A 47,480-nucleotide genomic window follows, 5' to 3' on the forward strand; every position below is an offset into this window, starting at 1 on the left:
AATAAAAAAGCTGAGTTACTTTTCAAGCAACTCAGCCCCTATCTAAACCATCAATTTATCTTACAGATTTACTAGTTTAAAAGCTCTCTTACTATCTCATCCATCTCTTCACGGTTCATAATCTTAGGTACAGGATAAGCAGGATTTCCTTCCTTTAGTGCCTTATTTACAACTAATTCAATATCTTTCTCTTTCAATTCTTCAACTTTACTTGGAATATCCATCTTTTCATTCATATCTTTGATTCGCTTAATAACCTTCTTTGCTAATACTTCCTGTCCTTCTTCTTCCTTACCGAGGCCTGTATATATAGCAATTTGTGCTAATTTACCTTCTGCACTTTTACCATAATGTTCAAGCATGTACGGTAAAATAATGGCATTGGTTTTGCCATGACCCACATTATAAATGGCACTTAGGGCATGTGAAATAGTATGTACATAACCTACATGAGCTCTTGTAAAAGCATTAGCGGCATAATTCGAAGCAACTAACATATTCCTTCTATATTCTAAATTTTCACCATGTAAATAAGCCTGTTCTAGATTCTCAAATATCATTTTAATAGCCTTTAATGCTTCTTCATCAGTATATGCTGTACCAAATTCCCCAATATAAGCTTCCACTGCATGAGTTAATGCATCCATTCCTGTATAGGCCGTAACATCTTTAGGTAAACCTATGGTTAAAGTTTCATCTAACACAGCATACTGTGGGATTAAAAACAATGATACAACCGGATATTTCGAATGATTATTTGCATTTGTAATTACAGCTCCTGCTGTACTTTCAGAACCTGTCCCTGCTGTAGTTGGAACTGCCACAAATAAAGGCATAGGCTTTCTAATAGCTGTTATATGTTTCATCGCTTCATAAGTAAGCTTAGGATTACCAACTTAATGCCTATAATCTTGGCACAGTCTAATGGTGATCCACCGCCTATGGCCACAATGCCCTGACATTTATTCTGTGTATAAAGTTTATAGCCTGCTTCTACATTTTCAATGGTAGGATTAGGTTGTATATCTTCAAAAATTGTATAAGCTATTTCTTCTCGTTCTAGTCCTTTAATAAGTTCGTTTAGCATTCCTCTTTTTCTTACAGACTTACTACACACCAACAATATTTTTTCAATCTTTTCTTGCTTAAGTATTACCGAGATTTTTAATATGCTGTCACTTCCGGTAATCAACTTTTGTTTTGGATAGGGCATAAATCTTAAAGCTACTTTTATCACAGATTGAAAAGCTCTATAACTTCCTTTTTTGATTTTCCATTTTATATTATTCATAATTGTTCCCCCTTTAATGTCTTCTTGCGTTTAAGTACTCTCATATGTATCTAGTATATACCGTTTCAACTTCTATAGTATAAACATTTTGTAAATAACAAGATTTCATATATAAAAATATCCTCATTCAGTTTATTTTTGAATATAAAGAAAACTAAACTTTAAAATTTTTAAGCAACAAAAAAGCACCTAAACTTTATATTTTAGGTGCCTTATTAACTATTTATAATTATATCACTGTTACTTTTGCAGCTTTTCTTGGTACAGTTCTTTTGTACTGTACCCTTGGATATCCAATAAGCATAGCCGCTACAAATTCTTCGCCTTGTCCTATTTGTAGTAATTCTTTAAGCTCTGGATTAACAGCTACTGCTCTTTCTAAAAAGCCACTGAAATATGTGCCTAATCCTAAAGCATTCACCATAAGCTCCATTTTTGATGCTGCTAAAGCACCATTTAAAACTCTATTAGCTTTTACAACAACTAATACTGGTGCCTTAAAGAATAGTCTATCCTCTCCATCTGGATTCTCTAAAAAGTCTTTGTACATTTTTTGCCACATATGTGCATATACAATAACTTGCTTTGGCGTATTTTCATCTGCTATCATTTGAGTTGCCATTGCATTTAATGACTCTAAGACCATTTTTCTTACTTCTTGAAGTTTATTTTTTACAATAACATAAGAAACATCTTGCGTATTACTTCCTGTCTGAGTATACTTTCCTGCACCAATTATTTCTTGTATTTTTTCTTCTTCTACATCTTGATTTTTAAATAATCTAACGCTTCTTCTAAATTTCATGAAGTTCATTAAATTCTCTGGATCTATATCAAATTTTTCTTTATCATATTCTAAAACTTCATCCATTGAATATGCTTCTTCATCATCTGACGATATCGCTTTAACTGGACAGATTGCAATACAATGCCCACATTTTATACATGTCTCATTTTTGATATGTGATTTTCCATCAACCATCTCTATATCACTTACTATACAGTCTTGTGTACATAGTGTACATCCTATACATTTTTCTTTATCTACTCTCATTCTAGTCACTACCCTTCCGTCATATCTTACATCAATATCGTCAAAATAAGAAATAACCCTTATTTATCTGCAAAACGCATAATTTCTTCTGTTTCTTTTCTTTGAGCTGATGCTACATAGTCATCTGCTTCATAACCATAAACAATTAATGCTGCTACTGTTTCTTCTTCTGGTAAGTTTACGATTCTTGCAATTGATTTCTCATCGATTACACCCATGATACATGTGCCTACACCTTTTGCATGAGCTGCTAAACAGAATGTTTGACATGCGATACCCGCATCAAAAATTTCCCAGCTATTACCTAATGATGTCGCATAATTTGTTTCATCTATTTTACCACTTTTACCTTTAACGAAACTAAGTACTGCAACACCTTTTGCATTTTTTAAAGTATCAATGTTATAGACAAATCCATTTACACCTTCATTTGCAAGTTGCCCGATAATCTCTTCATTATCCACTAATGTATATCTTGCGATTTGGAAGTTTACCCATGATGGCGCCCATTTAGCGATATCAACGATTTCTTTCATAAGTTCTCTATCTACTTTTTCGTTTTTAAACTTTCTTATGCTTCTTCTCTCTTTAATCATTGTAATTGCGTCCACTGTTAAATACCTTCTTTCATTAAATAACTTTTTCTATTAATTAAACTATATATTTACTTTTATTCTTCCTACAAGTACGGACATTATTGTCTGTAGCTTTCCTAATTCAAAAGCACACATCAGTCTAAAACTCATGTGTGCTTAATATATTTTCAGTGCTCATAACCCTATTTTAAATCAAATTCTCCATATTGAGTATCCTCATTATACTTTTTGCTCCATTCACCTAATACATTTAATATAGGCAAAATGTCTTACTAATTTCAGTTAATGAATACTCTACCTTGGGTGGCACTTTATCATAAACCTTTCTACTGATTAATTGATGTTCCTCTAATTCTCTCAGCTGTCTTAATAATACTCTTTCATTAATATTAGGTAATTCTCTTTTTAATTCTCCATATCTCAAAGTTCCTGAATTGCCTATATATCAAAGAATAAGCGGTGTCCATTTACCTTTAATAAGGTCAACGGTTAACTCAACATTACAATGGAATACTTTTTGCTTTTCCCATATAAATCCTTTTTCCTTTCTATCACAATTCTATTAACTAGATTTTATCATTTAATCCTAATTTTGAAACCTTGTATTTTAGAAAGGAAAAGGTACCTTCATAATAACTCTTTATTATTTTAATAATGCTTTAATATCTGCTTCAATTTTAGAAGGTTCCACTGTAGGTGCATATCTTTTGACTACATTACCTTCTGCATCAACTAGAAACTTAGTAAAGTTCCATTTAATGTCATCACCTTCTGTTGTAAAACCAGCCTCTTTAAGTTTGTTATATAATCCTTCTGAAGCTTCATCTTCCTCTGCTTGAGGTGCTTCTTTCTTAAGGAACTTATAAAGCTCTGAAGCATTTTCTCCATTTACATCAATCTTAGCAAAAGTTTCAAAAGTTGTTCCATATGTTACCTGGCAGAAGCTAGAAAGTTCTTCATCGCTTCCTGGTGCTTGATCAAAAAATTGATTACATGGAAAATCTAATATTTCAAATCCTTTATCTTTATTCTCATCATAAATCTTTTGTAATCCTTCGTATTGTGGTGTAAATCCACAACCACTAGCAGTATTTACGATTAACAATACTTTTCCTCTATATTTCTCTAATGAAACTTCTTCACCTTGTACATTTTTAACTTTAATATCATATATCATAATTTTTATCCTCCTTAGCTTATAAGCTTTTTTCAATATTTTCTTTAATAATTTGTTTTGGAGAAAATCCAACTAGTCTATCCACTTCATTCCCGTCTTTTAAAACTACTAGAGCAGGTATATTTGTAATGCTATATTGACGTGCAAGACTCGAACTTTCATCCACATTAACCTTTATAATTTTTACTTGGTCCATTAATTCACTTTGTAATTCCTCTAATACTGGTGAGAGCATTTTACAAGGACCACACCAATCAGCAAAAAAGTCTACTACTACTACACCACTTCCAATCTCTTCACTAAAATTACTTTCATTCACTATTTTTAACATAATTAATTCTCCTTATTCTTTTTTTAAGTTGATCTACATAAGATACTGCTGATAATGCAGCTATATTTCCTTCACCAGCTGACTTGATATATTGATATGGTGCCCCAACAATATCTCCTGCAGCATAGCATCCATCTATATTAGTTTTCATTAGTCTATCAACCTCAACATGATTACCATCAAGTTTTAATCCTGGAACTAATTGTCCTGGTGATATACTATCTCTTAAAATGAATACTCCATCTGTTTCAATTTCACCATTTTTTAAAATCAGGCGATTTACAGTTTTGTCTCCTACTATTTCTACTGGTATATCTCTTACGATTTCAATAGATTCATCCACTTCAACTTCTTCTTTATACATTGGTATATAGTATACCTTCGATGCTAATGTTGCTGTAAAGTTAGCTTCTGCCTCTTCATGTTTATTATAGGCAATGATTGTAACAACTTTATCTCTATATAATCCTGCATCGCATGTTGCACAATACCCTACACCTTTACCTAAATACATTTCTTCTCCTACTAGTGGTTTTCCAAAGTTAACACCTGTAGCTAATATAATAGAAGTTGCTTCATACATTTTATCGTTTGCCATTAATGTAAAATACTCACCCATAGCATAGATATTATTAATTTTTTCCTCTGTTATTTCGATTTCCATTGCTTCTAAATGATTTGCAAAGGCTTCTTTAATCTCAGCTCCACTTTTTCCATACATGCCAAGATAATTATTAATCTTATGTGCCTTAGCTAGTTTAGTACTTATTTCTTTACTTCCAAATATAATGAATTTTTTATTTCTTACTTTTGCATTTATGGCAGCTGAAATACCAGCTGGACCACTTCCTATTATTGCAATATCATATCTTTCATTCATGACTATTAACCTACCTTTAACTTATTATTTTAATAATGCTTTAATATCTGCTTCTATTTTTGAAGGTTTCACTGTCGGTGCATATCTTTTGACTACATTTCCTTCTGAATCAATTAAAAACTTAGTAAAGTTCCATTTAATCTCATCACTAAACACACCCTTTTTCTCATTCTTTAAGAATTTATATAACGGATGTGCCCCCGCTCCATTTACATCAATCTTTTGGAACATCTCAAATGTCACACCATAGTTCAATGAACAAAATTCCTGAATATCTGAGTTACTTCCTGGATCTTGTTTTGCAAATTGGTTACATGGGAAGCCTAAAATTTCTAACCCTTGTGCTTTATATTTCTTGTTAAGCTCCTCTAATTCAATAAATTGTGGTGTTAAACCACATTTACTAGCTGTATTAACAACTAATACTACCTTCCCTTTAAATTCTTCCATTTTTACTTCTTGGTTATTCATTTTTACTGCTGAAAAATCATAAAATTTCATTCCTATTTCCTCCATTAATTACATAATATTAATTTATATAAATTTAATTGCACTCAACTAATTTGATTAAAATAATAGAATTTGTTAGTATTAACAAACTCTACTTAAATGTATTTAATAATTGATCTAATAATCTCTTTAGCTCCTTTACTTCTTCTATATTACTATCTAATTTACAATACATCTGATCTGGAACTTCACAGATTTCATCCTTTAATCTTTTACCTTTTTCACTTACCTCAATAATTACTACACGATCATCATTGATATCCCTATATTTCTCTACCAATCCCATAGCAACTAATTTTTTAAGCACTGGTGTAAGTGTTCCTGAATCTAAATGGAGTTTTTGCCCCATTGCTTTAACAGTTATCTTTTCATGTTCCCACACAACTAACATTGCAATATATTGTGTATATGTTAAACCATATTTGTCTAATAGTGGTTTATAAATTTTAATTACTTCTCTTGAAGCTGCATACAAAGAGAAACATAATTGATTATCTAACTTTAACTTTTCATACGGTACCATAATAAACTCACTTTCATTTTGCAAAATTCAATTGTGTTCAATCAATCTAACAAAATATTACCCCTTATTAATATTTTTGTCAACCCTATATTTATCTTTAAACTAATACCTAGTAAAATTTAGACTAATGAGAAAACTAAAACAAGCAGCTATCTAGTAGATTCATTCCACTCCACTAAATAGCTGCTATAACCTATTGAATTATTTTTATGATTATTTACTTATTTAAATTTTTAACATTTTAATATGTTGGCCAACCATTTGAAAATCTAAGCATATCAAGTAGCATAGTTGATTCACCATTATTTTGAACATCATATGGCATGTCTTATTAAATAGTACATAGAACCATTTTTATAAACACCTGGTCCAACCCATCTATTATTACCACTATCTAAAACTGTTCCGCCACCTTTTCTTAAATATACACCTTTTTTATCAAGGAATGGACCAGTTATGTTTTTTTGAACGACCATAGATATTTTTATATGTGCTGTTAACACCTTGACAACATCTTCCTATAGATGCAAATAAATAATAGTAACCATCTTTATAAGTCATGCAAGTTCCTTCAATACCGCCTGATTTACTAGCAATACTATATATCCTTCCGATGGTTTCATTGTATTAACATCAAGGTATACAATATGAATTCCATCTCCCCATAAGCCAAATACAAGCCATGGTTTATTTGATGGATCAATTGCATTATGCTCGCTCTGACCTTCCTTTGATGATAGAACTACACCACCGTCTTTCCAGTCACCTTTTAAAATACTTGAACAAGCAACTACGCCAATTGCTGAATTCTTTTTACCAAATTCTGATACACTATAGTACATATAATACTTTTCTTTATAGTACTCAATATTAGGTCCCCATACATCATTTTTTCTCATATTAGGTGCATACCTTCTCCACCATGAAAGTTCTGATGGGAAAACTTGAGTACTATTTTTCTAGTTGCATCCATCTTGTGAGTACTTCATCCTATACCTTGCCAGTTGATGGTGACCACCATAATCCATTTTCACAGATTAAAGTAGGAACATGAGTTCTTACATCACCTAATAATCCTATACATGATGTCTAAGTCATAATACCCATTACCATGGATGCCATAACCACAGACATTAAATTAGTTTATAAATAAAAACATAAAAAATACAACTATGTAGTAATGTTGTATAATCACCCGCTACTACATAGTTGTATTCTAATTGTATCTTTAATTATTCCTTTATTTTACAAATTTTACTTTTCTAAAGCATAAGTTTCATCAAATAATCAGTTTGTTCATCATCACCTAATTTGAAAATGTGCTCACTAAACTTTTTAAATCCATGCTTTTCATAAAATTTTTGTGCAGAATAATTATGTTCCCATACACCTAGCCAAACGTACTCTAGATTTTTGTCTTTGGCATTTTTAATGGCTTCTTGCATTAATGCACCACCAATGCCTTTTCCTTTGTACTCCTCAAACACATAGATTCTTTGCACTTCTAATGCATGCTCATGTCCTTTTTCTGTTTGTGCATTGCCCACATTGAGTTTCATATAAGCAACTACTTCCTCATTGTCTTTTACGATGAAGAATTGTGACTCTGGATTGCTTACTTCACTTTCGACTTGGGCATCTGAGAAGTTTTCCTTAAGATAATTTGCCATATCTTCTTCTGAATTATCCTCTTCAAATGTTTCACAAAATGTTTTTGCTGAAATGTATTTGATTACTTCTATATCTTCTAAACTACATTCTTGAATTGCTAAATTGTTCATACTATCTCCTATTATCTTGCTATACTCTTTTTCCCACTCACACATAGCACATACTAGCCTTCATAATTCATTAAATCACATTAAACGCAATGTTTATAGGACATTCACTACTTATCTCTACTGATTTAGGCATTTATATCCTCCATCAAGCACATGTAATATAAGCAATAGTATCACTTTTACCACTAAGTTTCAATTTTGTGCGTACTATCACAGTTACTAAGTAAAAAGGCAGCCATTATGACTGCCTTTTCATATTATAAAAGCTATTTATTATATGGACTATCAAATTCACGTTCTGCTTTTTCTACTGCTTCTTCTAATGTCATTCCTGTGAAATGTTGTGCACCAAGGAAACGTCCAGATTTCTGATCTTCTATAAATGCCCCAACTACAATACCAGGAATAGCACTTTCAGGTGCATTTGGCGCCTGCATGCCACCTAAATCTGTTCTACACCAACCTGGATCTGTTAAGTTAATGCATACATCAGTTCCTTCAACTGTAGCACCTAAATCAATTGTAATTTTATCTAATGCAGCTTTACTAGCTGAATACCCTGCCTGTTGTGGTTCAAGTGCAATACCACTTGTTGTGTTTAAAATTCTTCCAAATCCTCTTTCAATCATCTTAGGCATAAAGTGATAGCAAATCATCGCTGGTGCAATGGTATTGATTTTAAAGCTCTCTGTATAATCTGTTACAGGTGTTTTGAAATATTCATTACGATATGCTATTTGTAATCCTGCATTATTAAGCACAATGTCTATCTCTACACCAAGATTATCAATTTCTTTTAACATTTTTTCAACTGCTTCTAAATCTGATAATTCTGCACATACACCATAAGCTTGAACGCCTAATTTGTGAACTTCTTCTACTACTTTTAATGTATGTTCTAATTTCCTACTATGTAAAATCAAATTACAACCTTGCTCTGCCATAAATTTGGCTGTAAGATAACCTATTCCTCTACTTGCTCCTGTTATAAACGCCCATCTACCTTTAACATCAATCATTCTATTATACCTCTGCTCTCACCGCTATTTTTAAAATTTGAGTTACATCTTCTGCACTTAAAGGTTTAAATCCCCATGTCTTATCTTTGATGCCGAGATTTTTCACAAGTACTGGAATGTCTTCTTCTCTTGCACCTAACTCCTTAAAGTTAATTGGCATACCTATCTCATGAAGGAATTTTCTAAATGCCTTAATTCCTTTCATAGCTGTTTCTTTAGGGTTTTCAAAGTTCATTTCACAGCCAAATACCCTAACTGCCATCTGAGCAAATCTCATCACATTATGGTCACATACAAATTCCATCCAAGCAGGCATCACTACAGCCAATCCTGCCCCATGTGCGCAATCATATAATCCTGAAAGCTCATGTTCAATGGCATGACTATTCCAATCCTGACTTCTTCCTACGCCTACAATATCATTGTGCGCCACAGTTCCTGCCCACATAATGTTAGCCCTTGCTTCATAATTATTAGGTTCATTTATTACTCTTGGTGCTTCTTTTAACAATGTAAGTAGTAAACCTTCGCAAAGTCTATCTGTAACTTCTACTTCTAGTGTATTTGTGAAATAACGTTCAAATACATGGGCCATAATATCTGTAACGCCACATGCTGTTTGATATGCTGGTAACGTACAAGTAAGCTCTGGATTTAATATTGAAAATCTTGGTCTTAATAAATCAGAGCCTGTATCACGTTTTAACATACCTTCCTCTTTCGTTACAACCGAACCACCAGATGCTTCACTTCCAGCTGCCGCTATTGTAAGAACAGTTCCAATAGGTAATGCACGTTCTACAATTTTACCCGTTCCATAGAAATCCCAAAAGTCTCCATCATAAAGTGCACCTATAGCAATAGCTTTTGAACTATCAATGCAAGAACCACCTCCTACTGATAAAATAAAATCTACATTTTCTTTCCTGCAAATTTCAATACCTTCATAAATTTTTGTATCTCTTGGATTTGGTTGTACACCACCTAATTCTACAAAATCTATATTTTCTTTAGTCAATGATGCCTTCACACGGTCAAGCAATCCTGATTCTACTGCTGATTTACTGCCATAATGAATTAATACTTTATTGCCACCATACTTCTTTACATAACTTCCACATTCATTTTCTCTTTGTTTACCAAATATAAATTCTGTTGGACTGTAAAAATTAAAATTTTCCATATATTGCTATCTCCTTTATATTTTTGTATAAATATATTCCTATTTATTAATTTATCTAACATAATTATAGCTTTTTCATTTAAAATGCGGTGTAATAATCTTATACAATAATTGTATAAATCTATTTTGTGAGGTATAAGTTATGTCTGCTCTTCTTGAAAAAAGTGATTTAATCAATACACCTATAGAATGTTTTTATTTCCATAGTAATAAGGATTCACTGCCAGTTAAGCCCCATTGGCACTATTATATGGAAATACTTTATGTCATTAACGGTGTTGCTCAAATTGACTTAGATAATGCCTCTTATGTCCTTCATAGTGGTGGAATGATTCTCCTTCATCCTAAAACAGTTCATGCTATTTCTTCTAATCATGATTTTCCTCTTTATATGGTGGGTATTAAACTAGATATTAGTCATATGCATTTAACGACTGATTATGCCCCTAAACTTCGAAGCATCTTCCGCTTTGCAGAAAAAAAACAGTTACATATAGTTTTTAACGCAAATGAAACAAGTAAAATAAATGCTTCTGAGATTTTTCAGCGCTGCATTCAAGAATATCGAATGAAGCATTACTGCTATGACATGATTATACATTCTGAGCTTTATAAGTTACTCATTGGAATTGTAAGATGTTGGCAGGACAAAGGATTCGTAATTGGCCATGAAATCTATGCAGAGGATGAAAAATATGATATCTACAATATTACCGAATATATCGATGCCAATATACACTCTAATCTGCGTGTAACAGATATCGCTGCTAAATGTCAAATGAGCTATTCTCACTTTGCCAAAAAGTTTCTCCACGTCTACCATGAAAGCTGTAAATCCTATATTGAAAAAATACGTATTCATAAAACGAAAGACTATCTAATGTTTACCGATTTTGATATTACCTATATCAGTTTAGAATTGGGGTTTTCAGATTCTAGCCATATGATTAAGTCTTTCAAAGGAGCTACAGGTTTAACACCTGGAGAATATCGAAAAAGAGCAATATCTAATCATAATTAATATAACTGTGTCCATCAGAATTTTCTTCAACCAAATAAAATACTATCGCATACAATACGATAATATTTTCAGGCTGTAGACAATTACATTGTCTACAGCCTGAGCAGAGTTCAAACTTGAACTCTGCTTCTTTGTACCAACTAAATTTTATTTATACATATCTTTATATAAAACTGTTTAAGTAGGGTTAGCATAATACAATCAATTCCACCACTTAAATTCTTGATTACTGAACTAACTGTGTAAATAGGCCCCAAGATATTCCCCACCATCCTAATATTAAGCTAAGTAATATAAATCTTCGAAGTTCTTTTAAATGTCAAAGCATGTAATACACTATTGATAAACTATAAACCTTACGCCTCTCGTTAATTCATCGTTAATTTCAGTCGTACTAAGTCCTTCTATTCCTTTAATCATTTTATTATCCCCCAATAAACTCATTAAAAGAAACGTATTCTTTTTTCCATTTTATTATGCTTGAGTAATTGATTGAATATTTAATATACTTTTCGAAGCTCAAGCTTCTAGCTCTTCTAACTTTGGTATAGAATTGGCTGCGCCTGCTCTTCCTACTGCAATAGCAGATGCCTTAGCCGCTAACTCTAATGCCTCCTGAACTTCATGCCCACGCATAATTTCTGCAAGATAAAATCCTGTAAATGTATCTCCGGCCGCTGTTGTATCTACTACATCTACCTTAAAACTTGACTGCCTATATCGCTTTTCGCTTTGTCCATATCTAGCCCCTTTATCTCCTAATGTAAGTACCACAGAAGCTTTAGGATATTTTTTTAACATTTCATTTAAAATCTCTTCTGGTTCTGTCTTTCCAGTAACTTGATAACCTTCTACTTCATTTAATAAAAAAGTATCAATCTTATTAAAATCACACTTTTCTAACTGTTGATCATATGGCGAAGGATTAAGTATGATTTTTAATCCTTTTTCATAAGCTTGCTCAATGAGATAATCCACTAGATTCACTTCATTTTGTAATAATAAATAATCGCCTTTTTCAAATTGTGACAATATCGCATCTATATAGTCTTTAGTAATTCTTCGATTACTACCGCCAAATAATACAATTGAATTTTGACCTGATTCTTCTACCTGAATAATTGCATGTCCACTTTTGCCATCAATCTGCTTCACATGCTGTATGTCAACGCCATTTTCAGCTAACACACTGCAAAGCTCCTGACCATCTTCGCCTACCATTCCCGCATGATATACATTAGCCCCAGCCTTAGCTAATGCAATAGATTGATTTAAACCTTTACCTCCACAGAATATCTCCATCTTTGTAGAGGCTATAGTTTCTCCAAGTGTCACAATATGTGGCAATGAATAAACATAGTCATAGTTTAATGATCCAAAATTTAATATTCTCATATGCTCCTCCTTATCACTATTCATATATCTTATGTATTCTTTTATATTCAATTATATATACAGCCATTTTCAATGTAATGCTACAAATCAACTAAAAAATCCTAGAGCATAAGCCTCTTCACATTCTTATGCTCTAGGATTAGATATCTTTAATTGTACTATTTTCTGACTCGATATACTATCATTAATTTATTTTTAAACTAAATATGCTTTATAGTTAACTTAATATTTCTTGTAAATTAGTGCTCATGCTATCAATTTTTTTCATCATATCATATATCATTGTTACATATTATTGATTAGTTTTTCTTCTGGTTTTGCCTTAGCATTATGTGTTTCATAAAAATGAAAATCATTCTCTTATTTTATAACTCTCCATGGTTGTGTATTAGTAGCTGAAGGAGCTAATCTAAGCATTTCCAAAGCACTAGCATATTCACCTGCCTCTTGCTCAGTTAAAGGATTGAAAAAGTTATCTTTAGTATATGTGCACTCTTTTGCATGTGGACTCCCATTTATTTTGAATGTTTTATGTATGCAAATAACTGCAAACTATTTTCTAATAAAAAATAACCTCTTGTCAAATAATAAAAGTCCATAATATAAGTATTAGATGCACTTATATTATGGACTTTGTTTAAATTTATCTTGAGCAATGATTTAACTGATTTCATAGGTTACCTAAATATTAATGTGAGTATATATTTTTTCAAGTTGATTTAAAATTTTCCTAATATTTAGTAGAGCACATATCTTATATTATATTATATTATATTATTTTATATTTACAATATGATCTGCTATTTTTTTTATGTTCTGTTTTTGCCCAAACAGTTTTTCTGTAAGTAACTGCTCCATATAAAACTGCCCCATACATACATATTGCATAGTGTAATAAGTTAAGCAAATATATTAAATCATAATCATTGCAATATAGACCATATAAAATAATATAAATACACATAACTGTGCTTAGAATAACAAGAAATGTTGGGATATACATTTGAGTAACGAGTATATATATGGTAACAATTGTAAATACTATTATTCTAGCAGGTGTATTAATAAATAAAAAGGTTTCTATTAATTGCAATCTAGGCTTTCTAATAAACTCTTTAATGACTTTCCCTGTTAATTTGATACTAACTTGTGTATGTCCCCTACACCATCTTATTCGTTGAATCATAGATGGCTTAAATTCATCAAGATTTTGATTGAGCACATACTGTTCTTTAACAAACTTAATTTTGTACCCCTTTAAAATAGCTAATACACTAAACTCTAAGTCTTCTGTTAGTGTTGTACAATGCTGAAAATCTACATCATCAAAAACACTTCTATTAATACTAAACCCTGTGCCTGATAAAGAAGCTGATAAGCCTGCATTATTTCTCGAAATTTGCCTATCATAAGTTGTCCAATTAAATGCCGCTGTAAAACTCCTTGCAATAAAACTTTCATCATTATCTGAACATATTCTACATTGCAGTATGTCAAACTGCTGATGATAATAATCAAAAGCGCTCAGCATCTGAGGACTAACTTTATTATCAGCATCCAGTATAACAATATACTCATCCTTCCAAAGATTATGTTTCTTTAAATATTCAATCCCACTATTTAAAGCTTTAGGCTTACTCCCTCCCTTAACAGGTATTACTTCCATATTAAAGTCCCTAACATTTTTTTTAAATTCATGACATAGCATTTCTGTTTGATCTGTACAATGATCTGCAATAACATATACGTTAAACAACCGCTTATCATAATTACTATTATAGAGTGCTTTTAAATTATCTAATATCACTTCCTCTTCATTATGACAGGCAATTAATACAGTGAAAGTCGCACATGGACTAATTGCGTATTCACTTGGTATCTCTTTTTTTATAAAGCCAACTGTAGAAATAACAATATCATATAAAATACATAGTACTAATATCCAAACTAATATAATCACTTTAAGCTCCATTCTATATTTTTATTATGCCTTATTTTCTTGTACTAATATTTAATCTCTTTAATTATTTGTAGAATTTTTCATATATATAGAATTTTATAGTATTATTCCAACAATAATATACACAAAGGATTAGGACATATGTACAAAAAAATATTTTTATTTCTTATCACTACTATTATTATAGTCACTACAGTCGCCTTTTATCCTCATGCACATTCTTATGAATTTAGAATGACACAATCATTCGTAGAAAAAAGATGTCTCGTCATGACCATGGATGGTATTAAAACAACCTATCATTTACCAGCAAAAAGCTATGAATATGCTTCTGGAGAAGAAGTACTACGCTAGTCTATAGGACTTATGATGCTTCATTATGCATATACTAAAAATGAGTCAGGTTTTGAAAACCTAAGATTATTTTGTAAGGAAAAGTTAAAAAATAATCCTATTTATGTATATCGTGAAGGCTTTTCAACAAATGCTTTAATTGATGACTTTTGTATAGTAGAAGCTTTATTTTTAGCTGCTGAAACTTTTGATAATCCTCTTTATCGCAAGCAAGCCTTAGATTATGCTAACGTGTTATACCAAACAAATACTACAAAAGCTATTGTTACCTCAGGTTATATTTCTGATAGTTTTCCACTTTATTATAATAATTATAACTATGAGACGTACAATAAAGACTCTATTCATATAGTCCAAGGACTAAAAACATTACTTCAATTAGCTGAGATTGATGCGCTGCCATCAACTAGCTTACAATGGTTAAAACAGCGTATAGCAGAAGGCACATTATATGGCAGTTACACCATTACTGGTGAACCTCTAACAGATATTCAATCTGCAGCTGCTTATGCATTAGCTGCTAGAATTGCTGCTAATGTAGGAGATTATCCACTCTATAATCAATGTATACAACGTATGGAACAGTATAAAATTACTGATAAGCCTAGCGAAATGCTTGGTGCTTTGGGAAATGCTGAAACTGGGGAGGCTTTCTCATTTGACCAACTCTCAGCACTCTTAGCTTATGATGCAAAACAGCTTTTTTATAATTAAAAGTCTATCGCTTAATGCATAGCTCATTTTTACTAAAAAGGATCTTTCTGAACTAGAATTTCTAATTCAAAAAGATCCTTTTGTGCTAATTTTATTCTAAATTTATTATATCTCGAAACTATTAATGTAAGCAGTAAATAGTTCGTACCTCGAAAACTAGTAGTTTTTTGAGACAAAGGCGAACAATAGATAAAACAGGTCAGATTTTTCTTGTTCCCAATATAGAAATTGAAACATGGTGAACCAATCTTGGTGAATCAGATTGTGAGGTAATTATTTAGAACCAGCTTCACGGATTCAGTTAATACTTAAAGGATATTATATAATTTGTATTTTCCAAAATATCAATATTATCTTGTGGTAATTTTTCAAATTTCCCTGATAAACCATTTTCTAATGCGGTCTGATGGAAATGGCTTAATCCTATACCTACATCCACCCTCTTGATTAGTTTTTCTTCTGGTCTTGCATTGACATTATGTGTTTCATAAAAATGAAAAGCATTCTCTTGTTTTATAACTCTCCATGGTTGTGCATTAGTAGCTGAAGGGGCTAATCTAAGCATTTCCAAAGCACTAGCATATTCACCTGCCTCTTGCTCAGTTAAAGGATTGAAAAAGCTATCTTTAAAGAAAATATCTTTCCATGGTTTTCTCTGATCTGACTTCATAGCCTTACGCATAATAGATTCTCGTAAACTTTTTTTCTCTGCTGGATATCCTACTGGGGAAATAGCTGGGAATAAATCATTTTCTTTAATCCCCATAGCAGACGTAAAGTTATCACGACTAAAGGTTGCTGCTAACCATACTGTCCCAAGGCCCATATGAGTTGCATATAAAACTAGGTTTTCAAATGCATATCCTGCTGCTTCAAGACCTAACTGTGTATTTTCTACTGATACCCCTAAGAATGTAGTAGCTCCCTTAATAACTCCATAGGTTCCTAATTTTACATCTTTTCCTTCTAAATCTTTTTCTACAATATGAAAATTAACTTTTACACCAAATGGATTTGTTATACTAGCAGCATATGCCATAAGCTTTTCTTTATCCTGGGCTGAAAGCTTTCTTGCTTCATATGATCTTACACTATTACGTTTTTTTATAGTTTCTTGTACTGGAATATTTATTTTCATTTTTACCTCTACCTCATTATAATATCTTTACTAATTTTCTTCGAAATCATACTTAAGCATTAGATTTGCTAAAGTATATTTTATACTTACAACTATATACAGAAATTAAAAAAAGAGCAATCTATTCAATTAAGAAATTTATCCTAAGAAGAATATTCTTCTTTAATAACTGAATATCTCATACTGTCAGACTAATATCTATTACACTCAGTTTAGCACGCTTACAGACTTGTGTACATATTTATAATTTTACTGTCTACCCCTTAAAATAGATAAACTTTTTGCCCTATAAGTACTAATCTAAGTAATTCATTAGTCCACTTTTCAGTTAATTTAAAATGAAAGCATTCTACATACTTAGTATCTTTATCTCTGTTTGTTTTTAGTGGAAATTATTTTCACAGGATACTTTTCGATAATAGTGGTTATGTTACAACAGGTAATACTAGAAGAAAAATAGCATTTGCACAATACCTTTTATATGAGTTAGGCTATTTAACAGGTAACTATAATACTGCTGTTGATGGCGTATTTGGCACTAACACACTTAAAGCTGTAAAGAAGTTTCAAAAAGATCATAGATTAACCGTTGACGGTAAGGTTGGTCCTGCTACCTTTAAACCATCATTGACCTAGACAGCACTAAATCCCAACGAAGAATCAGTATTACATAATTGCTTTAATTCAGATAAGGCACGTTGAATCAAAGTTGTAACATTAAAGAGAAGTAATACATTTCTTCTTTCTATGGATTGTTCTGGAAAGATTTGATAGTACTGGGTCATAGATCTTCTAATCTGATTTAACTACTCCTGGATAATTCTTACATCTTGATCAAAAGTTGACTCAGTTTCAGGAGTAGGAAAAGTAGTTTTAATCATAAATCTATGTATTGCCTAGTCGCACTCGGGGCTTGTACTCACTAGATTCCACTCATGGCAGACAAACAAAAAAGCTTATCGACAACATCATCCATGGTCAATAAGCTCTTATACTCTAACAAAATCTATTAAAATTGTTGTGCTATTTGTTTTGCTTTATTAACAGCTTCACTTAAGATTGCTTCTACATCTGCGCCCTGTAAATCCACATTTTCTGCTGCAACACTTTGAATATCGCTTAGACCATAGAAATTTAATATTGCCCTTATAAATCTTTCTCCCATTTCAAATTGTGCTCTTACATCATCTGAGTAACTTCCTCCTCTAGATGCTACAAACAATGCTTTTTTACCTGCGCAAAGCCCAACTGCCCCTTCTGCTGTATACTTAAAAGTAATGCCTACTATACTTACATAATCAATATAAGCTTTTAAAATAGCCGGAAAACTTAAGTTCCACATAGGTGCAGCAATAACGTACTTATCTGCTTCTGCGAACTGATAAGCATATTTTAGGATAGGGTGTTTTCTACTTTCTTCAGTCTTAGGACCAAACACTACATCTAAATCTTTTCCTCTTAAAAAATCAATATTTTCTTTATAAAGATCCAGTGTAATTATTTCATCTTGCGGATTAATTCTTTTATATTCCTCAATAAAACTATCAGATATATGATATGTCCTTGACTCACCTTCTGGTTTATCATTTGCTCTTATATACAGTATTGTAGCCATATTAATTTTCCCTTCTATTCTCAAGATATTTTATACTAGTACTTTTTAGTTTCAATTCACTCACTTATAGTTTGTCCCACTTATCTTAAACTATTCTTTTGTCAGCTTTATTAATACAATATTTTACTGTCTATCGCAAATAATCCTTATTATCTACTTAATAACCATGCCATATTACTTACTAATAGATGCGTCATATTGGTATAAAATACTCTATCCAAATAATTGTTGTAAGCTATTTTCTTAGTTCAATAAAGCTTGATTAACATGAAATTAGTCAGCTAACTGTGAAAAAGTAGTTTCTATGCGTCTTCTATGTTTACTAATCCAATTTCTCAAGTCTTTTGGGTAGGGATTTTTGCTGTTATTTCAATATCGGTGATATAACCTTCTAGAGTAATTGCAGCATGAAGTTTTAGATCGTAGTAAGTTTCTTTTTTAGAAGCACAATAACCGTAAGATGAAATATCTTTGAATCGCTTGCTAAAATGAACTCTATCAAAGTCACATGCAGGAATAGGTATACTATCTACAATGTAAATAGCAGAATGGTTGTAGCCAATATAGTTACAAATTACTTTTTTGCTCCCCTCCTTTAGGCAAAAAAATAACCTATTAGATACAATGTCCTAATAGGCTTCAATAGTATAATCTTTATTAATGCTTTTCTGATTTATGCTTAGCTAATGTTTTTCCTGCTTGACTTTTAGCTTTAGAACTTGAACTCTTAGAAGCTAATGTCTTACCTGCTTTCCCAACTTTCCCACCATGATGTACTGCCATATTTAATTCACCTCCTCATTCACTAAATACTAATTTCTTCTTTTTAAAGCTACTACATTTCCTGTTGAATCATTATATCTTAAGTATCCACTCTCTAAATTCAATATATCCTCTACAATTTCTTCTGACAATGCCATTCCATCATCTGATAGTTGCTGTAATATCTCTTCTCCTGTTACTCCATCTTCTTCAATAATCATCCTCATAGCCTCTTTTAGATATCGAGGTTTAATAGGTGGCGTTTCCTACTGCGAAACTATCTGCAATATCGCACAAAAAAAGAGTTGCAATATTTAAACTCCTAGCAATTACAGCTCTCTTTTAAATCAACCCTATTGAGTTTAATAAATCATTTTAAAATCAGCTCATTTCATTGCCAATCAAGATTTTTAATCAAAAAACACAGTCACTTATGGTACGGTTCACCGTTTCATTCACAAGTGATAACCCCTGCATTATTAATATCTTTTTATGTTATTCCATTTCAGTTAATTTACTTGTATTAATATCATATAATTCTTTTCTTCCATCTTTTGTTACTAGGATAAGTTCCTTATTTTTTAATGTGAGTATGCAACTTCTAATCTTAGTTTCTCCTATATCACCTTCACATATATCATGAATATCTTGAATACCTACTCCTTCATCTCCAAACAATGTGTTCTGAATTAGTATACTGATAACACCCAATAATTTTTTATCACTACCAGCTATCTTTTCACCAATGTTCCTATAGTAAACTAATTTTTGACGTCTCTCATCTAATGACTCACATAGACCCTCGATGGACTTGACTAATATCTCTAAAAATGTAATTACAAATGCTGTTAAATCACCTCTGTTTTTTCATCATTTGCTAATTTAAATGCTTTATAGTATGATTGTACATTTTCTTTGATAGTACATGATAATCTACATGCAACTAAGAATTCAAGTTTTTGAGCTAATAAATAACTACTAATAAACCTACTTGTTCTCCCATTCCCATCATAAAATGGATGAATATACCCAAACATATAATGAAATACAGCTATTCTAATTAAAAAATCATATGAATCATTATTTAAAGCATTTAAAGCTTCTGACATAGTCTCTATAATTTTGCTTTCTGGATATACCCCTTCATGAATTACTCTATCATTACTTCCTAGAACACTTACACCATCTTTTCTAAAGATTTCTCCATCTGGTTCATTTACTGTATTTTCTTGTACTACATCTTTTAGTGCAAATTCATTATATAGATTTCTAATATCTTGGCATGAGGATAATTTGATTTGTTGCTCTTGTAATAACATTTCATATTTCTTAACTAATCCATAAAAACGTTTATGCTTACTATTCTCTTCTTTATCACTCAATATCTCATTTATTTCTCTTCTACTACTATGCACACCTTCTATTTCATTAGTCATTTTTATTTCATCAACTAAACATCTTTTTGTATATTGTATAAGTGCAATTCCTGGTACTAAGTTCATTTGCTTCATTAATATTTTATCTAAACTCATTATTTGTTCTATTTTTTGCAATATCTCATGATTAATCACTACAAATGCATTATAATCATTTATTTTAAATTTAAAGTGATACGTAGATTCACTTTCTATTCTTCTTTTATATATTTCTTCATACACGTCTTTCCCTTGATAAAAAAGACTTGAAAGTAATTTATATTCCATACTATCACCCACCATTAAATTCATCTTTTAACTTATTATATATTTCAATATTTATCAAGTAAACATATATTTATTTTTTATACTTTATATTTTATTCAAATAACACATATCAAATTACCAATAACCAATAATAACTTATTATATTTTAACCAATTTAATATGTTTATAAACAAAATTAGAGAATACTTCTTAAGAAATATCCTCAGGTATGTTTCTATCACAATCATTTATTATCTCCCTACCTGCTCCATGAGCAATAATAACTCTGCCATTTTTATTTAACATCTTATATATGTACTGAATAACCCTCTCTAAAATTATTTATCCTATAACAATTATATTCACACTTATTTTTTTATTTAAATATCATTAAAAAACCCTTTCTGAATCAGAAGCATATATTTATTTTCTAATTCAGAAAGAGCCTTTTGTATGCATACTCTCTATCTTATTTAATATTCATTTTCTCTTTATTTAAAACTGCGTTCAAACATACTAGATTTATGCAATAACTCCTTATACTCACTGATACCTAGTTGTTTTAATAAGCCTAATAAAATTTCACTGTGAACTGGTATTTTAATAGGTGAATCATACGCTACTTCATTAACAGCCTCTCGTCCTTCACTACTTGGAATTAAAGCTCTAGGTCCACCTACACAACCACCTTTGCATCCCATTCCTTCAATAAAACTAGCTCGTACTTTCCCTTCTTCTAATTCTTCAAGTAAAGCTTTACACTCCTTCATACCATCTACTTGCATTGCTGTAAATACTTTTCTTTTTTCTGGTAATAATTGATCAACAATATCCCAGACTGCTTCTGAAACACCACCTGTTCTTGCATATAAACGGCCTCCTGTAGATGCATAATCTACTGAAGGTAATCCTTTGCACTGAGTTACATCAATATTTAATGCTTCAAAAATAATCTTAGTTTCCTCAAAAGTAAGTACGTAATCTACATCACCTTTTAAATCAGGTTCCTTTGCCTCTGCCTTTTTAGCAATACATGGTCCTACAAAAACAACTTTAACTTGCTTATTAATAGCTTTAATTATTCTTGCCATTGCTACCATTGGAGAGACAGATGGAGAGACATTAGGTACTAATTTATCATACACTTTTTTGAGAGCAGCTACCCACATTGGGCAACAACATGAAGTAATCATAAAATCGCCTTTATGCTGAACATGAGCATCAAATTCTAAGGCTTCTTTAATACTTAATACATCTGCTGCTATAGCAACTTCTATCATATCTGCAAACCCTACTTTAATAAATGCTTCTCTTAATTGATCTAATGTAACATACTTTCCAAACTGTCCTGCAATAGCTGGAGCCACTATAGCAACTACCTTTTGTCCTTGCTTCAACAATTCTAACACAGGTATAAACTGTTTATTATCTATATAATTCCCTGCATCACATGCCTCAACGCAACGCCCACAACTTAAACATAGATTAGAATCAATCCACTTATCTTTACCATCCTCAGATTCAATAATAGCATCAAAAGGACATGTCGTTTGACATTTACCTTTGCCATCCACCTCCTCACAGTTTCCTGTGCAACTCTTAACCTTTTGTATTATTCTCTCTCTCACATGTTGATTAGTAATACCTTGAATGATTGATTGTACATAAGTGTGGTCATCCACATTAGTATCTACTTCCACTCCACAAAGTACAGCTAGAATTTCTTTAGCTTCTTCATGATTTTGAAATTCTTGCTTTAGTAATCTCTCAAATGTTTTTTCGAAATTTCCTTCATAATAAGACTTTACAAGTTCCTTGTATATAGCTTCATACCCTTTCTTCATTATAATTACTCCTCTACTTACCAGTATAGTGCTTAGTATGAGTCAAATTTGAAGAAAATATTTTACTAATCATCTTTTTTTATCTCTTCCTATTCAAATATATCTTACTTTTCTATCATTTATTTATGATACGGTTCATTATTATTAATTCTAAACCCTCTATACACTTGCTCTAATAACATGACTCTAAAGAGTTGATGTGGGAATGTCATTTTAGAGAAGCATAATTTATAATTTGCTCTTGCTCTCACGGCGTCTGATAAACCAAGTGATCCACCGATAACGAAGACGATGTGGCTATTTCCACGTACACCACAGTCTGCCATGAAGGCTGCAAGTTCTTCTGATGAAAGCATTTTTCCGCCTAAGTCTAAGGCTACTACATAAGCGCTGTCGCTGATTTTTGAAAGGATTTTTTCTCCTTCTTTTTCTTTGATTTGTAGCTCTTCTTTTTCTGATGCATTATCTGGTGTTTTTTCATCTGCAAGTTCAATGATATTTAATTTACAATAACGGCTTAAACGTTTGCTATATTCATCTATTGCCTGTACTAAATATTTCTCTTTTAGTTTACCAACGCATATTAATTCTATTTTCATTTGTAACTCCTATATATTAGTTGTTTTTATGTTTATTATAACAAACTTCCAAATAAAATTTGATTAATCTCAATAAACCACTTTAAGCCTGCTTAATAATACTAAACATAATCCAATTACGAGTTCCATATACAGTCCATCTCTTCATGTTTTATCTACAGCTAGAATTTCTTCCCTTATTTCATCTTTTTGTTTCTGCATAAAAATATCACCTGTTCTTTTTTCATATTTTTATCCACACTCTTAATTATAAAAGTTATGCACATTTTTGGGTTTTAACTATAAACTTATCTACACCCCTTTTAGTTACTTACTTTTGCCTGTGGATTTCTGCTCAAATGCAATTAATACTTAGATATAAGAAAACTTATTTATCTAGAATAATTGTATCTGTACATTTGTAAGATCTCATCTCATAACAATTGATTTGATTAGCATATAAATGGTACATATTATCACCTATATAACATATTCTTGATTCTGTATATTGATAATTAGATACGTATGCCTTTGTTTTAGCATCTATTTGCCCTAATTTTGCTTTCTCAGTTAATTTACCATATTCTACATCAAAAACATATGCCCCTTGGAAATTCATTGATTGCTGATTTTTTGCAATATATGTAGGTTTAGCATATTCCAATATAACTGGTATAGCTAATATACGGCGATTTGTATCTATCATACATGCTGCATAATTGTCTAAAGCTTCACTATAGCTCCCCTTTGTACCTATATTAATATGATTAATCTCTACTGGTGATTTAGGATTCTTGACATCAACTAATGTTAATTTAATGCCTTGAGTAGATGTATTTCTTTCTACACCTACAACTAAATCTTTTCCAATAGGCTGTACATATTGATTAAAGCCTGGAAGCTTGAACTTTCCTAAGGTTCTAGGATTTTTAGCATATGAAAGTTCTAGCACCCATACTGAGTCTGTTTCTTTAGCCGGAATCATATAACCTTTATCCCCATCAAATCTTGTACCTCGGAATTTTGTACCTTTTGCAAAGCCTTCTATCTTTCCGCATACTTGAAGCTTATCATCTAAAATATATAGATTGCTATTTACTGTATTTTTTACAACACTTGTTGTAGCTACTCTTAGATTTCCCTTATAAACATCTAAATCTAGTGTTTCACCTGGTATCATGCCAACACATTTATAATTTATTTTATCTAATTCAATGCCATACTTTATAATAATGCTTAGATTATGATTACTCTCATAAACGCCATCCTTATCATACATATCATTTACTAAATAAATTCCATCTTGATTCATATATGAACCTATTGCATTCCCTAAAAGTACATTAAAATTTACTGGCTTTTTATTACTAATATCAAAGTTGGCTAAAATTGTATAGTAATCACAGGTTGACCAGTCAGCATATCTTATACTCTTTGCAGGTACCAGATTCATCTGATTACCATTAGCAGAGTCTTTGTAGTTAGGGATTACAGCTCTTTGTTTGTATTTTTCGGATAAACCTTCATATGCACCATAATCTATTAATCTATTGCTTACTACAACTATTTGATTCTTTATCTTCGTAACCTTATTTGCGTTGCCTTCTATTTTTACTGTCCTTTCCAGCGTTGGATTTTGTTTATCCTTAATGTTATAGATTTTAATAACAGTAAAGTTTTTAAAAAGATTTTTTACTCCATCTTGAATCTTTTTTTCACCTTCGCTGCCTTTTAATACAATAGTTAAATGATCGTGATCCAAAAAGAGTTCATTCATAAGATATTGCTTTTCTTCAGATTCTAAATTTATCGTAGAAACCTTTTTCATCTTCTCCTTTGTATCAACAATGACTACACTTTTTCTCCCAATGCAAGAATAAATGTATCTTTCATCTGTTTTCACTACATTACCTTGACTTACGTCTTTAATTGATAGATTATGCTTCAAATCCTCTTGTGAACTATTCTGTGATTCTCGCTGCGACATACTTTCTAAGTAATATTCACCCGTTATAGCTATTTTGCTTTTTTCATCTAATACTTTAATAACTTCTTCATAGCTTTGGACTAACTTCACATCATTTATAACTTTAGGCCTAGCTGCCTCAGCAGACCATACACTGATACTACCTGTGGAAATACTAAGTATCACTGTCAGTATTCCTATCATAATTCTCTTAAACCTATCCATTTTTCCCCTCCCTTAATATAGCTAAAATCTATTTATTGTCCCTCATCTTATTATACCTATGTCTATTTTCAGTAAGAAGAAGTGTTATTCAATGGTAGCGTGCTTTTAATCTCCTTGTAATATTATTTCTACTAGTATCTTGTATAAACTTAAAATATTATCTACCCATTTGCTCGTCTATTAAATTTGCTATATAACACAAAAAGGTTGGTTGAACGATTATCTCTTAATCATTCAACCAACTTTATGTATTTTCTTTAGTATTTATTGTTTTTATGAAAGTAAGATTCTATCATTATCTAATGCTTTATTGCTTTCTTTCTTAAATAAATCTAGTAAATCTTGTACTTGTAACTGACTTCTTCCTTCACCTTTAATATCTAAGATAACTTTGCCGCTATCCATCATCATTGTACGATTTCCTAAATCTAATGCTGATTGAATATTATGTGTAATCATCATTGTTGTAATGTTTTTCTCTGCCACGATTTCTTTTGTAATACGAAGTACTTTGTCTGCTGTAGCAGGGTCTAAAGCCGCTGTATGTTCATCTAAAAGTAAAACTTTAGGTACAACTAATGTACTCATAAGTAATGTCACAGCCTGACGCTGTCCACCTGATAACAAGCCCATCTTAGTTTTCATACGGTCTTCTAAACCTAAATCAAGCTGTGCTAAACGTTCTCTAAATAAATCTTTATCCTTCTTTTTAATGCCTAAGCTTATAAACCTACTTTTACTTCTAGAATAAGATAAAGCTAAGTTTTCTTCTATAGTCATAGATGGCGCTGTGCCTTTAAGTGGATCTTGAAAAAGTCTGCCGATATACTTTGCTCTTTTATACTCTGGCATAAAGGTAATGTCTTGCCCATCTAATAAAATCTTGCCTTCATCTGATAAGAAATAACCACTAATCAAATTAAATAGTGTAGATTTACCAGCACCATTAGACCCAATAATCGTTACGAAATCACCTGGGTTTAAAGTGAAGTTAATATCATTCATTGCAACTTTCTCATTCACCGTGCCAGCATTAAATGTTTTCTTTAAGTGACTAATTCTAAGCATATTACATTTCCTCCTTCATTCTAGCACGTTGTCTTAATTTACCCTTAATTCCTGAAATAATCACAGGATATGAAATTGCAAAGGCTACAATAATAGCTGAAATTAATTTCATACTTGTAGCTGTAATCTCAAATGTTAAAGCTAAAGAAATAATTAAACGGTAAATAATTGAACCAATTATAGCTGCTACAATGTTCGCTTTAATGCCACGTTGTTTTACAACGCTATCTACAATTACTTCTCCTATAATAAGTGAAGCAATCCCTATAACAACCATTCCTGTTCCCATACCTGTATCTGCTGATGCTTGCTTTTGTGCAACAAGTGCCCCAGATAAAGCAACTAATGCATTAGCAATTGCAAGCCCAATAATTTTCATATGATCCACATTTATAGAAGAAGATCGCACCATATCTTCATTATCTCCTGTTGCGCGTATAGCAAGACCAACATTTGTATGTAAAAATACGCCTAATAAAATACATATTGCAACTACACCTATAACACCTATAACCATTTCTGCGTTTTGCCCACCTAAAGCTACATTTAACTTAGTAAAAATTGTTTCTTCTCCTAATAAAGATAAGTTTGGTTTTCCCATAATCATTAGATTAATAGAATATAAACCCGTCATTGTTAAAATACCTGCTAAAATAGGTTGTATTTTAAGTTTTGTTTGTAATATAGCCGTTACCATTCCGGCTAAAGTCCCTGCCCCTGCTGCTGCTAAAATGCCAAGTTCAGGACTTCCTTTCATTGTAATAATAACCGATACTACAGCTCCTAAAGTAAAGCTTCCATCTACTGTTAAATCAGGTATATCTAATATACGATATGAAATAAATAAGCCCAAAGTCAGTAACGTAAATAAGAGTCCTAATTCTACAGCTGACATTGCAATTGTTGCATTCATTTTGTCCTCTCCTTTAACCTTGATGTTTAATTTATTCTACGATTGTTGCGCCCTCTGCATTGTCTGGTGCCCCAATTGCTTTAGCTGTTGTTTTATTAATTACTTTATAGAAATGATCTAATGTAGCAACTGGTATTTCACTAATCTCTTTACCATTTAAAACGTCCGCTACCATTTCGCCTGTTTTTTGTCCTAAATCTTCGTAGTTGATTCCTACAGTTGCATATCCGCCATCTTGTACCATAGAATCAGCCCCTACATATACTGGAATGCCTGCACTTTTACCAACGCTTGAAAGTACTGGCATAGCTGAGGCAATGTTATTGTCAATAGGTACATAAATTGCATCCACTTTGCTTGCTAAAATTTCTGCTGCTTGTTGTAATTCAGTAGTTGCAGTAATTGTACTTTCTTTATAATCAAAACCATAGTCTTTTGCAATTTTTTTTGCTTCATTAATAACTGATTCAGAATTGACCTCAGCTGCTGAATATAAGAAACCAAATGTTTTAACATCTGGTGTAAGTGCTTTACAAAGTTCAAATGTTTCATCTACAGGAATAGCATCTGAAGTTCCTGTTACATTACCAGATGGACTTTCTAAACTATCTACAAGTTTAGCACCTAATGGATCTGTTACAGCTGAGAAGATAATAGGAATATCAGAAGTAGCTGCTGCCATAACTTGTGCTGATGGTGTGGCAATAGCAATAACCACATCTGTTTTTTCCCCAACAAATTTACTTGCTATAGAATTAAGATTTGATTGATCAGCTTGTGCATTTTGATAGTCAATTGTAATGTTCTCTCCATCTACAAATCCTTGTTCTTCTAATGCTTTAATTGTACTTTCCCTAATTGTATCTAAACTTGGATGCTCTACATATTGAATGATACCAACCTTCTTAGTCCCTGTTGATACTATTGTCTCTGTTGCTGGTGCTACTGTTTCTGTTGTTTTATTTTCCTCACTAGCTTCTCCACCTTGTGGCCCATTGCCGCATCCTACACTTAAACTCATCATCATACTTGCTATTAAAATCATTGCCATTTTCTTTTTCATGTTAAATCCTCCTTAATACTCTTTCCTCTTTTTATTTTCTCACTAAAATTCTTAAAGTATTTACTCTTTGATTTAACATTCTATGTGACTACCTTATAAATAAAAAAGCACCCATCCTTATTAGCCAAGGACAGATGCGTATACTCTGCGGTACCACCTTGATTAGCACAACGTGCTCATCTCTTCATAGAATGCCATCACATTCCGACCTATGATAACGCTGGTCTTGCGGTATAAGCTACTAGGTCCCACTTCAATCCATCACAGACTTTTTCACTTAACCCTCCGAGGTCCATTTGTCTAATCCGCTTTCTGTTAGGCTCCCACCAACCCTAACTCTCTGTAAGCGCGCTAATAGTTTTATTTCCTCATCAACGGTTTAAAATTTATGTTAGCGTTAGTATACTCTTTTTAATTCTATTTGTCAAAACAATTTTATAATATTTTTTAATTTTACGTTAATTAAAACCACTAAATCTAACGTTTAAACCGTATTTTTAACTCTTTTATTTTTTATCTTATGTTATACTTTATGCTTTTTAATTGCTAATTTTCATCCATTAATTAACTGCTTTTTCTTCACCAAATACTTCTATAATATGTGCTTCACTCATTTGACTACTTAATAAACTTGCTACTGGTACAGCGATACAAGAAACGAGCATTGCTAAACTTGCGATAACTGGCGCTGTAACACCTATTGGTAAAAGTCCCATATTAGCAAATACTGTGCCAACTACAACTGTTAAACCGCCTGCTATAAAACCTACCCAAGCACCAACCTTAGTTGTTTTCTTCCAGTATAGACCGAATACATATGGCCCTAAGAACATTCCTGAAATAACGCCCCAAGATAGTGACATTAAGTTTACAATCGTACTAGATTGGAAAATCGCCATAATATACGATAACCCTACGAATAATACACAGAATATGCGCATTGTACGCATTGTAGCTTTATCTGAAATTTTAGGTGCTACGAAACCTTTAATAAAGTCTATAGAAATCGTTGAACTCGATACGAGTACTAATGAAGCTAATGTAGACATTGAAGCTGATAAAATAAGCACAATGATAATTCCCATAAGCGCTGCTGGTAACGCACTTTCTAACATAAGTGGAATAATCATATCTGATGTTCCAGCATTAGGTGCTGCAATTGTTGCGCCTGGCATAACGGCTACTTTTTGAAGTATACCCGCTGCATCTGTTGTTTCTTCTAAGAAGAATAAACGTCCTAGTGAACCAGTGAAATAAGCTGAACCTCCAATAATCAATGCAAAGATTGTTGAGATAATTGTTCCCTTTTTGATAGCCGCTTCATCTTTGATTGCATAGTACTTATGAATCATTTGAGGAAGTCCCCATACACCAAAGCTTGTCATTAGAATAAGCCCTAATAAAGGTAAAAATTTGTTTCCGTCTGAAAACGGACTTGTTAAAGCTGGATCAAGTTCATGCAAAGTTTGAAATCCCATACTTAAACCACCAACGTTTGGATGATTCACTACGTAAAATACCATAAGAATACATCCTACAATCATAATAATACCTTGAATTAAATCATTAATAGCTGTAGCTACATAACCACCTAAGATTAAATAAACAGCTGTAAGTAATGCCATAAAGAAAATCGCCACATTAAAGCTAATATTAAATGAGCTTTGTAAAATATATCCTAGCCCTTTGTAAACAGAAGCTGTATAAGGTACTAAGAAAATAAACATAATGAGGGCTGCTACAAGCTTCATATTTTTGCTTTGATATCTCTTTTCAAAGAACTCTGGCATTGTCTTTGCATCTAATTTATGTGTCATTTCACGTGTACGCTTTGCAAGTACCTTCCAAGCAAGCCAGCAGCCAAAAATTGCATTACCTATTCCAATCCAAGTAATAGGTACCCCAAACTGCCATCCCTGTGCTCCCGCATAACCAATGAAAATAACAGCTGAGAAATAAGATGTACCATATGCGAATGCGCTTACCCATCCCCCCATATTTCTCCCGCCAAGGAAGAAGTCATTGGTACTCTTAACTCTTGTTTTACTATAAATCCCCACACCTATCATAATTCCTATAAACAACACCAAACACAATTCTTTCATTTCCCCATCTCCTTTTTATTATGCTAATTATTTCGTTCTCCCTTTAGCACTTTAAAGTGTGTCAGTATCCTATTACATTCATAATAATTTGTAGTTTTTTACTTGTCAATCTATTTATTAAAATTTTCTAAACAATTAGTGCTTTTTATTTGTTTCTTAATACTAAATATACAAATTGCTTATCCTTTTATATCAACTGGCCTATTTTAGGATTTCTGTGTAAAAAATAAAGCCTTAGCTTACACTTCTTATAAAAAAGTTGTAAGCTGGCTTTATTTCTAATTACGAATATTAATAATCTTTTTACAAAATCATTTAAATCTATATGCTCATAGTATCTTCTATGCTAATATTTTCTTTCTTATAGTTCTCTATAACACGTTCATATAAAGCTGCCGCAGACTCACCAAATGCCTTAGCACTAAACTTCTCTGCTCCTTCAGCTGCATTTACACTTAATCTAGCACATAATGCACCATCCTTTAAAAGCTTTCTTAAGTATGCTAAGCATTCTTCTTTAGAATTATAGGCGAAACCATTTTCGCCATCTATTAAAACCCCATTTAAACAATCATCTTGTCTGCATAAAAGTGGCAATCCACTGATTAAAGCTTCAATATAAGTTAATCCTTGTGTCTCACTGATAGAGGCACTTACAAAAATATCACCCAACTTATAATAGTTATGCACTTCCTCAATAGGAACCATGCCTGTGAAAATAACATTGTCTGTTATTTGTAATTTTTCTGCTTCTTCCTGTAATGCTTCTCTATGAGGCCCATCACCTACAATAAGCATTTTGATATCTTTATGCTCCTTAAGAATTTCTACTAGATTGGCAAGTATTTCATCTATATTCTTCTCACTACCTAATCTTCCAACTGTAATGAGTACCTTATCTTGATCACTTATCCCTAATTTTCTTCTACGTCTACTCCGTTCTTCATCGGACATTTTTTCTTGGAATCTATCCAACTTAAGACCTGTTGGAATAATTTCAATAGGTGTTTGTATACCATATTGTTCTAATGTATTTTTCGTTTTAATAGTCGGTGCGATGACCGCTTCTACATTTTTGATAATTTCCTTTGAAAATAATACAACCGCCTTATGTCCTACTACTTCATTTTTTATAAAGTAGTTTGTATAGTATTCATACATTGTATGATATGTGTGCACTATTGGAATATTTAACTTTCTTGCAATACGCTTAGCAATAAAGAACGTACAAAACTCTGTTTGTGTATGAATAATATCAGGCTGCCATTCCATAATCTCATCAATATAGCGATTACGATATACACTGTTGCTCTTGCATTCGGATAAAACCTTACCCCAAAAGAATGAATATAATATACATTACCTACTCTTCTTGAATGATGATCATTGGCTAATGCAAGGATTCTTACGTCATGCCCCAGATTAGTAAGTTCCTCATATAAGTTCATTGTTGATGTTACAACACCATTGATCATTGGTGAAAACGCATCTGTTGTTATTAATATCTTCATTATTCTCCTCCTATCCACTTTCCTACTCCAATATTACTATTTTTGTATTGTAAGAGATGAGATTCATATAGCTTGATGATGTGTTTGTCTATATATATCTTTATTGATGCCTATTAATAAAATATAACCAAAAGTGAGAAAAAACAATACATTTCTTTCGATTTATTTTTTAGTAGGGTTGATAGATAGAGGTTTTAGGTTATTTACTTCGTGTGGATAAAGGCCAGAACAAAATTTTCCTTAACCCTCCCTTTGGTCGAAGGTTAGATAAAATTTTCTTCCGGGCTTGTCTAATCAAGGGTTAACTGGGCTTTTTAAACGTTGATTGAGCTTGTGGATAAAATAAATTTTTTGAGGGTTTGCTCACCTTTGTTTTGAGTTGTAATCAGGGTTTCTGCTTTCTTGTTTTGATTTTGTAATAGGATATCAAAATTACCTTCTTCTGCTACGTATCTGTATGTGACTTTTACTTTTGTCTCTTCTTTTAAGTTGAAGCTTGTTTCACTGTTTATGTCTGAAATTTCTTTGACTGCTTTGTTCATGGTAATAAGTTGTGAGAACCGGCCGTAAAAAAGATGCTACCTAGGATAATTGCTATTACTATAATTATTTGAGTAAATTTCGGATTTATTTTCATTTTTCCCCCTAGATTGTTGAAAGTATAACTTGTCCTTTTCCTTGAATTTTATAATTCCCTGAACCAGCTGGGATAAAAATACTATCACCTTTTTTGGCTTCTAGTGTTTCTGTATCGGAATATACTTTGAGATTACCTTCTGTTACGAGAAGTGAGTGGAATGAATTTTCGTCGCAGTACATGGCAATTTCTTTTGTAATATCGAGACGTTCTACAATAAAGTATTTACATTTTGCAAGGATTCCTCTTGCGTAGCCGTCTTCTTGTTCTAAAGTATATTCAACTTTTGCGTGACTTGCTTGTTCTAAGTTTGTAACTTGAACTGCTTTGTCGATATGTAATTGCCTTGGTTTCCCATCTGCTCCTTTTCTGCCATAGTCATAAACACGATAAGTGACGTTTGAACTTTGTTGTACTTCTTCAATAAGAATTCCTTTACCAATGGCATGCATTGTGCCTGGCTGGATGAAGAATACATCGCCCTTTTTAACATCTACATAGTTTAATGATTCTGTTAGTGTATTGTTTTGAATACGTTCTTCAAATTCTTCTCTAGTCATATCTTTTCTGAAGCCATAAACAAGTTGTGCCCCTTCTTCGGCTTCTAGGATATACCACATTTCTGTTTTTCCATGATCGCCTTCATAGATTGCTGCAAATTCTTCATCTGGGTGAACCTGAACAGATAGGTTATCTCTAGCATCAATGAGTTTAATTAAAATAGGTAATTCATCACTATGCTGTGCATGATAACCGAGTATATTGCCCCCTTTTCCCTTGATATACTCAGCTAATGTTTTTCCTGCATCTGGCCCTTGTGCGATAGTACATTGACCATCTTTATGTGTTGAAAGTTCCCAGCTTTCAGCCACAATATCTAAATCACTTTTTTTGTCATATAAAGTCTTGAGCTTTGTACCGCCCCAAATATAATCTTTAAATACTGGACTTATCTTTAACATTTATATGCCTCCTACATTATTCGTGAGTTAAATGCTGGTTTTACATATCTAGTTAATATTCATTTGTCCTTATTATGTGCTTTCTAGTATTTTCTCTGTTCCCCTTCAGTCTTACTTCAAGCTTATATATGAGTTATTTAATTGTGTTTATTTGAGTATTATTTATGTATAAAAAACTGAGGGGCTCCTCTGATAGGAGTCCCTCAGCGGAACTTACTTATATATAAATATATTTATATTTTATACGTTGAGAATTTTTTTTGATTGCATCAACGAATTTTACACTTTTAGCTTCTGCATCTGCTGCATTTTCACCTACTACTGAAGCATAGATTTTTACTTTTGGTTCTGTACCAGATGGTCTGATTACGAACCAGCTATTGTCAGCTAAGATAAATTTAAGTACGTTTGATTTTGGTAAGTTAATTGTTTCTGTTGTACCTGCTACTTTATCATTTCTTGTAGATAATTTGTAGTCTTCTGCTACATTGATTGCTACACCATCAACTTCTACTGGTGGATTATTTCTAAGTGCTGTAATCATTTCAGCGATTTTTTCTTGGCCGTCTTTACCTTCCATTTGAATAGATACAAGTGCTTCTTTGTAGAATCCGTATCTTTCAAATAAGTCATTAAGTGCTTGTGCTAAGTTTTTACCTTGTGTTTTGTAGTAAAGTGCCATTTCAGCAATAAGTACTGATGCGATAACAGCATCTTTGTCTCTTACGAAACCACCTGATAAGTATCCATAACTTTCTTCAAATCCAAGTACGAATGTGTTAGAACCTGTTTGTTCGAACTCTTCGATTTTTTCACCGATATATTTGAATCCTGTTAATACATTCATTAATTGAGCGTCATAAGCTTCTGCTACTCTTGCAACCATCTCTGTTGTAACGATTGTTTTAATAAGTGTATCTTTTGGACTTAAGATGCCACCGATTTTTCTAGCATTAAGCATGTACTCTGATAAAAGTACACCAACTTGATTTCCTGTTAATACTTTGTATTCTCCACTATCTTCTTTAACGATTACACCAATACGGTCACAGTCTGGGTCTGTACCGAAGATTAAGTCTGGGCTAATTTCCTTAGCCATATCGATAGCGATTTCGAATACTTGTGCATTTTCTGGATTTGGATATGATGTTGTTGGGAAGTTACCGTCTGGTAATTCTTGTTCTTTTACAACATGTACATTTGTATATCCTAATCTTTTAAGCATTGTACGAACTGGGATATTTCCACTACCGTGAATTGGTGTATAAATGATGTTAAGTTCAGATGCTTTTTCTTTTACAAGTTCTTTATTAATAACAAGTCCTTCAACTTTTTCATAGTATGCATTGTCTACATCTGAACCAATGTATACAAGTAGTCCTTGTTTTTCAGCTTCTGCTAAGCTCATAGTTTTGATACCACCAAAGATATCTGTTTCATTAATATATCCTAATACCATGTTTGCAGCGTTGTCTGTTAATTGACCACCATCACTGCCATATACCTTGTAACCATTATATTCTTTTGGATTATGTGATGCTGTAATTACGATACCAGCTTGTGTTCCTAAATGTCTTACTGCAAATGATAACATTGGAGTTGGACGTAAGCTTTCATATAAATATACTTTTACACCGTTTGCTGCAAGAACTCTTGCTGCTTCGCTTGCAAATACATCTGATTTATTTCTAGAATCATATGCGATTGCTACACTTGGTGCATCAAATGTTGTTACTAAATATTGTGCAAGTCCTTGAGTTGCTTTACCAATAGTATAGATATTCATACGATTTGTTCCAGCAGCAATTTTACCTCTAAGCCCACCTGTTCCAAATTCTAAGTTTTTATAAAAACGATCTTCAATTTCTTTTTCATCTGTAATGTCCGATAATTCGGCCTTGACTGCTTCATCAATCATATCACTTTCTAACCATTGTTGATAACTTGCTTTGTAATCCATCTATACTTCCTCCTACAGCTTATTTATTTTTATTGCCTATATTTTATCATTAATTTTTCTAGAATGCTACTAGACAAAAATATATATTTATAAATATTTCCTATTTTATTTAATTGTATGAATTTTTTTCAGAATATAAAAAAGAATAATCCTTTTATTCAATTTAGCACATACATTTGTCTTATCCTTACGCCTCTTTATCCAATTTCTGTATGTCTTTCAACTTATTCTCTTATAGTATTAAGCTTATCAAACTATATTTTATTCATTTCCTAATATTTTTTAGTGACAATTTTAACAAACCTCCAATATATGCAACTAAAACTTTTTATGTAAAGAATCACTATGTGGGCTAATGCTAAATTTATTAAAGGGATATTCCTTATACTCTGCTGCCTATGTAGTAACTTAATGAGAACATCCTCACAATTTACCTAAATCAGCTAGTATAAGGGACATCCCCTCAATAATTGTTTAGTTATTGTTTATTTTGTTTACTTGTACTGGTGTCTTACGTAATCTGTAATAGATGCACATTGTGTTTGAATATGTTTAGAAGCTAAACTGCTTGCCAAATCTTCATCTTTGTTTTTAAGTGCTTCTAAAATTTCTAAGTGTTCTGCCTGTACAGCTTCTGCGTCTTCTGTATTTTTTAAGTAAGTAATACGATAACGATTTACTTGCTCTCTTAAATTATTGAAAATCTGAATAAGTTTATCATTTTGTGTTGCGTTAACGATGATTTCATGGAATTCTACGTCTTTTTCAATCATCATTTCCAAGTCTTTGTTTTTAGCTGCATAACTATATTCTGCAATTGCAAGTTGTAACTTTAAGAATATACGATCATCCATACGTTTACATGCAATTTTAGCCGCTAATGCTTCTAAAGCACCACGAACTTCTAACACATCTTGAATGTCCTTCTCTGTAAATTGAGCCACTTGTGCACCTTTTCTAGGTACCATTACTACAAGTCCTTCTAATTCTAATTTACGGATAGCTTCTCTGATTGGTGTACGACTTACACCAAGCTTCTCGCCTAATTGCGTTTCCATTAAACGTTCTCCTGGTTGAAGTTCTCCAGTAATGATTGCATTTCTTAATGTTTGAAATACAATATCACGTAATGGTAAATACTCATTTATTTTCATGTTGTACATATCTTCTAGCATTCTTTTACACCTCTCTTTGGGGTATCCCCTTTTCTTCTTCCACGTTTTTTCTTACGTTCGAGTTTTGAGTAAGTGGTAGTTGCATATACTTCTCTCATCCCGCACTTTACTTTAAAGTGTTTAGCAGCTCTTTGTGCGGCTTCTTTTGTATTGAATAACCCAAATACTGCTGAACCACTACCGCTCATCATTGCACCTATTGCACCTTGTGCCATGAGCCCTTGTTTAATCTCATCAATAATTGGATGCATTGGAATAGTTACTTCTTCTAATACATTAGCCATATTTTGTGCGATTTGTTGTACATCTCCTTGATGTAATGCTTGCATAACCGTTTCTGTATTTGGGTGCTTTTTAATTGTATTTATATTTAAGGTTTTATATACTAATGCTGTTGATACACTTACTGGTGGTTTAACAATCACCACATGTGTATATGGAATCGATGGTAAATTTGTAAGTTCTTCACCTATCCCTTCAGCTAACATTGTCCCTCTCAAAATGCAGAATGGTACATCTGCTCCTAATTTTAGTCCCATTTCCATCAGTTTTTGTTTTGAATAATATGTTTCATATAATCGGTTAAGCCCTACTAATGTAGCTGCTGCATCTGTACTTCCTCCTGCAAGACCAGCTGCTACTGGTATTCTTTTAGTAATTTCAATTGCTACGCCACCACGAATACCCGATTCCTCAAAAAATAACTCTGCTGCTCTATATGCAATATTTTTTTCATTAGTTGGTAACCATGAATAATTTGCTGTTAAGCGAACACCTTCTGTTCTTGTTTTACGAATTTGAATAGTATCGTATAAATTTATACTCTGCATAATCATTTGTAAATCATGATATCCATTTTCTCTTTTACCAACTACATCTAATGTTAAATTTATTTTCGCTCTCCCTTTGAGTATAATTGAGTTCATAGTTCGCTCCCTTAACCTAATTGACTTATTTGATATTATTATAAACTCTTATAAAATACAAAGTCAATGAGAATGTATTCCCTGTATACAATATCCACAAATAAGTTAAAATATACCACCCTTATCTAATATACATTTTTTTTCAACTTTAATTACGAATAAAATAAAACAAAAATAGTATGTATATATTTTATTCAACATCATCTCCATTTTATTCCTATAGTTCTATACAATTGCCCTTATATTTTTTGTCATTTGCACTAGAATACTCTTTTGCATTATCATATACTTTAGAATACTTTTTTACGTCTGCCTCTCCTTCCTTGTCTAATTTCTCAATATGTTCACCCCATTCATTTCTCATTGTATAAGTTTTTTCACCTTCTTTTAAACCTATAACATAACCATACCCGTCTTTTGCAAAATTATACATCAATTCTATATTAGTTTTATCACTATTCACTTGTCCTACCATTTTTATTTGAAAAGGGGAGATTTTTATGGTATTTTTGTCTATATCATTTGATTTTGGTACACCTATGGTTGCAATTGCTTCTACCATATTCTTTATAGTTGCTATTTTACTTTTTCCTTTTAGCACCTTTCTATACTCATATTTTTCGCATGATAACATCTTTAATTTTTTATCCGGATAGTCTGCTGCTATATATGGCGTTTGCATGATTTGGCTCATGTATTCTCTTTTATCTTTATATTGGTTATATATTCTTTTCTGATTAGCGTTTAAATTCTCTAGGTTTCCCTGTCTTATTTTCGTTTTAATTTCGTCTACTCTTAATTTATTCACTCATGCATTTATTCTCTCCCCTTCCTTATAATCTTTTCTCCTATGCCTCTTTTCTTATATCATATATTGATAATTTTTATATTCTGTTAACTGTATCTAAAAATAAAATGATGCTACACAATATAAACTGCGTAACATCACCTTATTTAAAGCATTTATAATAACCTTAAAACTTAACCTTTTTAAGGATTATTATTTTCTGACCTTCTTTGAGATTTTCTGAAACTTCGATATCATTGATATCTTGAATTTCTTTAACTGTGGTATTGAAACGTTTTGCAATTCCCCAAAGGCTATCACCTTTTCGAACTTGATAAATTGTCATACTTGGATATCTATCTAATTCCTCAGCCGTCATATCCTCTAATGTTACTTCATCTAAAACTTTGATTTCTTCCTTAGAATAAACTTCTGCTGTGCAGTCTAATAAGTAATCAAGTACAAGCTCTTTCTTAGTTTGTGCATAGAGCTTTGTATCTTTAACTGTGACATTAGGAATAACTAATACTTTATCAGAGATGTTTCTAATGTCTATTTCTTGACTAAATGGCACCACATTTACTACTGTTTCAATACTATTTATTTCATTATTTACAAGACATGTTGCACGAAGTTCTAACATACCACGAATTGTCAGCTTGTCATCTGATATAACTTTCTCTTCTACTGTTGGTTTAATTTCTACACTAAATACTTCTAAATTTTCTGTTTGGATTTCTTCAATAGAAACAGAATCTTTCTTAGGAATTGAAAGTTCACTTCTATTAAAGAGTGTCATATATTCTACCATTCTTTCACTAGCTGCTACCTTTTTACCTGGGCAGTATATATCAGAAACTAATGTTTCCTCTGAACGATTATACTTAGCATATTTAGCTGTTACTACAAACTCTGATTCAATAACACGATCTTCACCATCATAGTCAGGAGTAATCTGCATATAATCGGATTCTACACTAAGTCTACAATCCCAGTAAACTTCTTCTTCATTTTTCAGATTCTCAATAGCACCTTCAAATGGTACTCTATGATTAATAATCTGAATATTCGTTTCATCATTATTTGCTTTGTACATTGTTGTGACTTCAATAATACCATTATATTTAATTTCGCTTTCCGTACGTTTAATTTGTTCTTCTTGAATTTGAACTGATGATTTAATGATTTCTCCAATACTTGGTTTATTTTGAGCTACTGTTAAATCTTCTTTAACGATAACCTTATCTTCTTTTTCAACAGCCAAGCTAACAATTTCAACTGCCTGCTCTCTTGTTTGGATAGGTGCATCCGTCTGAACACTTGTTAAGAATAATATTTCATCGCTGCTTGTAGCATATACTTCATTTTGCATAATAGCTTTAACATTAACTTTACGTTCATTTAAAATATTATAACTAGTATATTCAATATCATATTTGAAGTCTATGCGTTGTTCTTTATCAACGCCCTCCATAATCATAAAATCATCAATAGGTATTGAACTCTTCATTGTATAAATGCAACTAGGATTATTAGGTGCTGTATATAATATGTTCACATTAATCTTTCCTCTATACATAACCTTATCTTGACTTACATCTATTTGATCCATTACTACTGAGCTGTCTAACTGCACAACATTTTGCATATCTGGTTTACCATCTGGCACGATAATATCACGTTCTTTTATTACTTGTACGCTTTCTTTTCTAGTCATGCTTTCTAATGTAACAGGCTTTCTTACAAGTTCCACTGCCATACCTTTCTTCCCCCTCCTAGAAATTTATCTACAGCCCAAACGAATTTGGACTAACTATCTCTATTTACATATATATTCTTATCTTTGGTACTTTATGCTAAAACTTTATCCTTCTAAGCCTATTCTTTAGATTCTATATTGATACATTTCATGTAAGTCTTCATTTTTTCCTTAAACTCTTCTTCACTATCTTCAAATAATGGTTTAGCTAACTCTCTATCTATTTCTTCATCTGTCATCTGTTCTATATCTAAAGGTTTAGCTTTTTCTTGTTTTAATTTAACCTCTATAACAGGCCCCCCACGCCTACATTTACCTAATGTTTCATAACCACCTAGACCATTAAACTTAGTAATAGTATTTTCTATAGCTTCTTCTATAGGCAACACTTTATTGAATGGACAATGTGCAATCTTTTCTACGATAAATACAGGGTCTAAAGCATGAATTAAAACTCTTCCTGGTGATGCCGCATAATCTGCCCCTGCTGCTAAAATCCCTTCAAAACAAGATTGACATGCCCCTGCAAAAATAACTAATGAATCTACAGTCGGCTTAATACTCCTTGCTTTCTTAACAGCATCAATAAAATAAATAGAATTCTTATACTCATTCACATCCTGAAGCGATTTATAAGACTTATTTAAAGAATCATGTCCTGTAAGTACTAAAATATCCGGTGAATATTTTTCTATAAGATATTTTATTTTTTAGGTTGTTCTGCCTCTGGTACATGTTCACCTACAACATTTAACCCTAATGTTTCATAATATTTAAGACATAAATTTAAGTAGAAAGAATCCCCATCTATATGAAGTACTGTACCAGTCTTCATTAAAGTATTCTCCTTACCTTTTGTTTCATCTGTTCTTTGTTTAATAATCATTTCTACTGTTTGTTGGATTTTATTCATAGTATCCGTTTCTTTATTAGTAAATCGCATACCATCTGCTAAGATTAAATCTCCTATTGGCGCATCAGCTATAACACGATAAGAAATCCCCTTGAGTCTGGCCGTTTGATTAGGTGATATATAGGTTATGCGAAACAAAATGTCTTTATTATATGATTGACGAACCACATAATCTCCTATGTTAAACATAAATTTGCACCTCTTTTAGGTATTTTATTATTATACTTATTACAAAAAATCTCGTCCTATTCTAAGAATAAGCAAAATAAAAAAGAAAGACTAAACATATTAATTCATGCTTAGTCTTTCTTTCTGCTTTTTACTCATTTTGTGTTAATACATATAAGAATCCTGTTTGAGCATCACTGCCATCTAAGATAATACTTGTGCTGTATACTTCGTATCCTTCTTTTTCTAATAGGATACTATAGCTTCCTAATGTTAAAGTAGCTTTATATGGCGTTGTTCCTTTATTAACACCATTAATATATACTTTTGCACCTACTGGATCTGTAGAAATATCTATTGTTCTTGTCTCTCCTGTTGCTGCTGTATTATTAGCTTCTCCTTTTGATGTGGAAGAAGTATTACTATTTGTTCCATTATTCTGATCAGTCGAGTCGTTTGAAGTAGTATCTTCTTTATTTTCCTCTTCTTCAGGTTTATCATTTTTCAGAACGACTTTAATCGTTTGATTAGGTTTATTTAGCACCACTTGTTTTGACCAAGGTTTATAGTCTTTAGCTGTAATTTTAAATGTATAAATGTCTTGTGGTAATGATATTTTCTCATCTTTAGTGTAAGTTTTATTGTTTATATTTATTGTATAATCTTCTACATCTGAATTAGCCATAACTATATTTACATTAGTATATGCTCTATCCACACTATTTAATGAAAGCTCATAAACTTCTCCTGGTGCAATCTCCACTTCTTCAATCATATCATTGTAACCTTTAATACTAACAACTATCTTATGTTTACCAGCTGTTACTTCAATAGGCATTGTTAATTCGCTTAAAGGAATCATCTTATTAATATCTAATTCTAATCGTCCATTATGATCTGGAATATTTATAACTTTAATACTTCCTGATAACCTTTCAACATAAATGCTAAGGATTTTATTATCAATCCCTTTTACAGTTACAATATCATAAGCACTAATGTCTTCTATTTTAACATCTTCTCCTTTTGCATTTAATATGACAATGTTTTTATCATATGTATAGGCTCTATCAAATAATTTTACTTTTTGTGCTTCTTTACTTACCTTAAGACCATTCACCTTTTCTTTAATCCAAGCCTTATTAGATTTACTAATTGAAAGGATACATTCTTTATTTTCTTCATAAACAACTTCTACAATATCTCCTTTTTGAATAGAAGAAACAGGAATTGTCCTACCATAAGCATCCGCAAACTTAGTTGTACGATCAATAGTTTTCACAAATTCTACTGAGTTTTCTATATCCATTGCACTAATGCCAGTTTCCGTTATATCAGTAACTACTGCAAGTATCGTTGTGGTATATTCCACATTTTCTAAGGTTTCTTCTTTTTTTAAGCAGCTTTCTTGAATTGTATCTTTTATATCATGCCCCATATAATGCTTAATTCCCATAAACATAGCCATCATTAAAATGATGAATCCCACTACAGCTGAAGCCATCATACTTATTACAAAACTCTTATTATTCCTCTTCACTCTAGCCCTCCTTTTAGCACATTCAATATTCTTCTTATTTACCTTAATTTTAACCACTTCCATTCAAAAGTCAATAAATCTAAATATGCAAATAAGGTGTTGCTAATCTTACTTGCAACACCTCAACCTTTACCATGTACTTATTAACCTAGCTGTTGTCAATTGCTTATCCTTATAGACAAGCATATTTTCCCATTTTTGTTCAAACATACTGTAATTCCAACGTCTCTTTGAACTAATGTACTTGTAACAAATACTATTATATTTTTCAGGATAAATCATCATAAACTTAAGCAACCTAAATTCATTTTCCGATAATGTTCTAATACTATTATATGCATCAATTAAATCATATAATATCTTATTGTCCCAATCATTCTTTTGCATAATCTTCGCTAAAATATGAGCTAAATCTAAAATCTGAATGTCATAACCACATAAATCAATTTGGCTAATTATGTATGTGTCCATGTCTGTCTTATTAACTGTATGATACGTGTAATCTTTATGTGCAATTAACCGTTTTGCCTTAACTTCTTCAATGAGCTTTTCTACCACCTCATAATTAATGATCTCTAGTGCCATTTCTTCTAATTTACGATACTCCTCAACGCTATCCAAAAACATAATTTCAAAATTTGATTTTTGCTTAAGTGATAACATGTTTTTCTTAAGCTTTGCATTTTCGCTCATACGTTTGCAATAATACTCATAAATATTTTTAATTCTTACCGTATTTACATCTCTCGTTTTACTCTCTACCCTTCTGCAAGCTTTATGGAAACGGGCTAACACTAATATCGTCTCTCTAAGGTCCTTCAAGTCTTTGAAATCCGTTTCATCACAGTTTACATGTTCCTGCATAATGTAACACTGACCATTGGCCATTGCAAAAGGACTTTTCTTCTTAGTAGTGAAGATAGCATTGATTTCCTCAAATCCATTATCTTTCAGATGGGTGTCGACCTCGTAATCAAATAATATCTGCTCTCTAGGCAAGTCTACCTTTCTAAGCATAAATTTCCCACGATTTGTGTCTAAATAGTAGTTACTGCGTATATATTGTAATTTCTTCACACTAATGTCGTACTGTGCTAACAACTCCCTATTTACTGGTCGCACAACGTTCTCCCCCCATCCCGCACTTTTTATTTTAATAACATTAAGTTAATTCTCGTCTTCTTATTTATATGTGTATATAGGCTAAAAAATATCTACTTTAATAAAAAATATAGTCTACCATTTTTTTACATATAATATTTGCTATATAAACATATTTTATAGGGTTTCATATTATGACTTGTGTGATATAATTACACTTGTTATGTATTAATATTTTAAAAGTAAGAAGGTATGGGTAATGAAACGAAAAGGTTGGCTTATTCCTATCCTCGTATTTGTTGTATCTTTCGTCTGTCTCATTTTTTATCAACAAAGACAAGACAGTACTGCTTTCGCTGATACAACGAATATGACACCTATACTTTGGTCAAAATCAGCAGCTGATATTACCAAAGTTGTTTACAAACATTCTGGTCAGCAGTTAACAGCTGATCGCAAAAATGACAAATGGTTCATTTCAGAACCTATTCAAGCTCAAGGTGATGCCCTTTATATCTACAACGTGATTTCAGCTTTCAAAGAACCTCTATTTGAGGAAGTCATTGAAACATCACCAACTAATCTAGAGCTTTATGGTATTAATAAACGTTCTTCTTCTATTACAATGTATGACAATGAAGGTAATGAATATATTCTTGTTAAAGGTAATACTATAAATTCTTTAACAGATTATGTTTATGCACCCCTATCTGACACTGTCTATACAATCTCTCATAGTGCTTTTACAGCATTAAAAACAGATGTAAATAGTTGGAGAAATAAGGACTTACTTAACTTTAGTGAGGACACTATCAAAAAAATTAAACTTACTTTAGGTGGTCAAACCCACATTATTACACCAGAGTATGCAGGGACAGAGCCTCAAACTCAACTGTTCTTTAAAGCTCAAAATCTAAATACCGCTACTGTTACTAACTTCATTTCCTATCTATCAAGTAGCAAAATCCAAAAATTTATTACAAACAATCCTGATGCAGCTATTTTAGATGCTTATGGTTTCAATAAACCATCTCTTAAAATAACTATCACACTTAATGATGGTTCAACTTCTAGTTTAACCATGGGCAATGTAATAAAAGATGAAAATATATGTTATATCAAACGTGATGATTCAAATAGCATCTTTGGTATTACATATTTTGATTTATCTCAGCTTAAAGTAACCCCTACAGCTCAAATAACAAATGTAGAAAAGGTTAATAATAGCTCACAGGAAACAACTACTTCAGCTATTAATAATTAGGTCACTAGATGAGAATTTTAATAATAAAATAAGCTCTCCTTATGATAAACAGTCTTTATTACTGTCTACTATAAAAGAGAGCTTATTTTTATGTCTTATTTTAACTGTGCTACCTGTATAATACCTTGTACAAACATTATAACCACAAGCACAACTAATTCTATAAACCAATATCCTATGACTATACATGGAATAAATAATAAGAATCTTACTTTCCCTTTTACTGTTTAAATAATAAAAAGCTTACAATACATATAGGTACAGCAAGTATACTCAAGAAGAAATTTGCTTGGTCACCATATGTAAATGGCAACATTGCATCTGGATTCATGACCGTATTCATGCCACAAATAAGCATTCTAATTAAAATAATCGCTATGCCTAAAATACCTACACTATACAAACTTATTAAAATCTGCTTTTTATTCATTGTCACTTTAGATTTCCTCTTCCCCATAAAATCCTACTATATTACATTTTAGCGTATTCAGTATGACAATATTTAATTAAAAGTTCACGTTCATTTTCTTCAGGATTTTTGATAACCTTTTCTAGTACTTTATCTAATAAATCACCAATGGCCTTTCCTCTTGGAATGCCTGATTCAATGAGATCTTGTCCCGTAATAGCAAGCATTGCCTTATTATATGGTTCATTGTTTATAATAATCTCATCTTTAATCTTACGTTGAAGTTTAATGCCTTCTAACTTAGGTGTTAACATCTCTAGATTTTGTGCTTTTACATCACTTTCTTGAACTAAAAGTAATAAATCAAATAACTCTGGTCCAATTTGTGTTAGAATGTTTTTCACTAACACTTTATCCATTTGATGTTTGATATAATAATCATGGAATAAGATTAATAAACTAATTGATTTAATTGAGTTATTATCCATTTTAAGATCTCTTAATACATGTTTTGCAATCTCCGCTGATTTAACTGGGTGATTGAAGAAATGATCAATACCTTTAGCATCAGTTGTTCTCGTTGAAACCTTACCAATATCATGTAAAAGTAATGTTAAACGTAATATTACATCTGACATTGAATTTTGCATTGCCACGATTGTATGTTGCGCCACATTGTAAATGTGATGTGGGTTATTTTGTGGTACTTCATAAGTTGGGATAAATTCCGGAATAATGTATTCTAAAAGGTCTAATTCATGAAGCTTATTAATGTATTCTGGTCTAGGTGAAATACAAATTTTAAGAAATTCATCACGAATACGTTCCTTGCTAATATGTCTCAGTAAATCTCTACATTCACAAATACCCTCTATTGTTTCATCTTCTATTTCAAAACCTAATTGAGCTGCAAATCTTACAGCACGTAATATTCTAAGGGCATCTTCTGTAAAACGTTCTACAGCATTTCTTACTGAGCGAATACATCCTCTCTGAATATCTTTCATTCCTTCATATGGATCTACGAATCCTCTTTCTGGGTGATATGCAATGGCATTCATTGTGAAGTCACGTCTTGATAAATCTAATGCAATATCCTCTACAAAACTTACATTTTCAGGATGTCTAAAATCTTTGTAATCACTTTCGATACGGTAAGTTGTTACTTCGAAATGTTCTTTATTTAAAATAACTGTAACTGTACCATGTTTAATCCCTGTATCATATGTTCTCTTAAAAACTTTTTTAATCTCCTCAGGTTTTGCTGACGTTGTAATATCCCAGTCATTAGGCTCTCTTTGCATTAATAAATCTCTTACACAGCCCCCAACGATATACGCTTCATATCCAGCATCTTCGATACAGCGAATAATCTCTAAAGCATCCTGTGGGATTTTATTATTGTATTCTTTGTACATCTCTTTCTCCTTATTTTTATATCTATACTCAAATGTCTCATACTATTTTAAATCTCAATGCTTAATCATTTAAACTAAGTATTGACCTTTATATGCTTAATTATATCATAAAGGACTTTTTCATGGGTTTTATTTTCCTTACAAAGAAAGAGTGCCACAAATTATAATTTAGTGGCACTCTTTCTTAGTTCTAGTATTTTAA

47 protein-coding genes and 3 pseudogenes are annotated in these 47,480 nt (G+C 31.8%); 5 read left to right on the plus strand and 45 right to left on the minus strand.

The features are described from left to right. Positions 1-71 precede the first annotated feature (71 nt). The 15 genes from JCM14822_RS09995 to JCM14822_RS10055 all read right to left on the minus strand — a co-directional run bounded on the left by JCM14822_RS09995 (position 72) and on the right by JCM14822_RS10055 (position 10,345). Entirely contained in the window at positions 72-866 is a 795-nt protein-coding gene (locus tag JCM14822_RS09995) for an iron-containing alcohol dehydrogenase (RefSeq protein ID WP_054742015.1), read from the minus strand. Then, positions 863-1,291 carry an iron-containing alcohol dehydrogenase gene (locus JCM14822_RS22565; protein ID WP_054742017.1) on the minus strand — a complete coding sequence of 143 codons (429 nt, stop codon included), beginning with the start codon at positions 1,289-1,291 and terminating at the stop codon, positions 863-865. The genes JCM14822_RS09995 and JCM14822_RS22565 overlap by 4 nt, the downstream gene beginning before the upstream one ends. A gap of 229 nt (positions 1,292-1,520) precedes the next feature. Continuing rightward, a complete protein-coding gene (locus tag JCM14822_RS10005; protein WP_054742019.1) occupies positions 1,521-2,345 on the minus strand; it encodes a nitroreductase family protein in 825 nt (274 codons plus the stop codon). A gap of 59 nt (positions 2,346-2,404) precedes the next feature. Beyond that, positions 2,405-2,956 carry a nitroreductase family protein gene (locus JCM14822_RS10010; RefSeq protein ID WP_054742020.1) on the minus strand — a complete coding sequence of 184 codons (552 nt, stop codon included), beginning with the start codon at positions 2,954-2,956 and terminating at the stop codon, positions 2,405-2,407. Positions 2,957-3,191: 235 nt separating this feature from the next. Then, on the minus strand, positions 3,192-3,365 hold the full coding sequence (locus JCM14822_RS23115; RefSeq protein ID WP_306307329.1) for a winged helix-turn-helix transcriptional regulator: 174 nt from the start codon (positions 3,363-3,365) through the stop codon (positions 3,192-3,194). A gap of 219 nt (positions 3,366-3,584) precedes the next feature. Continuing rightward, the gene (locus tag JCM14822_RS10015) at positions 3,585-4,121 is read right to left on the minus strand and encodes a glutathione peroxidase (RefSeq protein WP_330377452.1); all 537 of its coding nucleotides are present in this window, start codon (positions 4,119-4,121) and stop codon (positions 3,585-3,587) included. Between the two features lie 16 nt (positions 4,122-4,137). Next, a complete protein-coding gene (gene trxA / locus JCM14822_RS10020) occupies positions 4,138-4,449 on the minus strand; it encodes a thioredoxin (RefSeq protein ID WP_054742024.1) in 312 nt (103 codons plus the stop codon). After that, entirely contained in the window at positions 4,430-5,329 is a 900-nt protein-coding gene (locus JCM14822_RS10025; RefSeq protein ID WP_054742027.1) for an NAD(P)/FAD-dependent oxidoreductase, read from the minus strand. Before JCM14822_RS10025 ends, trxA begins: the two co-directional genes overlap by 20 nt. A 24-nt stretch (positions 5,330-5,353) precedes the next feature. Continuing rightward, on the minus strand, positions 5,354-5,830 hold the full coding sequence (locus JCM14822_RS10030) for a glutathione peroxidase (RefSeq protein ID WP_054742029.1): 477 nt from the start codon (positions 5,828-5,830) through the stop codon (positions 5,354-5,356). A gap of 100 nt (positions 5,831-5,930) precedes the next feature. Next, entirely contained in the window at positions 5,931-6,362 is a 432-nt protein-coding gene (locus JCM14822_RS10035) for a MarR family winged helix-turn-helix transcriptional regulator (protein WP_054742030.1), read from the minus strand. Between the two features lie 314 nt (positions 6,363-6,676). Beyond that, entirely contained in the window at positions 6,677-6,865 is a 189-nt protein-coding gene (locus JCM14822_RS19310; protein WP_083461370.1) for a hypothetical protein, read from the minus strand. 54 nt (positions 6,866-6,919) lie between these two features. Next, positions 6,920-7,261 (minus strand): family 43 glycosylhydrolase, encoded by a 342-nt coding sequence (locus JCM14822_RS19315; protein WP_083461371.1) that lies wholly within the window; start codon positions 7,259-7,261, stop codon positions 6,920-6,922. A gap of 363 nt (positions 7,262-7,624) precedes the next feature. Continuing rightward, a complete protein-coding gene (locus JCM14822_RS10045; RefSeq protein WP_054742032.1) occupies positions 7,625-8,143 on the minus strand; it encodes a GNAT family N-acetyltransferase in 519 nt (172 codons plus the stop codon). Positions 8,144-8,409: 266 nt separating this feature from the next. After that, on the minus strand, positions 8,410-9,162 hold the full coding sequence (locus JCM14822_RS10050; protein WP_054742034.1) for an SDR family NAD(P)-dependent oxidoreductase: 753 nt from the start codon (positions 9,160-9,162) through the stop codon (positions 8,410-8,412). A 4-nt stretch (positions 9,163-9,166) separates the two neighbouring features. Next, the gene (locus tag JCM14822_RS10055) at positions 9,167-10,345 is read right to left on the minus strand and encodes an iron-containing alcohol dehydrogenase (protein ID WP_054742035.1); all 1,179 of its coding nucleotides are present in this window, start codon (positions 10,343-10,345) and stop codon (positions 9,167-9,169) included. Positions 10,346-10,487: 142 nt separating this feature from the next. Between JCM14822_RS10055 and JCM14822_RS10060 the strand changes: the two genes are divergently transcribed. Beyond that, positions 10,488-11,366 carry a helix-turn-helix transcriptional regulator gene (locus JCM14822_RS10060; RefSeq protein WP_054742036.1) on the plus strand — a complete coding sequence of 293 codons (879 nt, stop codon included), beginning with the start codon at positions 10,488-10,490 and terminating at the stop codon, positions 11,364-11,366. Between the two features lie 519 nt (positions 11,367-11,885). Here the strand turns inward: JCM14822_RS10060 and JCM14822_RS10065 are convergent. Both JCM14822_RS10065 and JCM14822_RS10070 read right to left on the minus strand, forming a co-directional pair. Continuing rightward, a complete protein-coding gene (locus tag JCM14822_RS10065) occupies positions 11,886-12,761 on the minus strand; it encodes a ribokinase (RefSeq protein ID WP_054742037.1) in 876 nt (291 codons plus the stop codon). Between the two features lie 769 nt (positions 12,762-13,530). Further along, positions 13,531-14,721 (minus strand): glycosyltransferase, encoded by a 1,191-nt coding sequence (locus JCM14822_RS10070; protein WP_054742038.1) that lies wholly within the window; start codon positions 14,719-14,721, stop codon positions 13,531-13,533. Positions 14,722-14,862: 141 nt separating this feature from the next. On the opposite strand from JCM14822_RS10070, the gene JCM14822_RS10075 reads away from it, so the two are divergent. Together JCM14822_RS10075 and JCM14822_RS10080 are read left to right on the plus strand one after the other, a co-directional pair. Then, positions 14,863-15,075: a hypothetical protein gene (locus JCM14822_RS10075; protein WP_054742039.1), complete on the plus strand. Its 213-nt coding sequence runs from the start codon at positions 14,863-14,865 to the stop codon at positions 15,073-15,075. Between the two features lie 15 nt (positions 15,076-15,090). Further along, entirely contained in the window at positions 15,091-15,789 is a 699-nt protein-coding gene (locus JCM14822_RS10080; protein ID WP_172674805.1) for a hypothetical protein, read from the plus strand. A gap of 301 nt (positions 15,790-16,090) precedes the next feature. Here the strand turns inward: JCM14822_RS10080 and JCM14822_RS10085 are convergent, their stop codons facing one another. After that, positions 16,091-16,927 (minus strand): nitroreductase family protein, encoded by an 837-nt coding sequence (locus JCM14822_RS10085; RefSeq protein ID WP_054742046.1) that lies wholly within the window; start codon positions 16,925-16,927, stop codon positions 16,091-16,093. 456 nt (positions 16,928-17,383) lie between these two features. Between JCM14822_RS10085 and JCM14822_RS24985 the strand changes: the two genes are divergently transcribed. Then, the gene (locus JCM14822_RS24985) at positions 17,384-17,563 is read left to right on the plus strand and encodes a peptidoglycan-binding domain-containing protein (protein ID WP_207643263.1); all 180 of its coding nucleotides are present in this window, start codon (positions 17,384-17,386) and stop codon (positions 17,561-17,563) included. Between the two features lie 373 nt (positions 17,564-17,936). Here JCM14822_RS24985 and JCM14822_RS10090 read toward each other — a convergent pair whose 3' ends face one another. From JCM14822_RS10090 to JCM14822_RS10200, 25 genes and pseudogenes are all read right to left on the minus strand, one after another. Further along, on the minus strand, positions 17,937-18,542 hold the full coding sequence (locus JCM14822_RS10090; protein WP_054742048.1) for an FMN-dependent NADH-azoreductase: 606 nt from the start codon (positions 18,540-18,542) through the stop codon (positions 17,937-17,939). A gap of 359 nt (positions 18,543-18,901) precedes the next feature. Next, positions 18,902-19,084, minus strand: a pseudogene (locus tag JCM14822_RS24990) (IS982 family transposase); the annotation flags it as partial. Between the two features lie 115 nt (positions 19,085-19,199). After that, positions 19,200-19,325, minus strand: a complete 126-nt coding sequence (locus tag JCM14822_RS22570) for a hypothetical protein (protein WP_278287205.1) — start codon at positions 19,323-19,325, stop codon at positions 19,200-19,202. A gap of 29 nt (positions 19,326-19,354) precedes the next feature. Continuing rightward, positions 19,355-19,531, minus strand: a complete 177-nt coding sequence (locus tag JCM14822_RS20260; protein WP_157047714.1) for a hypothetical protein — start codon at positions 19,529-19,531, stop codon at positions 19,355-19,357. 268 nt (positions 19,532-19,799) lie between these two features. Next, complete coding sequence (locus JCM14822_RS10095; RefSeq protein ID WP_054742049.1) at positions 19,800-19,982, minus strand: hypothetical protein; 183 nt, start codon at positions 19,980-19,982, stop codon at positions 19,800-19,802. 170 nt (positions 19,983-20,152) lie between these two features. Next, positions 20,153-21,007, minus strand: a complete 855-nt coding sequence (locus tag JCM14822_RS10100; protein ID WP_054742051.1) for a Fic family protein — start codon at positions 21,005-21,007, stop codon at positions 20,153-20,155. Positions 21,008-21,477: 470 nt separating this feature from the next. After that, positions 21,478-22,830: a [Fe-Fe] hydrogenase large subunit C-terminal domain-containing protein gene (locus JCM14822_RS10105; protein WP_054742053.1), complete on the minus strand. Its 1,353-nt coding sequence runs from the start codon at positions 22,828-22,830 to the stop codon at positions 21,478-21,480. Between the two features lie 119 nt (positions 22,831-22,949). Further along, a complete protein-coding gene (gene rlmH, locus JCM14822_RS10110) occupies positions 22,950-23,429 on the minus strand; it encodes a 23S rRNA (pseudouridine(1915)-N(3))-methyltransferase RlmH (RefSeq protein ID WP_054742055.1) in 480 nt (159 codons plus the stop codon). 367 nt (positions 23,430-23,796) lie between these two features. After that, entirely contained in the window at positions 23,797-25,599 is a 1,803-nt protein-coding gene (locus tag JCM14822_RS10115) for a beta-propeller domain-containing protein (RefSeq protein WP_054742057.1), read from the minus strand. A 273-nt stretch (positions 25,600-25,872) separates the two neighbouring features. Beyond that, on the minus strand, positions 25,873-26,667 hold the full coding sequence (locus tag JCM14822_RS10120) for an ABC transporter ATP-binding protein (RefSeq protein ID WP_054742059.1): 795 nt from the start codon (positions 26,665-26,667) through the stop codon (positions 25,873-25,875). A gap of 1 nt (position 26,668) precedes the next feature. Next, entirely contained in the window at positions 26,669-27,580 is a 912-nt protein-coding gene (locus tag JCM14822_RS10125) for an ABC transporter permease (RefSeq protein ID WP_054742061.1), read from the minus strand. Positions 27,581-27,611: 31 nt separating this feature from the next. Continuing rightward, positions 27,612-28,643, minus strand: a complete 1,032-nt coding sequence (locus JCM14822_RS10130) for an ABC transporter substrate-binding protein (RefSeq protein ID WP_054742062.1) — start codon at positions 28,641-28,643, stop codon at positions 27,612-27,614. 560 nt (positions 28,644-29,203) lie between these two features. Beyond that, positions 29,204-30,748, minus strand: a complete 1,545-nt coding sequence (locus JCM14822_RS10135) for a sodium/proline symporter (protein WP_054742063.1) — start codon at positions 30,746-30,748, stop codon at positions 29,204-29,206. A gap of 321 nt (positions 30,749-31,069) precedes the next feature. Then, positions 31,070-31,702: a glycosyltransferase gene (locus JCM14822_RS10140; RefSeq protein WP_408606196.1), complete on the minus strand. Its 633-nt coding sequence runs from the start codon at positions 31,700-31,702 to the stop codon at positions 31,070-31,072. A 72-nt stretch (positions 31,703-31,774) separates the two neighbouring features. Beyond that, positions 31,775-32,259 (minus strand): annotated as a pseudogene (locus JCM14822_RS20265) (glycosyltransferase); the annotation flags it as partial. Between the two features lie 314 nt (positions 32,260-32,573). After that, a complete protein-coding gene (locus tag JCM14822_RS10150; RefSeq protein ID WP_054742066.1) occupies positions 32,574-32,801 on the minus strand; it encodes a hypothetical protein in 228 nt (75 codons plus the stop codon). A 103-nt stretch (positions 32,802-32,904) separates the two neighbouring features. Next, the gene (locus JCM14822_RS10155) at positions 32,905-33,858 is read right to left on the minus strand and encodes a type I phosphomannose isomerase catalytic subunit (protein ID WP_054742068.1); all 954 of its coding nucleotides are present in this window, start codon (positions 33,856-33,858) and stop codon (positions 32,905-32,907) included. A gap of 217 nt (positions 33,859-34,075) precedes the next feature. Beyond that, the gene (locus JCM14822_RS10160; protein WP_054742070.1) at positions 34,076-35,818 is read right to left on the minus strand and encodes a phospho-sugar mutase; all 1,743 of its coding nucleotides are present in this window, start codon (positions 35,816-35,818) and stop codon (positions 34,076-34,078) included. A 494-nt stretch (positions 35,819-36,312) separates the two neighbouring features. Beyond that, on the minus strand, positions 36,313-36,993 hold the full coding sequence (locus JCM14822_RS10165; protein WP_054742072.1) for a GntR family transcriptional regulator: 681 nt from the start codon (positions 36,991-36,993) through the stop codon (positions 36,313-36,315). Further along, positions 36,987-37,919 (minus strand): 4-(cytidine 5'-diphospho)-2-C-methyl-D-erythritol kinase, encoded by a 933-nt coding sequence (gene ispE / locus JCM14822_RS10170; protein ID WP_054742074.1) that lies wholly within the window; start codon positions 37,917-37,919, stop codon positions 36,987-36,989. The genes JCM14822_RS10165 and ispE overlap by 7 nt, the downstream gene beginning before the upstream one ends. A gap of 217 nt (positions 37,920-38,136) precedes the next feature. Further along, positions 38,137-38,727 (minus strand): hypothetical protein, encoded by a 591-nt coding sequence (locus JCM14822_RS10175; RefSeq protein WP_054742076.1) that lies wholly within the window; start codon positions 38,725-38,727, stop codon positions 38,137-38,139. 166 nt (positions 38,728-38,893) lie between these two features. Further along, complete coding sequence (locus JCM14822_RS10180) at positions 38,894-40,465, minus strand: DUF3794 and LysM peptidoglycan-binding domain-containing protein (protein WP_054742078.1); 1,572 nt, start codon at positions 40,463-40,465, stop codon at positions 38,894-38,896. 119 nt (positions 40,466-40,584) lie between these two features. Further along, positions 40,585-41,567, minus strand: a pseudogene (gene yabG / locus JCM14822_RS24995) (sporulation peptidase YabG). Between the two features lie 130 nt (positions 41,568-41,697). After that, entirely contained in the window at positions 41,698-43,086 is a 1,389-nt protein-coding gene (locus tag JCM14822_RS10195) for a PEGA domain-containing protein (RefSeq protein WP_054742084.1), read from the minus strand. Positions 43,087-43,215: 129 nt separating this feature from the next. Continuing rightward, the gene (locus JCM14822_RS10200; protein ID WP_054742086.1) at positions 43,216-44,208 is read right to left on the minus strand and encodes a CotS family spore coat protein; all 993 of its coding nucleotides are present in this window, start codon (positions 44,206-44,208) and stop codon (positions 43,216-43,218) included. Between the two features lie 238 nt (positions 44,209-44,446). On the opposite strand from JCM14822_RS10200, the gene JCM14822_RS10205 reads away from it, so the two are divergent. Next, the gene (locus JCM14822_RS10205; protein ID WP_054742088.1) at positions 44,447-45,451 is read left to right on the plus strand and encodes a DUF4340 domain-containing protein; all 1,005 of its coding nucleotides are present in this window, start codon (positions 44,447-44,449) and stop codon (positions 45,449-45,451) included. A gap of 220 nt (positions 45,452-45,671) precedes the next feature. Here the strand turns inward: JCM14822_RS10205 and JCM14822_RS10210 are convergent, their stop codons facing one another. Together JCM14822_RS10210 and JCM14822_RS10215 are read right to left on the minus strand one after the other, a co-directional pair. After that, complete coding sequence (locus JCM14822_RS10210; protein ID WP_157047716.1) at positions 45,672-45,908, minus strand: hypothetical protein; 237 nt, start codon at positions 45,906-45,908, stop codon at positions 45,672-45,674. 14 nt (positions 45,909-45,922) lie between these two features. Continuing rightward, on the minus strand, positions 45,923-47,278 hold the full coding sequence (locus JCM14822_RS10215; protein WP_054742092.1) for a CCA tRNA nucleotidyltransferase: 1,356 nt from the start codon (positions 47,276-47,278) through the stop codon (positions 45,923-45,925). Positions 47,279-47,480 lie beyond the last annotated feature (202 nt).

The sequence above is a fragment of the Cellulosilyticum ruminicola JCM 14822 genome (genome assembly GCF_001311925.1).
GTDB classification, from domain to species: domain Bacteria; phylum Bacillota; class Clostridia; order Lachnospirales; family Cellulosilyticaceae; genus Cellulosilyticum; species Cellulosilyticum ruminicola.

What these genes read in the sequence shown, in the direction of transcription:
- JCM14822_RS09995 (WP_054742015.1), bottom strand. Translation starts at nt 866, where the DNA reads ATGAAACATATAACAGCTATTAGAAAGCCTATGCCTTTATTTGTGGCA.
- JCM14822_RS22565 (WP_054742017.1), bottom strand. Translation starts at nt 1,291, where the DNA reads ATGAATAATATAAAATGGAAAATCAAAAAAGGAAGTTATAGAGCTTTT.
- JCM14822_RS10005 (WP_054742019.1), bottom strand. Translation starts at nt 2,345, where the DNA reads ATGAGAGTAGATAAAGAAAAATGTATAGGATGTACACTATGTACACAA.
- trxA (WP_054742024.1), bottom strand. Translation starts at nt 4,449, where the DNA reads ATGTTAAAAATAGTGAATGAAAGTAATTTTAGTGAAGAGATTGGAAGT.
- JCM14822_RS10025 (WP_054742027.1), bottom strand. Translation starts at nt 5,329, where the DNA reads ATGAATGAAAGATATGATATTGCAATAATAGGAAGTGGTCCAGCTGGT.
- JCM14822_RS10030 (WP_054742029.1), bottom strand. Translation starts at nt 5,830, where the DNA reads ATGAAATTTTATGATTTTTCAGCAGTAAAAATGAATAACCAAGAAGTA.
- JCM14822_RS10035 (WP_054742030.1), bottom strand. Translation starts at nt 6,362, where the DNA reads ATGGTACCGTATGAAAAGTTAAAGTTAGATAATCAATTATGTTTCTCT.
- JCM14822_RS19315 (WP_083461371.1), bottom strand. Translation starts at nt 7,261, where the DNA reads ATGAGAAAAAATGATGTATGGGGACCTAATATTGAGTACTATAAAGAA.
- JCM14822_RS10045 (WP_054742032.1), bottom strand. Translation starts at nt 8,143, where the DNA reads ATGAACAATTTAGCAATTCAAGAATGTAGTTTAGAAGATATAGAAGTA.
- JCM14822_RS10050 (WP_054742034.1), bottom strand. Translation starts at nt 9,162, where the DNA reads ATGATTGATGTTAAAGGTAGATGGGCGTTTATAACAGGAGCAAGTAGA.
- JCM14822_RS10055 (WP_054742035.1), bottom strand. Translation starts at nt 10,345, where the DNA reads ATGGAAAATTTTAATTTTTACAGTCCAACAGAATTTATATTTGGTAAA.
- JCM14822_RS10060 (WP_054742036.1), top strand. Translation starts at nt 10,488, where the DNA reads ATGTCTGCTCTTCTTGAAAAAAGTGATTTAATCAATACACCTATAGAA.
- JCM14822_RS10065 (WP_054742037.1), bottom strand. Translation starts at nt 12,761, where the DNA reads ATGAGAATATTAAATTTTGGATCATTAAACTATGACTATGTTTATTCA.
- JCM14822_RS10075 (WP_054742039.1), top strand. Translation starts at nt 14,863, where the DNA reads ATGTACAAAAAAATATTTTTATTTCTTATCACTACTATTATTATAGTC.
- JCM14822_RS10080 (WP_172674805.1), top strand. Translation starts at nt 15,091, where the DNA reads ATGCTTCATTATGCATATACTAAAAATGAGTCAGGTTTTGAAAACCTA.
- JCM14822_RS10085 (WP_054742046.1), bottom strand. Translation starts at nt 16,927, where the DNA reads ATGAAAATAAATATTCCAGTACAAGAAACTATAAAAAAACGTAATAGT.
- JCM14822_RS10090 (WP_054742048.1), bottom strand. Translation starts at nt 18,542, where the DNA reads ATGGCTACAATACTGTATATAAGAGCAAATGATAAACCAGAAGGTGAG.
- JCM14822_RS22570 (WP_278287205.1), bottom strand. Translation starts at nt 19,325, where the DNA reads ATGGCAGTACATCATGGTGGGAAAGTTGGGAAAGCAGGTAAGACATTA.
- JCM14822_RS20260 (WP_157047714.1), bottom strand. Translation starts at nt 19,531, where the DNA reads ATGAGGATGATTATTGAAGAAGATGGAGTAACAGGAGAAGAGATATTA.
- JCM14822_RS10100 (WP_054742051.1), bottom strand. Translation starts at nt 21,007, where the DNA reads ATGGAATATAAATTACTTTCAAGTCTTTTTTATCAAGGGAAAGACGTG.
- JCM14822_RS10105 (WP_054742053.1), bottom strand. Translation starts at nt 22,830, where the DNA reads ATGAAGAAAGGGTATGAAGCTATATACAAGGAACTTGTAAAGTCTTAT.
- rlmH (WP_054742055.1), bottom strand. Translation starts at nt 23,429, where the DNA reads ATGAAAATAGAATTAATATGCGTTGGTAAACTAAAAGAGAAATATTTA.
- JCM14822_RS10115 (WP_054742057.1), bottom strand. Translation starts at nt 25,599, where the DNA reads ATGGATAGGTTTAAGAGAATTATGATAGGAATACTGACAGTGATACTT.
- JCM14822_RS10120 (WP_054742059.1), bottom strand. Translation starts at nt 26,667, where the DNA reads ATGCTTAGAATTAGTCACTTAAAGAAAACATTTAATGCTGGCACGGTG.
- JCM14822_RS10125 (WP_054742061.1), bottom strand. Translation starts at nt 27,580, where the DNA reads ATGAATGCAACAATTGCAATGTCAGCTGTAGAATTAGGACTCTTATTT.
- JCM14822_RS10130 (WP_054742062.1), bottom strand. Translation starts at nt 28,643, where the DNA reads ATGAAAAAGAAAATGGCAATGATTTTAATAGCAAGTATGATGATGAGT.
- JCM14822_RS10135 (WP_054742063.1), bottom strand. Translation starts at nt 30,748, where the DNA reads ATGAAAGAATTGTGTTTGGTGTTGTTTATAGGAATTATGATAGGTGTG.
- JCM14822_RS10140 (WP_408606196.1), bottom strand. Translation starts at nt 31,702, where the DNA reads ATGTCCGATGAAGAACGGAGTAGACGTAGAAGAAAATTAGGGATAAGT.
- JCM14822_RS10150 (WP_054742066.1), bottom strand. Translation starts at nt 32,801, where the DNA reads ATGAACAAAGCAGTCAAAGAAATTTCAGACATAAACAGTGAAACAAGC.
- JCM14822_RS10155 (WP_054742068.1), bottom strand. Translation starts at nt 33,858, where the DNA reads ATGTTAAAGATAAGTCCAGTATTTAAAGATTATATTTGGGGCGGTACA.
- JCM14822_RS10160 (WP_054742070.1), bottom strand. Translation starts at nt 35,818, where the DNA reads ATGGATTACAAAGCAAGTTATCAACAATGGTTAGAAAGTGATATGATT.
- JCM14822_RS10165 (WP_054742072.1), bottom strand. Translation starts at nt 36,993, where the DNA reads ATGCTAGAAGATATGTACAACATGAAAATAAATGAGTATTTACCATTA.
- ispE (WP_054742074.1), bottom strand. Translation starts at nt 37,919, where the DNA reads ATGAACTCAATTATACTCAAAGGGAGAGCGAAAATAAATTTAACATTA.
- JCM14822_RS10180 (WP_054742078.1), bottom strand. Translation starts at nt 40,465, where the DNA reads ATGGCAGTGGAACTTGTAAGAAAGCCTGTTACATTAGAAAGCATGACT.
- JCM14822_RS10205 (WP_054742088.1), top strand. Translation starts at nt 44,447, where the DNA reads ATGAAACGAAAAGGTTGGCTTATTCCTATCCTCGTATTTGTTGTATCT.
- JCM14822_RS10210 (WP_157047716.1), bottom strand. Translation starts at nt 45,908, where the DNA reads ATGGGGAAGAGGAAATCTAAAGTGACAATGAATAAAAAGCAGATTTTA.
- JCM14822_RS10215 (WP_054742092.1), bottom strand. Translation starts at nt 47,278, where the DNA reads ATGTACAAAGAATACAATAATAAAATCCCACAGGATGCTTTAGAGATT.